Below are 57671 nucleotides of genomic sequence, written 5' to 3'. Positions count from 1 at the left end.
GTGCTGGCCTACACCGAACTGAAAACGGTGTGGATCAATCTTTCTCAGGCACCAATGCCTGATCCGTTTGTGATGCGCTAGGAGTCCTGCGACATGATCGAACCCGGCATTTACAAAGACGTCATGGGCTCGTTTCCGTCCGGGGTCACGGTGGTGACCACCCTCGACCCTGACGGCGGCATCGTCGGCATCACTGCCAGCGCCTTCAGTGCGCTGTCGATTGATCCGGCGCTGGTGCTGTTCTGCCCCAACTACGCTTCCGACACTTACCCGGTGCTGCGCGACAGCAAGCGTTTCGCGATCCATTTGCTGTCCGCCGACCAGACCGCCGAAGCCTACGCCTTTGCCGGCAAAGGCAAGGACAAGGCCAACGGCATCGACTGGCATTTGAGCGAGCTCGGCAATCCGATCCTCGCCAGGGCCACGGCGATCATCGAGTGCGAACTGTGGCGCGAATACGACGGCGGCGACCACGCGATCATCGTCGGCGCGGTGAAGAACCTGATCCTGCCGGAGCAGCCAGTGACGCCGATGATCTATCACAAGGGCAAGCTTGGCGCGTTGCCGAGCCTGACTTGAGAAAATAATGCAAAACCCTGTGGGAGCGAGCTTGCTCGCGAAGGCGTAGTGTCAGTCGACATCAATGTTGCAGGAACTGACGCTATCGCGAGCAAGCTCGCTCCCACAGGGAATGGTGGTGTGAGGGGTAATGATGAATAACGAGAAGTACGAAAAGGGCCTGAAGATCCGCACCCAGGTGCTCGGCGAAGCCTACGTGCAGCGCTCGATCGAGAACGCCGACGACTTCACCCGTCCGTTGCAGGAAATGGTCACCGAATACTGCTGGGGCCATGTCTGGGGACGCGAAGGTCTGTCGCTCAAGGAACGCAGCATGATCAACCTGGCGATGATCTCGGCGCTCAACCGTCCGCACGAACTGAAACTGCATGTGCGCGGCGCCTTGCGTAACGGCCTGAGTCGTGAGCAAATACGCGAAATTCTGCTTCAGGTCGGTATTTATTGCGGCGTCCCGGCAGCCGTGGACAGTTTCCGGCTCGCCCGCGAAGCCTTCGCCGAAGCCGACGCCGAGGCCTCCAGTTAACCCCTCGGCTGTTTGAATGCCCGTCTGGCATGGACAGCCAACTTAAAGAGCGGACCCCATGAAACGCCTGCCACTCGACGACAGCTTCAAGGTCAATCGCAACCCCGTCACCCTGCGCGAAATCGTGCTGGATAAACTGCGAAGCGCCATCATGAACTTCCAGCTGCTGCCGGGCGATCGCCTGGTGGAGCGCGATCTGTGCGACCGCCTGGGCGTCAGCCGTACATCGGTGCGTGAAGCCTTGCGTCACCTGGAATCCGAAGGTCTGGTGGAGTTCGCCGACGCCAAGGGCCCCCGCGTGGCGATCATCACCCTTGCCGATGCGGTCGACATTTATGAACTGCGTTGCGTGCTCGAAGGCCTGATCGTTCAGCTGTTCACCCTGCGCGCCAAAGCCAAGGACATCAAGGCCCTGGAAAAAGCCCTCGACGAGAACCGCAAGGCGCTCAAGGATGGCGAGCTGCAACAGGTGATCGATTCGGTGCAGGGTTTCTACGATGTGCTGCTCGAAGGCTCGGGCAACCATGTGGCGGCCACTCAGTTGCGTCAGTTGCAGGCGCGCATCAGCTACTTGCGAGCGACATCGGTGTCCCAGGAAAACCGTCGCGGCGCGAGCAACCAGGAAATGGAAAAAATGGTCGAGGCGATCAAGAGCGGCGATCCGCTGGCGGCGCACCAGGCATGTGTCGATCACGTGCGCGCTGCGGCTGCCGTCGCGCTCGACTATCTCAAGCGCAAGCAGGAAGAGACCGGCGCCACGCCGGAAATCACCCTGTCCATCGCGCTGAAAGAACCACGCATGGGTCACTGACATGTTCAGCCCGAGCTATTGCCCGAAATGCGGTGGTGCCGACCTCGGTCAGCAGGTGCCGCCGGGCGATACGCACGAGCGCCTGATGTGTCGCGGTTGCGGCTACATCCACTATGTGAACCCGAAAATCATCGCCGGCTGCATCATCGAGCAGGACGGCAAATACCTCTTGTGCCAACGGGCGATCCCCCCGCGCCCGGGCACCTGGACCCTGCCCGCCGGTTTCATGGAAAGCGGCGAAACCACCGAACAGGCCGCCCTGCGCGAAGTATGGGAGGAAAGCGGCGTGCGCGCGGAAATCGTCTCGCCGTATTCGATCTTCAGCGTGCCGAAGATCAGCGAGGTCTACATCATCTTCCGCGCCCTCGCACTGGAGATCACCGGCCAGTACGGCACGGAAACGCAGGACTGCAAATTCTTCGCCCCTGAAGACATTCCCTGGGAGCAGATCTATTACCCGGCGATCCGGCAGATCCTCGAACGCTACATCGAGGAACGCCAGGCCGGGGTGTATGGCATGTACATGGGCAATGACGACAGCGGTAAGATTCATTTCATGCGTTGAAGACCCCATGCCCACTTGTGGGAGCGAGCCTGCTCGCGAAAGCGGTCGTTCATTCAACATTTGCATCGACTGATAAGTCGCCTTCGCGAGCAGGCTCGCTCCCACAGGGGTGTGGTGGTGTCTCTTAAAGTGGCGGCACGCCCTCAACAATAACGATCTCCGCCCTCGCCCACTCCTCGCGGTAACTCTTCGCTTCCTGATACGCCGCCGAGTGGTAGCACGCCACCGCCTGTTCATAGCTGTCGAACTCGATCACCACGCTGCGCTGCGGCGTCGTCCGGCCTTCCATCGCTTCGCTGCGCCCGCCTCTGGCCAGAAATCTTGCACCAAATTCTGCGAACGCTTCCGGCGCGCGCTGGGTGTATTGGCTGTAGTGATCGGCATCGGTGATGTCCACATGAGCAATCCAGTACGCCTTCATAGTGACCTCTCGGTTTAATTTGTATTATGGTATACCACAAATTTCACCCACATCGAGAGTCCAGCATGGCCTTCAACAGCATCGAAGAAATCATCGAAGATTATCGCCTCGGCAAAATGGTGCTGTTGGTCGATGACGAAGACCGGGAAAACGAAGGCGATCTGCTGCTGGCCGCCGACCGTTGCACCCCCGAGGCGATCAGTTTCATGGCCCGTGAGGCGCGGGGGCTGATTTGCCTGACGTTGACCGACGACCATTGCCAGCGCCTCGGGCTTGAGCAGATGGTGCCGAGCAATGGCAGCGTGTTCAGTACCGCGTTCACGGTTTCCATCGAAGCGGCGGTCGGTGTTACTACGGGCATTTCCGCTGCCGACCGCGCTTGTACGGTGGCCGCAGCGGTGGCGCCCAATGCTTGCGCAGAAGACCTGGTGCAGCCCGGCCATATCTTTCCGCTGCGGGCCAAGGAAGGTGGCGTGTTGACCCGCGCCGGCCACACCGAGGCCGGTTGCGATCTGGCACGGCTGGCGGGTTTCACGCCCGCCTCGGTGATCGTCGAGGTGATGAACGACGACGGCACCATGGCCCGCCGCCCGGATCTGGAAGTATTCGCACGCAAGCACGGAATCAAGATCGGCACCATCGCCGACCTGATCCACTATCGCCTGAGCACTGAACACACCATCGAGCGCATCGGCGAACGGGAGTTGCCGACGGTGCATGGCACGTTCCGCTTGATCACATTCGAAGATCGTATCGAGGGCGGCGTGCACATGGCGATGGTCATGGGCGAATTGCGGCGCGAGGATCCGACGCTGGTGCGCGTGCATGTAATCGATCCGCTGCGGGATCTGGTCGGCGCCGAGTACAGCGGACCGACGAACTGGACATTGTGGGCGGCGCTGCAACGGGTCGCGGCCGAAGGGCATGGCGTGGTCGTGGTGCTGGCCAATCATGAGTCGTCGCAAGCGTTGCTGGAGCGGGTGCCGCAACTGACTCAGCCGCCACGGCAGTTCAGCCGCTCGCAATCGCGGATCTATTCGGAGGTCGGCACCGGGGCGCAGATTCTGCAGAACCTCGGCGTCGGCAAGCTGCGCCACTTGGGGCCGCCGCTGAAATATGCCGGGTTGACTGGCTACGATCTTGAGGTAGTCGAAAGCATTCCGTTCACCGAATAACCCCGCTTGCCAGATAGCCGGTAAGGCAAAGTGCTTGCACAAAGTTTGGAATACCATAATATGATATTCCATAGACCGGACGACCTGAAAAACCGTCCAGCTACTGCTCCCGACAGGCGGGCAACAACGCAAGGCCCGCTCAAAAACACAACAATGAGGGCGTAAAAATGGTGTTGAACAAAGCTGCAACCGCGATCTTTCTTGCGGGACTGCTGAGCGTGACCGGCCAGGCCGCGATGGCCGCCGAGAGTGTGAACTTTGTCAGCTGGGGCGGTAGCACCCAGGATGCGCAGAAACAGGCCTGGGCCGATCCGTTCAGCAAGGCCAGCGGCATCACCGTCGTGCAGGACGGCCCGACCGACTACGGCAAACTCAAAGCCATGGTCGAAAGCGGCAACGTGCAATGGGACGTGGTCGACGTCGAAGCCGACTTCGCCCTGCGCGCCGCCTCCGAAGGCCTGCTCGAACCCCTCGATTTCAAGCAGATTCAGCGCGACAAGATCGACCCGCGTTTCGTCAGCGACTACGGCGTCGGCTCGTTCTTCTTCTCCTTCGTCCTCGGCTACAACGAGGGCAAACTCGGCGCCAGCAAGCCCCAGGACTGGAGCGCACTGTTCGACACCAAGACCTACCCCGGCAAACGCGCCCTGTACAAATGGCCGAGCCCCGGCGTGCTCGAACTGGCCCTGCTCGCCGACGGCGTGCCGGCCGACAAGCTCTACCCACTGGACCTGGATCGCGCCTTCAAGAAACTCGACACCATCAAGAGAGACATCGTCTGGTGGGGCGGCGGCGCGCAGTCGCAGCAACTGCTGGCCTCCGGTGAAGCGAGCATGGGCCAGTTCTGGAACGGTCGGATTCACGCCTTGCAGGAAGACGGCGCCCCGGTTGGCGTGAGCTGGAAACAGAACCTGGTCATGGCTGACATTCTGGTGGTGCCAAAGGGCTCGAAAAACAAGGACGCGGCGATGAAGTTCCTGGCCAGCGCCAGCAGTGCCAAAGGCCAGGCGGATTTCTCCAACCTGACCGCCTACGCCCCGGTCAACGTCGACAGTGTGCAGCGTCTGGACTCGACGCTGGCCCCGAACCTGCCGACTGCCTATGCCAAGGATCAGATCACTCTTGATTTCGCGTACTGGGCCAAGAACGGCCAGGCCATCGCGACACGGTGGAACGAATGGCTGGTCAAATGAAAATGGCGGCCACCGCGTCCCGTCCTTCCACTGCCACCGGGAGCGCCGCAAGCGCTGCCGGGTCGGCCGCCGGAAAAAAGGCCAGTGCCATGGCGCCAGCCCCGTCCCTCAAGCAACGCTGGCGCGGCGCCGGCAACCTAGCGCCGGCCCTGTTGTTTATCGGCTTGTTCTTTCTGGCGCCGTTGATTGGTCTGCTGTTGCGCGGAGTGCTGGAGCCCGTGCCGGGTCTTGGCAACTACGAACAACTCTTCGCCAACTCGGCGTATGCGCGGGTGCTGTTCAACACCTTTTCGGTGGCGGGACTGGTGACGGTGTTCAGCCTGTTGCTCGGCTTTCCATTGGCGTGGGCGATCACGCTGGTGCCGCGCGGCTGGGGCCGCTGGATCCTCAATATCGTGCTGCTGTCGATGTGGACCAGCCTCCTCGCCCGCACCTACTCCTGGCTGGTGCTGTTGCAGGCCTCGGGCGTCATCAATAAAGCCTTGATGGCGCTGGGCATCATCGATCAACCGCTGGAAATGGTGCACAACCTCACCGGCGTGGTGATCGGCATGAGCTACATCATGATCCCGTTCATCGTGCTGCCGTTGCAGGCAACCATGCAGGCCATCGACCCGATGATCCTGCAGGCCGGCTCGATCTGTGGCGCCAGTCCGTGGACCAACTTCTTCCGGGTGTTCCTGCCGCTGTGCCGGCCGGGTCTGGCATCCGGCGGGTTGATGGTATTCGTGATGTCGCTCGGTTACTACGTCACCCCGGCGCTGCTGGGCGGGGCGCAGAACATGATGCTGCCGGAGTTCATCATTCAGCAGGTGCAATCGTTCCTCAACTGGGGCCTGGCCAGCGCCGGCGCCGCGTTGCTGATCGTCATCACCCTGGTGCTGTTCTACTTCTACCTGAAGCTTCAGCCGGAATCCCCGGTTGGCGCCAGTAACGCGAGGTAAGCCGACATGCTCCTGACACCCAATGCCATGAGCCGCCGGATGCGCTTCGGCCTGTATTTCACCACCGGGTTGATCGCACTGTTTCTGTTGCTGCCGATCGTATTCATCGTGCTGCTGTCGTTCGGTTCGTCCCAGTGGCTGGTGTTCCCGCCGCCGGGCTGGACGCTGAAATGGTACGGCCAGTTCTTCTCCAACGCCGATTGGATGAACGCGGCGGCGGCCAGCCTGAAAGTCGCGGTACTGACCACGATCTGCGCCGTGGCCCTCAGCTTGCCGACTGCCTTTGCGCTGGTGCGCGGGCGCTTTCCCGGCCGGGAAATGCTCTACGGCCTGTTCACCCTGCCGATGATCGTGCCGCTGGTGATCATCGCCGTGGCGGTGTACGCGCTGTTTCTCAAGCTTGGCTACACCGGAACGATGTTCGCCTTCGTGGTCAGCCATGTGATCGTCGCGCTGCCGTTCACCATCATCTCGATCATCAACTCGCTGAAGCTGTTCGATCAGTCGATTGAAGACGCGGCGGTGATCTGCGGCGCCTCGCGCCTGCAAGCAGTGTTCAAGGTGACGTTTCCGGCGATTCGCCCGGGGATGGTGGCCGGCGCCCTCTTCGCCTTCCTGGTTTCGTGGGACGAAGTAGTGCTCAGCGTGATGATGGCCAGCCCGACCCTGCAAACCCTTCCCGTGAAAATGTGGACCACCCTGCGCCAGGACCTGACGCCCGTGATCGCCGTCGCTTCGACGCTGCTGATCGGCCTGTCGGTATTGGTCATGGTGATCGCCGCCGCTCTGCGCCGGCGCAATGAAATCAGCGCCTGAGCGCCCAGGAGTACGACATGAGTGCCGTGATCAAAGACGCCTCCCAGCAGAACGACAAACCTCTGGTCAGCCTGCGCAACCTGAACAAGCACTACGGCGATTTCGCCGCCGTGGACAACATCTCGCTGGACATCAAGGACGGCGAATTCCTGACCTTCCTCGGCTCCAGCGGCTCGGGAAAAAGCACCACGCTGTCGATGCTCGCCGGCTTCGAAACCCCGAGCAGCGGCGAGATTCTGGTCAACGGCCAATCGCTGGTGAATGTGCCGCCGCACAAGCGTGACATCGGCATGGTGTTCCAGCGTTACTCGCTGTTCCCGCATCTGTCGGTGCGCGACAACATCGCGTTCCCGCTGACGATCCGCAAACTCGCTGCCGCCGAACGCGACAAACGTGTCGATGCGATGCTGAAACTGGTGCAGCTGGAGCAGTTCGCCCATCGCCGCCCTTCACAATTGTCCGGCGGTCAGCAGCAACGAGTCGCCATTGCTCGCGCACTGGTCTACGAGCCTCGCATTCTGTTGATGGACGAACCCCTCGGGGCGCTGGACAAAAAGTTGCGCGAAGACTTGCAGGACGAGTTGCGCCAGTTGCACCGACGCCTCGGCATCACCATCGTCTACGTGACCCACGATCAGGAAGAAGCCATGCGCCTGTCCCAGCGCATCGCGATTTTCAGTCACGGCAAGATTGTCGGGCTCGGCAGCGGTTATGACCTGTACCAAAATCCGCCGAATGCGTTTGTGGCGTCATTCCTTGGCAATTCGAACTTTCTCAGGCTCAAGGCGCAGGGTAACGGGGCGGCGAGTTTTGAGGGGCAATCGCTGTCGATCCGGCTTACCGCTGGATTGCAGAGCGGGCAGGATATTTTGCTGATGGTGCGCCCGGAAAAAGCCCTGGCGTTGAGTGTGCAGCAAGCAGCCAGCGAGCCGTTGACGGCAGGCTGGAACGAGGTTTCGGCGAAGGTGGTCGAGGTGCTGTTTCTGGGTGAGAGCCAGACCTGCAGTGTGGTGACATCGGGCGGGACTTCGATGACGGTGAAGGCGTTGTCGGCGGCGGGAATGCCGCTGAAGGCTGGCGATCCGGTGCGGGTGCGCTGGGCGACGGCGGATGCTTGCGTTTATACCGAGTGGGCCGAAAGCGATCTGAACAAAGCGGCGGGTGCTCATTAAGAGCGCGTCGCCTGCCCGCCCTCACCCCAGCCCTCTCCCGGAGGGAGAGGGAGCCGATCGGGGGATATTGAAGACATACGCCGACCTGAACTAACTGCGTTGAATCCATAATCAACACAGTCTTTCAGGTCGATGTAGAGCGCAAGACAACTCGGTCAGTCCCCTCTCCCTCTGGGAGAGGGTTAGGGTGAGGGGAAACAGGTGACTCGGTATCAACTGATCGGCGCAAACCCCTCAATCTCATCGGGCCAAACCGTCAACACCTCAAACCCGTCCTCCGTCACCGCCACCATGTGTTCCCACTGCGCCGACAGCGAGCCGTCCTTGGTCAGCACGGTCCAGCCATCCGGCATGTTCTTCACATGGCGCTTGCCAGCGTTGAGCATCGGCTCAATGGTGAAGATCATCCCTGCCTTCAGTTTCAGGCCCTGATTCGGGTAACCGTAATGCAGCACCTGCGGCTCATCGTGATAGACCTTGCCGATCCCGTGTCCGCAGTACTCGCGCACCACACTGAAACCTTCACGTTCCGCCAGGCTCTGGATCGCATGACCGATGTCACCCAGGGTGGCGCCCGGACGTACGACGCGAATGCCGGCGCACATGGCCTCGTAGGTGGTCTTGATCAGGTGCTGTGCCTCGGGCGAGGCCTGGCCGACCACGTACATGCGGCTGGTGTCACCGAACCAGCCATCCTTGATCACGGCGATGTCGAGGTTGAGGATGTCGCCATCCTTCAGTGGTGTCCCCGTAGGGATGCCGTGACAGACCACGTCGTTGACCGACGCGCAGACGGTTTTCGGGAAGCCGTGATAACCGACGTTGGCCGGAATCGCCTTCTGCACATTGACGATGTAGTCGTTGCACAAGCGGTCCAGCTGATCCGTGGTAACGCCAGCCTTGACGTGCGGCACCAGCATCGCCAGCACCTCGGCGGCCAATTGCCCGGCCACGCGGGATTGGGCGATCTCGGCCCGGGTGTTGATCCTGATCGGGTTTCTCATGCCTTGGCTGCCTCTTGAACCGGGTTGTTCTGCGCGGCATCGGCCAGGGCACAGATTTGTTGCAGATCCAGACCACCCGCTTGCTCGGCGCGAATCAGCAAGCGGCAGATGGCGTGGTGATCGAGGTCGGGATACAGCTCGGCGAGCATGCCGATGCGCATCCAGTGCTCGGCCTGCGCGTTGATCGAGCGGCTCAGTGCATTACTGGAGATGCGCAGATTCTCGTGCATGTCCTCTGAAATCTTTACGATGCCCATGGCAAAATCCGATATGGAATATATATAGAACGTATACTAATCGGACATTTCTTCGAATTGCAAATTTCGCTGACGAGTCAAATCGCAGGCAAAAAAAAGCTGCCAGAGTTGGCAGCCAAATCATGAAAAGCACGCGATGTATTGAGCGCAAGTATGGACACCCGATAATGACAGTGTCGTGACAGCGCCAAATTCATTGAACCGCCCTCCCCGCGTCATCAGGTTGTCATCGAAGCCATTGCAGAATCCTCGCAAACCGCCCGGGCCTGGGGCGGTGGATTTTGCAAGGACTCCCATGAAAGAAGACGCCTCGCTGTTTGCTGCCATCGATCTCGGGTCAAATGCGTTTCGCATGATGATCGGTCAGTCAGTCCGCAGCAGAAAGGGCTTCATGATTCAGGAAGTGAAAACCTTGCGTGAGCCGGTACGCCTGGCTGAAGGATTCGATGGCCGTGTACTCGACGAAATGGCGCTGGATCGCGGTTGGCAGGCTCTGGCGCGGTTCGGCAAAAAGCTGCGCGGTTTCGAGCCGGGTCGCGTGCGGGCAGTGGCCACCAGCGCCGTGCGCGAGGCCGACAACGCGCAATTGTTTCTCGGCAGTGCGGAGCGGCATCTGGGCTTTCGCATTGATGTGATTTCCGGACACGAAGAAGCGCGTCTGGTCTACGCCGGTGTGGCCCACACCTTGCCGGTCGCCGATGACATGCGTCTGGTGGTCGACATTGGCGGCGGCTCCACCGAGCTGATTCTCGGCCAGGGTTCGCAACCGTTGCTGACCGAAAGTATTGCCATCGGCAGTGGCAGCCTGAGCGCGCGTTACTTTCGCAACGGCGAGCTCTCCCCGGGCGCCCTGCAAGAAGCCGAGCGAGTCGCCATCCTGCAATTCGAAAAGGTCGCCCGCCGCTATCGCGCCCAGGGCTGGCAGCAGACCATCGGCTCTTCGGGCACGGCGCGGATGCTGGCCAAAGTGCTCAAGGCCAATCGCCTGAACGACTTCGGTCAGGGCGGCATCACCTACGCTGGCCTGCTGCGGCTGTCGCTGCGCCTGCTGGAAGTCAGCAATGTGCGGCAACTGAAACTCGCCGCCCTGCAGCCCCATCGCCAGAGCATCCTGCCCGGTGGTCTGGTGGTCATGCTTGCCGCCTTCAAGGTGTTCGGCATCGCACAGATGGAGCCATCGGAACCCGGTTTGAGACTGGGTGTCCTGCATGGACTGATGAGCAACCACTGATCGGTTTTCACTGCCGGATATTCGTCGCCGGATCAAGCTTTCCACAACGTCGAAGACGCCCTTTGAATACTCGATGACGCCTCTGTGTAAACCTCGATAAATCGCTCCCTTCCCCTCTCTGATTTCGTTCTATGGTTAGATCGAAATGGCTGAACTGCACGCTGACTAATGGTTGCGACAGTTGATGTCTGCGCCTATGTTGCACGCGAGCTTTTCCCCCGCGAATGGAACGCGATCAACACCACAAAGAGGTGAAGAAATGTCAAAGGAATCACGCCCTGCCGTACTTGGGCTGATCGGCAATACTCCGCTGGTACAAGTCACCCGCTTCGATACCGGTTTGTGCACCCTGTTCCTCAAACTCGAATCCCAAAACCCCGGAGGCTCGATCAAGGATCGTATCGGCCTGGCAATGATCGACGCCGCCGAGCGCGACGGTCGTCTGCAACCCGGTGGCACCATCGTTGAGGCCACGGCCGGCAACACCGGTCTGGGCCTGGCATTGGTAGGCCGCGCCAAGGGCTACCGCGTCGTGCTGGTGGTGCCAGACAAGATGTCAACGGAAAAAGTCCTGCACCTCAAGGCCATGGGCGCCGAAGTGCACATCACCCGTTCCGATGTCGGCAAGGGTCACCCCGAGTACTATCAGGACGTGGCCGCCCGTCTGGCGAAAGACATTCCCGGCGCGTTCTTCGCCGACCAGTTCAACAACCCCGCCAACCCGCTAGCCCACGAATGCAGCACCGCGCCGGAAATCTGGGCGCAGACCGAGCATGACCTGGACGCCATCGTGGTCGGCGTCGGTTCCGCCGGCACGCTGACCGGCCTGACCCGTTTCTTCAAACGCGTACAACCGGACCTCGAGATGGTACTGGCCGACCCGGTCGGTTCGGTCATGGCCGAATACAGCCGCAGCAAGCACCTCGGCACTGCCGGTTCGTGGGCGGTGGAAGGCATCGGCGAGGACTTCATTCCCTCGATCACCGACCTGTCGAGCGTGCGCAGCGCCTACTCCATCAGCGACGAAGAAAGCTTCGATCACGCTCGCCAGTTGCTGCGCTCCGAAGGCATTCTCGGTGGCTCGTCCACCGGCACCCTGCTCGCCGCCGCGCTGCGTTACTGCCGTGAACAGACCGTACCGAAACGTGTGGTCAGTTTTGTCTGCGACACCGGCACCCGCTATCTGTCGAAGGTCTACAACGACCAGTGGATGACCGACCAGGGCCTGTTGCAACGCAAACGCTATGGCGACCTGCGTGACCTGATCGCCCGACGTTTCGAAGACGGCAAAGTGGTCAGCGTCGGCCCGGACGACACCCTGATGACCGCGTTCCAGCGCATGCGCCTGGCGGATGTATCGCAACTGCCAGTGTTGGTGGATGGCAAACGACTGGTCGGTGTGATCGACGAATCGGACATTCTGGTGCGTGTTCACGAAGATGCCACGCTGTTCAGCAAACCCGTCGCCAGCGCGATGACGGACAAACTGCAAACCCTCGCCCCCGCCGCGACCCTGGCTGAACTGGAAGCCGTGCTCAGCAGCGGTCTGGTGGCGATCATCGCCGACACTTCCGGCTTCCACGGCCTGATCACCCGCGTCGACATGCTCAACCAACTACGGAGATCCCTTGCATGAGTCAGCACGACAAGAACGCCCGCCCGCAGGGTTTCGCCACTCGCGTGATCCACGCCGGGCAGACGCCGGACCCGACCACTGGCGCGTTGATGCCGCCGATCTACGCCAACTCCACGTACCTGCAAGACAGCCCCGGCGTGCACAAGGGCTTCGACTACGGCCGCTCGCACAACCCGACGCGTTTTGCCCTGGAGCGCTGCGTGGCGGATCTGGAGGGCGGCACCCGGGCCTTCGCGTTTGCTTCCGGGCTGGCGACGATTTCCACCGTGCTCGAACTGATCGATGCCGGTTCGCACATCGTCTCCGGCAATGATCTGTACGGCGGCACTTTCCGTCTGTTCGACAAAGTGCGCCAGCGCAGCGCCGGGCATCGTTTCAGCTACGTCGATCTGGCCGACTTGTCGGCGTTCGAGGCCTCGCTGCGGGACGACACGCGCATGGTCATGGTCGAAACGCCGACCAACCCGCTGCTGAGTCTGTCCGACCTCGCCGCCATCGCGCGCATCTGCAAGGCCCGCGGGATCATCTGCGTGGCCGACAACACCTTCGCCAGCCCGTGGATCCAGCGTCCGCTGGAGCTGGGCTTCGACATTGTGCTGCACTCGACCACCAAGTACCTGAACGGTCACTCCGACGTGATCGGCGGCATCGCGGTGGTTGGCGACAACCCTGAACTCGCCGAGCGCCTGGGCTTTCTGCAAAACGCCGTTGGCGCCATCAGCGGGCCGTTCGACGCCTTCCTCACCCTGCGCGGTGTGAAGACCCTGGCGCTGCGCATGGAACGCCATTGCAGCAACGCGCTGGAGCTGGCGCGCTGGCTGGAGCAACAACCGCAGGTCAGACGCGTCTACTACCCGGGCCTGGAATCCCATCCGCAGCATGAACTGGCCAAGCGTCAGATGCGCGGTTTCGGCGGGATGATTTCTCTGGATCTGAACAGTGATCTGGCAGGCGCCCGGCGCTTCCTGGAGAACGTGCAGATTTTCGCCCTGGCCGAAAGTCTCGGCGGTGTGGAAAGCCTGATCGAGCACCCGGCAATCATGACCCACGCGACCATCCCGGCCGAAACCCGCGCCAAACTCGGCATCGGTGACAGCCTGGTGCGCCTGTCGGTGGGCGTCGAGGATATCGAGGATCTGCGAGCGGACCTGGCACAGGCTTTGGCCAGCATCTGATCCGCAGAAACGTCAAAGCCCGCACGAAGCGGGCTTTGGTGTTCGAGTAGGCGGCCAGTGCTGGTCTCTGGCTTACGAGGTTTCTCAGGACTCCCACAGTACAGGCAATGTGCTCTGCTGCTTCACACGGCATAAGGGCTGGAACCCAGCGCGGGGTTCTTTCTAACCGTGTACCCTTCGGAACGCGCCCAACGCTTCCTCGCTATCCGCTTGCGCATCAGTCTGCGTCTTCGCCTACATGCTTGAGCCTAGCAAACCCATCGCTGCGCGCTACGCGGTTTTTAGACTGATTATTTTCTAGCGCTCACCTGCAAGGAAGTGAACCGACTATCGCTTTCGCGCTCCCGGGATCTGCCTCCCGATCGGGGCGAACTATACTTTTTCGGTTAGCTGTTCAGGTTTCATGCAAAACGTCGACACCCGCGCGCCTCGCAGCGCGCCCGTGCCAATCGCCAATCTGGTTAACCCCGGGCCAACGAGCCACACCGTCAACCGACGGCGAATGCTCGGATGCTTTGTGGCTGATGGGTCGTGGAGAAAATCATGAAACACAAACTTTGGTCAGGCATGCTCCTGGCGGTTGCGGCAACGGTGGTGGTAATGCCTGAAGTCTGGGCAGCGCAGGCGCAGGCTGTGGCGTCTGACGGGGCGGATCATGTGGGTGCAGGGTCGGTTGCCTCGGATGGTTCGGATCACGTCGGTGCCGGCGCTGTCGCTTCCGACGGGGCTGATCATGTTGGCGCTGGTGCAGTCGCCTCTGACGGTGCCGATCACGTCGGTGCCGGGGCCGTCGCCTCTGATGGGTCCGACCATGTGGGGGCCGGGACAGTCGCCTCTGATGGTGCCGATCATGTAGGCGCTGATGCTGTCGCCTCTGATGGTGCCGACCATGTAGGCGCTGGTGCTGTCGCCTCTGATGGTGCCGACCATGTAGGCGCTGGTGCTGTCGCCTCTGATGGTGCCGACCATGTGGGCGCTGGTGCAGTCGCTTCCGATGGGGCCGATCATGCCGGTGCCGGCGCTGTTGCCGCCGACGGCGCAGACAAGGTGGACGCCAGACGACTGGCCTACTCTCGCCGTGGCGTGGGTTCCGACCAGGTAGCCTCCGCGCTCATGACCGGCAGCTATTCAGACCAGTTCAACAGTCCGCAATAAAGCCTCGTGGTGCGGTGCAGTCACCCATTGGCTGCGCCGCACTAGCACATTTGTGCTAATCGACCACCCTGTTCCCTGGCGTTATATTCCCTTGCAACCCCGACACGCCCCAACATTGCCGCTGCGCAGTGCGCGGGATCGTTGTGCCTGGAAGAACAACAACACCAAGGAAGCAACACCATGAACCTTTACCTCAACTTCGCCAGAATCACGGTGCTCGGTGCCCTGCTTATCGGCGCCACCGGTTGCCAGACCGCCAAGCCCACCGAAGACAGCATGCGCGAACGGGCCCAGACCGTCATTGGTCAGCCGGTCAGCAAAATCGCCAATGTCCGCAACGACAGCACGCTCACCTACTACACCGCCTACACCGCTGCCGGCGAATACAATTGTGAGCTGCCCAGCGGGGCGATCGTCGCAGTCGCCAGCATGGGCATCATGTCGCCCCCACTGACCTGCCTGCCAAAAGGCGCATCGCCGATTCCGGGCCGCTGATCCGGCTGCTAAACACTGACACTTTCGGTGTGCCGGTCGCGCAGCGCACGCAAGGTCGAGCGCAGCTCGGCCGGGCGCACCGGCTTGGACAAAATGGCAATCTGGCGGTCATGCAGGGCCGCCTGGATTTTTTCGATGTCATGCCCGGTGATGATCATGGCCGGCACCGCAAAACCCCGCTGACGACGAACTTCATCGATGCACTCGATACCAGTGCTGTGCTGACCGAGGTCATAGTCGGCGACGATGATGTCGCAGTCGGTGACCAGCCCCTGCCCCGTCAGTTCAGCCTGCACGACGCAGCCCCAGCGCTCCAGCAACGCCGAGGTCGCCAGCAGCACGTTGCGATCATCCTCTACCAGACACACTTTCAATCCCGTCAGCAGGCCGGCCTGACGAACCTCGTCGCGACTGACCGGTAACTGCGGCGCCGCCCGTGACAAGCCCTGCAGCGTCACCGCCGTCCCGTGCCCCAGCCGCGAGCGAATCAGCACATCGACGCCGATCATCTGCCCCAGCCGCTTGACGATCGACAGGCCCAACCCCACACCTTCAACGTCCTTGTCGCGCAATTGACGAACCCGATAAAACTCCTCGAAAACCCTGGGCAGATGCTCCTCGGCAATGCCGCTGCCACGGTCATAGATCACGATGGCCAACCCCGCCCCCCTTCTACGAACGCCCACCAGCACCGGCCGCTGCGCGCCATATTTGAAGCAGTTGGACAGCACGTTCTGCACCATGGTCGCCAGCAGGGCCGGATCGCTGCGCACCCAATGCTCGCAACGGTGCAGACGCAGATCCACCCCGGCCCAACGGGCGGCTTCGGCGTTCTGGCGAATCAGATCCGTCAGCCATTGTCCCAGCTCCAGCGTTTGCATCCGGGGTTGAACCCGGCCGTTATCGAGGGTGTACAGATCGAGGATCGAGCGAAAAAGCTGCGACACGTTGAGCAACGACCGGTCAATGTTGTCCACCAGCCGCCGTTCGTCCTCGCCCAGCCGCGACTCGCGAAGACACGCGGTAAACAGTCCGATGGAATGGATCGGCTGGCGCAGATCATGACTGGCCTGGGCCAGGAATCGCGACTTCTCCAGATTCGCCGCAATCGCCTCTTCGGAAGCCTTGCGCGTGCGCTCCAGCAACAGGTGTGCATACACCGGAATCACCGTGCTGGTGATCATCAGCATCACCACCATGAACGGCTGCGCCTGCCAGTACGGCGTCAGCCGATAGACCGCCAGCAGCGCCAGCAAGGCCAGTACCGTGGCTATCGCCAGATAGCGCGAGCCGTAGCGCATGCCGTTGCCAAGGTTGACCCAGACCATGACGGCATAGATAGGAAGCGCCGCTTCACCCCCCACCACGAGCCCGAAACTGGTGCCGGTGTAATCATGGACCATGCCGAAAATCCGCCGCGCCGGATAATGCCCCGGCCAACGCACGATGGCCTGACGCAGCCCGACTGAGGCCAGCAGAAACAGGGCAATGTAAGTGACCACCGGCAGGTAGGTATCGAAGCGCTGACCTGGCAGGAAACCGAGCACTGCCATGTAAACCAGCGCAATACTGGCGATGATGATGCGCAGATTGGCCTGGTCGAGCTCGGTGTTCTTTTCGAACTTCATGGGGAACGTCCTTGTGCGGCAATCGTCAGATTCAGCAGGAGCCGACAGGCAACGCCTTCGCCGGGTGCTAAGGTGCACGCCGTGAGAACAGTCGACCCAGGGAGGGTTGCGCCATGACATGCCGAATCATCATAGCCGACGATCATCCGCTGTTTCGCGAAGCGATGGTGCGTACGGTCCAGCGTTTGTTGCCGGAGGCCGTGATCGAAGAGGCCGGCGACCTGGAGGCAGTGCTCGCGTTGCTGCCATTTGGCGATGAGCCCGACACCCTGATTCTGGATCTGCGGTTCCCCGGCCTGACCTGCGTCAGCCAGCTCGGCGAATTGCGGCGACGCCTGCCGCGCACGACGCTGATCGCCGTATCGATGGTGGATGACGAGGCGCTGATCGGCGAGGTCATGGCCGCCGGAATCGATGGTTTCATCGGCAAGAACATCGCCCCCGACGAGATCGGCGAGACGATCCTGGCGATCCGCGAAGGCGAGGTGCTGGTCAAATACACGCCTTCCGGTCTTCTGCCGCTGGAAACCGGCACCGCCCTCACCCCGCGTCAGCAAGAGGTGTTAAGGCTGATCGCCCAAGGCAAGACCAACAAGGAAATCGCCCGTGAACTGGACATTTCGCCGTTCACGTGCGGATTCATGTGTCGTCTTTGCTGCGTACCTTGAACGTACCGTCACGAGCCGCAGCGGCGGTGAAGTACAGTGGGGCGGGCTGACAGCCGTTATTCGAAATCCTCCTTGGGCATCTGACAATCGGGGCACAGCCAATCGTCATGCACGTCCTCCCAGGGGGTACCCGCCGCGATCCCGTTCTGCGGATCGCCCACCGCCGGATCGTACTCATATCCACATACCGTGCAGGTCTTGATAGCGTCTTGCGTCGACATAAACAATCTCCTTTTGCTTAAAGTGCCACGGTTGAAATCAGCCCTGCCGCGCCAAGTATGAAACCGATCAACGCTCCCCGCTCCGGCAATTCGCGAAGCATCGCGTAGATGACGATCGGTTCCAGCACCAGCAGCAACGTCAGGGAAGCGACCGTCACGACCCAGATATTGCCTGTCCCCTGGTAGCCCAGCCAATACGCCAGAATCAGGCTGATGCCGGCGATGCAGATCAGGAACATGGGCTTGAAGAACATGGACGGCGTTTCCATGACCCGACCCGGGAGTTTCGAGGCGTAAACCTCGCTGTAGATCGTCAGGATCTCGCCAAAGACCATCAGCACAAGAGCCACGACGATGTAATATTCCTTCTTCACAGTGACCTCTTTTGCAGTATGGAGAGAATTTCATCAATCACGGCACCACCAACCTCATCGCTTTCAAGCAAAAAGTGTGGCCCGTCGTGATCGAACAGAAACGTGTTTTTGTAAGCCTCCCCCTCGAATCCCGCGATAGCGTTCAACACGTCCTCGGCCTGATGAAGCCTGTCGGCATGGAAGGTCTTCAGGATCTTCACCGCATTGCCGAAATGAATCGCTTCATCGGCGATCAGGTTCTTGATCCAGCTGTTGAAGCCTGAATGACCGAAATCCTGATAGAAGGTGTCCTTCTTGTAGGTCTTGACCGAGACATATTCGTCGTAGGCAAACAGCAGCAACAGATTGAACTCACTCGACAAGATGTCTTCCAGACCTGAAAAGTCGCCGACCCGGTGTTTCAGTGCATTGACCAGTTCAGCTTCCCCCGTACCGAAAACCAGCCGGTTCAGTTCAAAGAAGCCGTCCGCATGGTTGCGTTCATCCGCGTACCAGAAATCCAGGTACTGCACGAAATAAGGCGAAAAATCCCTGCGTTTCGGATAGAGAAAGTTGTAAAGATTTATGGAGTCGTATTCGGAAACGAGGTCGGCCATGAAAAACTCCCTGAACGACGCATCAATGCCCGGATTGACCCACCCGCTGGAACTGATGTCTTCAAAGATCGCCCTGGAACTCCAATTACGCTTTTTCAGAAACGCCGCTTCCATGTCCCACCTTCCTTGTGCCTGACGTTGTCACTCACTGAACTTCTTGATGATTGCCGGAATGATCATGTCCTTGATCTCGTGTTTGGCAATCGGGAAGTCCGGCGCATTGTGATCCAGCACAAAAGTTCCCGTGTAGCTGGGCTTCTCGAAATCGATCTGGAATATCTCGTCCAGAATCGCCGGAATTTCATCCATTCGATGGGGAAACAGCTCTCTGGCTTTCTTTACAAACGAAAAGAAGTGGGTGACTTCATCTTTCTTCGTCTTGCGTATCCAGGCGGATAACTGTTGGGAGTCGAAACGATCATAACTTTCGATACTTCGGTGATAGACATGCGTCGTGATGATCTCGTCGTACGCCAGTGTCACCAGGAGTTTCAGCGGGTCAGCAGCTATCGACTCGATGATACTGAAGTCGGGCTTGCGAAGTTCGACACTCAACGAGACCTCGTCAAAAGGAATGCGGGTATAGGCTGCGTAGATCAGCGCAAACCCATAAGCATGATCGATCTCATCCTTCAGCCAGGGATTGAGCACATCCTGCAGACTCGCGAACACCTGCGGATAGTTCGCTTCCAGATACCAGTACAGACGTCGGGCATCGTATTCAGTGATCACCGAGTCAAAGAAGATCTCTTTCCATTCCTGCCATTGCGAATCTTCCAGTTCTACCGGCGGGAACCTGAAGCCGGACAGAACGGCTGAAGCTTCTGGTGTGGTACGCGTTACCGATCCGATGGACATCGACATACATTCATCCTTGATTTTGACAGTGGGATTACACCAGGAAGCGATTGAACGAGAGGGAATCTGACGCATTTGTCGGACGCCAGTCGATCTGCTGACATACGATCGGCTGCCAATACGTCTCGGCGATGTCGTAAACAAATTTCCAGTCCAGCGCCTCACTTTCCAGTACGCCCGCTTGCGGGTGAGCCTGCGCCCATGCCATTCCTGCAACGATGCTCGACACGACTTGCAGGCTGGTGGCGCTGTTGTGCCGGGCCATGTTCCTCGCTTTGCCGATAGAGAGATTCGACCCCATCCACAGTGACGGGTATTTATCGCTGATCAGAAAAACGCCCAGTTCGTCGATGCCGGAGAGGATGTTTTCTTTCAGCACCTCCTTGGAAAGAACGCGCTCTTCATTTCCGTCAGTCAACAGACTCATCGAGTCCACGGCCTGATCACAAGGGTGATAGGCGTAATAGACGGTAGGCCGGTAGGCATCCCCCAGAGTCAGATACTCGGCGATGGACAACGATTCGTTGTGAGTCAGCAAATAGCCGGTAAAGTCCAGACAGTTCGGCGACCAGCTCTTGACCCTGATCTCACGCCCCTGCTCTTTCAGGGCCAGCGCATAACCGTTCAACGTCGCGCCCTCAGGCACTTGAGTTTCATGACTGCCCCAGCCCATTTCGGCGGGTTGCAGACATTCGGTTATCAAGCCGTCCACAGACCAGGTGCACAGGAAGTGACCCGATGATCGTTCGACATTGGCGAATTGAGTATCACGTTCCGATATCTGTATGACCCGGATACCCAGTTGCCGGGACAATCCTGCCCAGTCCTGTTGCCGGGTGCCGTCAAAAGTGATGCCGTTCAGGGCGGCCATATGCGTCAGTGCCTTTTTTAAAAGCACAGAAATGAAACCGGGATTGGCCCCGTGCGCCACGATCGCGGTAGCGCTTTCACGCGGTCGATCGCTGGAAAAGTACTTCAGACTTTCGCGCAACGAGAAATTGCTCGTCAGATTCAAATCCTGCTCGGCGCTGTACTCCCAAGGTTCTATGCACGTGTCGAGATACAGGGACTGGAAGCTCTGAGCCAGCGCAATCAGCGCCTCACTCGAAACCGACACTGCCAGATTCAGCAGAAACGTGTCTTCATTCAGGTGATGCCCGATCACCTCTTTGAAGTTTCGCGGCGTTATCAATTTTCTGATCAGACATGCCGAATACTCGTCGGCAATCGACTGCCTGACTTCATCGACTGTTTTATCGAAAATAATGATTTCAGCGTCGTATCGCGTAACCAACAAAGGCATCAAAGCCTGGGCAATACTGCCAAAACCGACAATGACGATCCGGTTTATTTTCTTCATGTGTAGAGTCCCTGCCACAATTCCGTTTCCAGTCCTGGAAACACAGTCAACCGCTTGAATCGCCGTGTGGCGTCAAGATGATCTTGGTTTTCTGGAAGATGAACTATCGGCTATTCAGCGACCGTTCATGAAAATGAAGAAGAGGGAATTTCGCTGTCCATAAATCCCTGCGCAGCTGGACTTCCTGTCCAGGCTTGTATTGATTTGAGATTGGATCCTAAACACGCAGCGATAGTGTTACAACCCCCCTGCGGGAGTTTTTTCAATATATTTCAAAGCATATTTCGAAGCTTCCACCTCACTGACAGACACAACTTGTTGATTATCCAGAAATAACTTGAAGTCCGGCGCGCTCGTCACGAGCGCCACACATGTCTGCCTTACGGATCCACTTGCGCCATCAACGCCTGAACAGTCTCCTGTCGCTTCGCGTAGCGCTGCGCCAGCACCGCGCAGACCATCAACTGGATCTGGTGAAACAGCATCAGCGGCAGAATCAGCACGCCAATGGTGCTCCCGGCAAACAACACCTGAGCCATCGGCACGCCGGTGGCCAGACTCTTTTTCGAGCCGCAGAACAGAATGGTGATGCGGTCTTCCAGGTTGAAGCCGAACAGCTTGCCGAGCACCGTCGATGCCAGCAACACCAGCCCCAGCAGGATGCAGCAGGCCACCACGAGGCCGAGCAGGTCGATGACCGGGATCTGATGCCAGATGCCTTCGTTGACGGCTTCACTGAACGCGCCATAGACCACCAGCAGAATCGAACCCTGGTCGACGAATTTCAGCCAGTGCTTGTTGCGTCCGACCCAGGCGCCGATCCAGCGGCGTGCGATCTGACCGGCGATGAACGGCAGGAGCAGTTGCACGCTGATTTTCAGGATCGCATCGACGGTCGAACCGCCATCACCGTGAACGTTCAGCAACAGCGTTACCAGCAACGGCGTCAGAAAAATCCCGAACAGACTGGACGCCGCCGCGCTGCAGATCGCCGCCGGAATATTGCCCCGGGCCAGCGAAGTAAAGGCAATCGCCGATTGCACCGTGGCTGGCAATGCGCAGAGGTAGAGCATGCCCATGTACAGGCTGTCACCGATCATCGGCGACAGCAGCGGTTTGAGCGCCAGGCCCAGCAGCGGGAACAGCACAAAGGTCAGGCCGAATACCAGCAGATGCAGGCGCCAGTGACCGGCGCCGGCGATGATCGATTCGCGGGACAGCTTGGCGCCGTGCAGGAAAAACAGCAGCGCAATTGCAATGTTGGTCAGCCAGCCGAAGCCGACCGCGACCTGACCACTGGCGGGCAGGAAGCTGGCCAGCAGCACCACGGCGATCAAGGTCAGGGTGAAGTTGTCGGGCAAGAATCTTGGGCGCGTCATGGTTTGTTCATCCGGGGGTTGCCAGTACGTGGAAGCGACTCTAACGTGACTGGAAATTACCGACTAACGCCGAAGAGCCGCAAGATGCCGCCAAAAGGACATGACAAAAGCGTCAGACGCAGCATTCCCGGGCTGCCCAGCCTGCCGCGTCCGCTGTACGGACGCACTGAATCGCTGCCCAATCGCGCCCTGACCCGCCGCCACAGTCATCCGTGGGTGCAATTGTCTTACGCGATCCAGGGCGTGCTCGAAGTGCAGACCGCCGCCGGTCGTTTCGTCGCGCCACCCGAACGGGCCGTGTGGATTCCGGCAGGTATGCCGCATCGGGTATTCAGTTCACCGCACACGGAAATGCGCAGCCTCTACATCGATTGCAGCGTGGCAAGCCGGGCCCAGGAGCGTTGCCATGTGCTCGGCGTCAGCGATCTTTTGCGGGAACTGATCCGGGCCTTCAGTCAGATACCTGTCGAGTATGACCAGAACGGCCCGCATGGACGCCTGGCGCAGGTGATCCTCGATCAATTGGCCGAAGCCCCGCAAATCGAGCTGATGCTGCCGCTGCCCCAGGACATCCGCTTGCGACAGATTTACCTGAGTCTGGAGCAACATCCGGAACAACAGACCACACTCAATCACTGGAGCGAGAAGTTCGGCGTCACCGAGAAAACCCTTAGCCGCCTGTTCCTGCGTGACACCGGCCTGACCTTCCGTGCCTGGCGCCAACGCTTGCGCCTGCTGGGCGCGCTGACGCCGCTGGAACGCGGCGAACGGGTCACCGAAGTGGCTCTGGCCTGCGGTTATGATTCGACGTCGGCCTTCATCGCCGCCTTTCGCCAGCAGTTTGGCGAGACGCCCGGAGAATTTTTTCGCTGATTTTTGTCGATATTTATCGAATTAGGACATGCCATTCGGCAAACTTCAGGGTAGAGTTTCGTCCATCAAGAATGATTGACACGTTTCGACGATAACAATGATCAACCACCCTTTAGCGAACCTGTCGGCGGTAACAGCATGATCGAAGTCACTGAAGTCTCCATTGCTCAACTGCGCTCGGCGCTCGAATCCGGCCAGACCACCGCGGTTGAGCTGGTCCAGGCCTATCTGGCGCGCATCGATGCCTATGACGGCCCGGACACCGCCACCGCCCTGAACGCGGTGATCGTGCGCAACCCCGAAGCCTTGAAAGAAGCTCAGGCTTCCGATGCCCGCCGCGCCAGGGGCGAAACCCTCGGTCCGCTGGATGGCATCCCCTACACCGCCAAGGACAGCTATCTGGTCAAAGGCCTGACCGCTGCGTCCGGCAGCCCTGCGTTCGCCGATCTGGTGGCCCAGCGCGATGCATTTACCATCGAGCGCCTGCGGGCGGGCGGCGCGATCTGCCTGGGCAAGACCAACATGCCACCGATGGCCAATGGCGGGATGCAGCGCGGGGTCTATGGCCGTGCCGAAAGCCCGTACAACGCCGCCTATCTGACGGCGCCATTTGCTTCCGGTTCGTCGAACGGTGCAGGTACCGCCACTGCTGCAAGCTTCTCGGCGTTCGGTCTGGCGGAAGAAACCTGGTCGAGCGGTCGCGGCCCGGCATCCAACAATGGCTTGTGCGCCTACACGCCATCGCGCGGAGTGATCTCGGTGCGCGGCAACTGGCCGCTGACGCCGACCATGGACGTGGTGGTGCCCTACGCGCGCACCATGGCCGATCTGCTGGAAGTGCTCGACGTCGTCGTCGCCGAAGACACCGACACCCGTGGCGACCTGTGGCGCCTGCAACCCTGGGTACCGATCCCGAGCGTCGCCTCGGTGCGCCCTGCTTCCTATCTCGATCTGGCGGTAAAAAGCGATGCGCTGGCGGGCAAACGCCTGGGCGTGCCGCGCATGTACATCAACGCCGACCCCGAGGCCGGCACCAGCGAAGCACCGGGCATCGGCGGGCCGACCGGGCAACGCATCAACACCCGCGCCTCGGTGATCGATCTGTGGAAACAGGCCCGCCAGGCCCTGGAAGCCGCCGGCGCCGAAGTGATCGAAGTGGATTTCCCGCTGGTTTCCAACTGCGAAGGCGATCGTCCGGGCGCACCGACCGTGTTCAATCGCGGCATCGTTTCCAAAGAGTTCATGCACCACGAACTGTGGGACCTGTCGGCGTGGGCGTTCGATGACTTCCTGCGCGCCAACGGTGACCCGAAACTCAACCGACTGGCAGACGTCGACGGGCCGAAAATCTTCCCCCACGATCCGGGCACCCTGCCCAACCGTGAAGGCGATCTCGCCGCCGGCATGGATGAATACGTGCGCATGGCCGAGCGCGGCATCACGCCATGGGATCAGATTCCGACGCTGCCGGACGGTCTGCGCGGTCTGGAGAAAACCCGCAAGCTCGACCTCGAAGACTGGATGGATCGCCTCGGCCTCGACGCCGTGCTGTTCCCGACCAACGCCGACGTGGGTCCAGCGGACGCCGACGTCAACCCGGCCTCGGCGGACATCGCCTGGAGCAACGGCATCTGGGTCGCCAACGGCAACCTCGCGATCCGCCACCTCGGCGTGCCGACCGTCACCGTGCCGATGGGCGTGATGGCCGACATCGGCATGCCGGTCGGTCTGACCTTCGCCGGACGGGCCTATGACGATTCGTCACTGCTGCGCCTGGCAGCGGCGTTCGAGGCGACCGGTTCGAAACGCCAGGTTCCGCCCCGTACGCCACCTCTGTCGGCAGGCCGGTAAATGAAAAACGGCGGGATCAATCGATCCCGCCGTTTTTTTATCGCTCCGCCAGTTCTTCCAGCAGATCCGCCGAAGGCACGAAAAACAGACTGCCGGTCACCGCCGTGCTGAAGTCCAGCAACCGGTCGTAGTTGCCCGGCGGTTTGCCGACGAACATGTTTTCCAGCATCTGTTCCAGCGGTTCGGGCGAACGCGCGTAACCGATGAAGTAAGTGCCGAACTCACCTGCGCCGGGCCGGCCGAACGGCATGTTGTCGCGCAGGATCTTCACTTCCTCGCCGTCCTTGGTGATGGTCGTCAACGCGCTGTGGGAGTTGCTCGGCTTGACCGCGTCATCCAGTTCGATATCGGACAGTTTGGTCCGTCCGATCACCCGCTCCTGTGCTTCGACCGGCAATTCGTTCCAGGCCTTCATGTTGTGCAGATACTTCTGCACCAGCACATAACTGCCGCCGCTGAACCTCTGATCTTCATCACCCACGAGAGTGAAATGCTCGGCCTTGCGACCGACCGGATTCTCCGTGCCGTCGACAAAACCGATGATGCTGCGCATGTCGAAATAACGGAAACCCTGTACTTCGTCGGTCACCGTAACGGCGCCGTCCAGCGCCGCCATCAATTGCGTCGCCAGTTCGAAACACAAATCCATCTGATCGGCGCGAATGTGCAGCAGCAGATCGCCAGGCGTGGAAACGGCGCGCCGCCCTTCTACGCCGAATTCGCGAAAGTCATGCAGGGACGCCGGTCGCGGACTGCCGAACAGGCGATCCCAGGCGCTGGAAGAAAACCCGCAGACGCAGGACAGGTTGCCCGAGGGCACGCGCTTGCCGACCGAACGCGTCAGGCCCGCGATATCGGCGCACCAGTCGCGGACCTTCCGGGCCGCCTCGGCTTCGGCGTTGAGGGTCGCCACGATGAATATCGCAGCACTGGTAATCGGGCTGCAGACGGCTTGAGGATCTGGCGTGTCGATGATCGTCGCTCCTGGCATGGTGGACTGGCTCGACAACGAGGTTAGCAAAGAAGTGTTCAATGAAATATGACGTGCGCCACGCCCTCTCATCTGACACTTCGTTTTTCACGAACAATACCCGCGAAATAAACGATTTTTCTTCGTCGCGATTCCCTTCCAGCATGACCTCGTCTACCCCGAACAACATAAAGACAGGGAGAACGACATGCACCCCATCAATATCGGCGAACCCTGGATGTGGGCCGCCTTCATCGTATTTGTCCTCGCCATGCTGGCCGTCGACCTGTTTGTCTTCGGTGGGCGCAAGGCGCATCGGGTCTCGGTGCGCGAAGCCGCATCATGGGTAATTGCGTGGTGCATGCTTGCGCTAGCCTTTGCCGGGCTGCTCTGGTGGTATCTGAACGGCGAATTCGGCCCCGAAATCGCCCAGCGCAAGACCCTCGAGTTCCTCACTGGTTACCTGATCGAGCAATCGCTGTCGATCGACAACATGTTCGTGTTCGTGATGATTTTCGGCTACTTCGCCGTGCCGCCGGAGTTGCAGCGGCGCGTGCTGCTGTACGGCGTGCTCGGGGCGATCGTGATGCGCGCAGCGATGATCTTTGCCGGGGTGTGGCTGGTGTCGCAGTTCACGTGGCTGCTGTATGTGTTCGGTGTGTTCCTGATCATCACCGGGATCAAGATGCTGGTGTTCGCCGAACAGCAGCCGGACCTCGATAACAATCCGCTTTTGCGCTGGGTGCGCGGGCATCTGCGGATCACCAACGGCTTTCATGGCGAGCGTTTTTTCGTGCGGCAGAACGGCGTGCGCTGGGCCACGCCGATGTTTCTGGTGCTGGTGCTGATCGAGGCCAGCGACCTGATGTTCGCGGTGGACAGCATCCCGGCGATTTTCGCCGTGACCACCGATCCGTTCATCATTTTCACCTCGAACATCTTCGCGATCATGGGCCTGCGGGCACTGTACTTTTTGCTGGCGGACATGGCCGACCGCTTTCATCTGCTCAAATACGGGCTGGCGCTGGTTCTGGTATTCATCGGCGGGAAGATGACGGCGATGCCGTGGTTTCACATGCCGGTGGAGTGGTCGCTGGCGGTTGTCGGCGGGCTGATTCTGGCGTCGGTGTTGCTCAGTCTGGTGCTGACAAAGGACAAGTCGCCCGAGAGCGAAACGCAGGAAGGCCGGGCAAAGTAAAATTTGTGGGAGCGAGCCTGCTCGCGAAGGCGGTGCACCATTCGACGTTGAGCTGACTGATCCGACGCCTTTGTCGGAACGCCGCCCGGAGCAAGCTCGCTCCCACAGTAATTGTGGCCTGCTACTTATCGGACTTGATGCTGGTCCACACCCGTGTCCGCACCCGCTCCAGTTTCTGCGGCAATGGCTGCACTACATACAGCGTCTTCAGCGCCTCGCTGGTCGGTGTCAGGTTCGGGTTGTCGGTGATTTCCTTGTTGATCAGCGGCAGCGAATCCTTGTTGGCATTCGGGTAGCCGAGGAAATCGCTGATCGAAGCGATGACCTTCGGATCGAGCAAGGTGTTGAGGAACTCGTGAGCTTCTTCAACGTTCTTCGCGCTCTTCGGAATGGCGAAGGTGTCGAACCAGATCGGTGCGCCCTCCTTCGGCAGGCGCCAGTCGACCACCACGCCGTTTTTCGCTTCTTTGGCGCGGTTGCCGAACTGGTAGAAGCTGCCGGAATAACCGATGGCCACGCAGATGTCGCCGTTGGCGATGTCGGTCATGTACTTGGCCGAGTTGAAATAGGTGACGTAAGGACGGACCTTGAGCATCAGGTCCTTGGCTTTCTCATAGTCGGCCGGGTTCTGGCTGTTTGGATCGAGGCCCAGGTAATGCAGGGCCAGCGGCAGGATTTCCGATGGCGAGTCGAGCATCGCCACGCCGCAGGATTTCAGTTTTTCCATGTTCTCGGGTTTGAACACCAGATCCCAGCTGTCCACTGGTGCGTTCTCGCCCAGCGCGGCCTTGACCTTGGCCGGGTTGAAACCGATCAGCACCGTGCCGACCATATAGGGCACGCCGTACTGATTGCCGGGGTCGTTGGAATCGAGCAACTTGAGCAGCGCCGGGTCCTGATGGCTCCAGTTCGGCAGTCTGGACTTGTCGAGTTTCTGGAACACGCCAGCCTTGATCTGGGTATCGAGGAACTGGTTCGACGGTACTACCAGGTCGTAACCGGAGTTGCCGGTCAGCAGCTTGGCTTCGAGGGATTCATTGGTGTCGAAGGTGTCCCAGGTCACTTTGATCTTGCTTTTGGCGGCGAAGTCCTTGGGCACTGACGGCAGGATGTAATCCGCCCAGTTGTACACCCGCAGTTCGCGCTGTTCGGCCTGGACGGCGCCGGCCAGCAGCGTCAGCCCGCAGACAGTGGCGCTCAGAATGCGTTTCATCGTGACCATGTTGTGTTTCCCCGAATGCAGCGTGAGTCGATGGTTTTTATGTTCTGTACACGGCAGCGGCTGTCAGATCAGCCAAGGGCAAGGAAGGTGCAGCATTTAGTTATGGCTTCGATTTTTGCCGAGCATGGTCGACGCGCACAGTAGCCGATTGGCCAAAAGGGGATCGAAATGGCCAATTTGCGTGACCACCCGAATGCTGAAACAACAATGCCCGGCGAATGGCCGGGCATTGCGTAAACCAGCTGTGCAGGCGATCAGTCAGTGAAACCCAAACGTGCCGCCCTGCTCTGCTGTGTCTGCCCGCGCGTCGCCAGGCAGTAATACAACGGACAGGTCACGATGAGGCCGACCAGCCAGGACAAGTCCGCGCCCTCTACCAGATTGGCGTACGGGCCGACATACAGCGATGTGTTGGCAAATGGCAGTTGCACAATGATGCCGATGAAATAGGCAATGATCGCGTGCAGATTGAAACGCCCATAAATTCCGCCATCGGCACGAAAGATCGAGGCGATGTCGTAGCGGCCGCGCTTGATCAGGTAGAAGTCGATCAGGTTGATCGAGGCCCACGGCACCAACACCAGCAGCAGCGCCAGAATCAGGCCGATGAACTCGGAGATGAAATCCGCCGACGCCCCCAACGCCACCACGCAGCACCCCGTCAGCACCACGCTGGACAGAATCACCCGCACCTTGATGCTCGGCGTCCATTGGCTGGCGAAGGTCTGGATCGAGGTGATGATCGACAACACCGCGCCATACAGATTCAACGCGTTGTGGCTGATGATGTTGAGCAGGAACAGCACCATCAGAATCGGCCCCAGCCAACCGGTGGACTGCTTGACCGCCGCCATCGCCTCGGTGCCTTCCGGCGTCGCCAGCACCGCCACCGCGCCGAAGGTGAACGACAAAATCGTGCCCAGCGTGGCGCCCAGGTAAGTCGCGATAAACGGTTTGCCGATACCGATGTCCGCCGGCAGGTAACGGGAGTAGTCCGAGACGTACGGCGAGAAGCTGATCTGCCAGATGATCCCCAGCGACATCGTCGCCAGCCACCCCGACAGATTGAAGCTGCCACGGGTGAAGAAGTCCGCCGGCAAGTCATGGGCAAAGATGTAGATGAACCCGGCCAGCAGCGCGCTCCCCATCACCCAGGTGCCGATGCGATTGAGGGTGTGAATGAAGTTGTAGCCAATCACACCGATGGCCGTGGCGCTGAGGGCGCCGATCAGAATGCTCATCGGCGCCGGCACCGACGGCGCAATGCCGACGATGGATTTACCTGCGAGCACGATGTTTGAAATGAAAAAGCCGATGTAGATGATCGCCGCGAAGAACACGATCAGCAGCGCACCATAACGCCCGAACTGACCACGACTCTGCACCATCTGCGGAATGCCCATGCGCGGACCTTGCGCCGATGCGAGGGCAATCACCACGCCGCCGATCATGTGCCCCAGCGCAATCGCCAGCAGCCCCCAGAACAGGTCGAGGTGAAACACCTGAACCACCATGGCGCCTGTGACGATGGGCAGTGGCGCAATGTTGGTGCTGAACCAAAGGGTGAAAAGGTCGCGGGCCTTCCCGTGGCGTTCCGCGAGTGGGACGTAGTCGACCGTGTGATTCTCGATCAACGGATCTTGCCGGGACATCTGGGACATATATGAACTCGATTGGGTCTGTTCTTATCGTTGTATGAAGCCAAACCGGGGACGTTTCTGGTCGCCCCCCAGATGAACACCATATTATGGTATTCCAACATTTTCACAAGACTGATCCGCTGTTTGCGGCGACAACTGATCCGGCATCCTCCCCGATCGCCAGGCTTTACGGCTAGCCGAAAGCCCCGTAAATGTTGAGTTTCCGACGAATGCACCACGTTTATCGTTTCACCAAAAAAGCGCTTGCAATCGATGTATTACGGTATACCATCAGGCCAACAAACAAATAAAAACACGCTTCACCGCACTCGAGGATTGACCAATGATCGATGCTGCCGTCTACAAACAAGTCATGGGCTCGTTCCCGTCCGGCGTCACCGTCATCACCACGCTGGATGACGACGGCCAGATCGTCGGCCTGACCGCCAGCGCGTTCAGCTCGCTGTCGATGGACCCGGCCCTGGTGCTGTTCTGCCCCAACTACAGCTCCGATTCCTATCCCGTCCTGATCAAGAACAAACGCTTTGCCATTCACGTGCTGTCCGGCGGGCAGCAGAGCGAAGCCTACGCGTTCGCCCGCAAAGGCAAGGACAAGGCGCAGGGCATCGAGTGGACGCTGAGCGAACTGGGCAACCCGATCCTGCCCAACGCGACAGCTATCATCGAATGTGAGCTGTGGCGCGAATACGAAGGCGGCGACCACGCCATCATGGTCGGCGCGGTGAAAAACCTCATCGTCCCCCAACAGGACACCGGCCCGCTGGTGTACTGCCACGGCAAGATGGGCGCCCTGCCCGCCTTCGCCTGACTCATACGTTTGCACATGAACAGGCCGGCAAGCGACCGGTCGACCACAAGAGATTCGAGGTAGCGTCATGAAATTTTCCCTGTTCGTACACATGGAGCGCTGGGACGAAAGCGTCAGCCACCGTCAACTGTTCGAAGACCTGACCGAACTGACGTTGATGGCCGAGGCCGGCGGTTTCAGCACCGTATGGATCGGCGAACACCACGCCATGGAATACACCATCTCGCCGAGCCCGATGCCGCTGCTGGCCTACCTCGCCGCCAAAACCACCACCATTCACCTCGGCGCCGGCACCATCATCGCGCCGTTCTGGCATCCGCTGCGGGTCGCCGGTGAATGCGCCCTGCTCGACGTGATCAGCAACGGCCGGATGGAAGTCGGCCTGGCCCGCGGCGCCTATCAGGTCGAATTCGACCGTATGGCCGGCGGCATGCCTGCTTCCAGCGGCGGCCAGGCGCTGCGGGAAATGGTTCCGGTGGTCCGCGCTTTGTGGCAAGGCGACTACGCCCACAACGGCGAGATCTGGAAATTCCCCACCTCCACCAGCGTGCCGAAACCGGTCCAGAAACCCAACCCGCCGATGTGGATTGCCGCCCGCGACCCGGACTCGCACAACTTTGCCGTGGCCAATGGCTGCAACGTGATGGTGACGCCGTTGATGAAGGGCGACGAAGAAGTCCTCGACCTGAAAAACAAATTCCAGACCGCGCTGGACAACAACCCCGACGTGCCGCGTCCGCAATTGATGGTGCTGCGTCACACCCACGTGCATTCAGTGGACGATCCGGAAGGCTGGAAGATCGGCGCCAAAGCCATCTCACGCTTCTACCGCACCTTCGATGCCTGGTTCGGCAACAAGGAAACCCCGGTCAACGGCTTCCTCGCCCCGAGCCCGGAAGAGAAATTTGCCGGACGCCCGGAGTTTGAACTGGAGAGCCTGCACAAGACCGCGATGATCGGTACGCCGGAAGAAATCATTCCGCGGATCAAGTATTACCAGGAACTGGGTGTCGATGAGTTCAGTTTCTGGTGTGATAACAGCTTGCCGCATGCGGAGAAGAAGAAGTCGCTGGAGTTGTTTATCAAGTATGTGGTGCCGGCGTTCAGATAAGCCTGCTGCCCGATATATGAAAACGCCCCGAACATCTCGGGGCGTTTTCATTTGGGGGGTTCAAGGCAACGATGGCTCTGTCGGATCAGGCAGAAAGAAGCGCGCTGTCAGCCAGCATGTTGCCATTACTGTGACGAACAATACGATTTTCCGCGTCCTGCTATTTTCTCGCGGCAGTCAATCTGATTCACGCAGATAGCTTTGATAGGGCTGACCTTCTGCGTGCCGTATCCACACTCGCCCACAGCAAGGGCACTCAATGACCTCCCTCATATTGTCATCGACCATATCGTAAAACCGAGCGTCGTCCAGAGGTTGCTTTGCAAGCAACTGGGCTATCTCCACGACCCGGGAATTTGGAATAAGGGAATATTGCTCACGTGTAGGAGATGAAACCAGGTCGATCACATGAGAGCACTTGCATGAAAACTTCGCCATTTACGCAACTTTCCCCAAAAGACTGTTGATCGCTTTCCGATCCAGTTGCATGACCTTGCCGCCTTGCGAAAATATGAGTTCTTTCAATGGGATGGGCTGTCCTGCCTTGTCTCTTCGTCCAAATGCAGCGGCGGCTGTCTTGTAGCATGGGGACAGATTTATTTAATCAAATAAATCCCTCCCCTCTTTTTGAAATACAAAATGCCCGATGCGGTGCATCGGGCGTTGAAGTGAAACAGATGTAAACCTATTTCAGGACTAGACATCCGCCATCTAAATTATAGCTACTTCATTGTCTTAACCGCCTGATTCAACAGAGACATAAACTCTTCAAGTTCAAAGCTCCACTTTCCGCCTTCAGCAGGCGGGTATATTTCGATTTCAACTGGTCTTCCAGGCTCGCGAGATACTTCAGCTAGCTGATCAGTTCCAAACCAGATTTCGAACACCAAATTTTCTCGATCTGGAGGGCTACTCATCAAAGAGGATAAATGTGTCACGGCTTCGGTGGCTCCAACAGACCAACAAATTTCCCATTAGCATCGTAGCGAAGCCCCTTCCATCGGGAGCAACGACATCCATTACTTTCCCAAATCTCCGGGTGTCTTTGTAGGTCAAGGTTGACGCGGGATTACTCAGAATATCATCAACTATTTTCTGACCCTGAGCATTGATTTCGGAAAGAGTCGGACGAAAAATGGGACGAACTTATCAAACAAAATAAATCCGCCCCCTTTCCTGCATTAACTTTGATTCAGGGGGCTAAAATCATCAATAGACATATTCTTACTTTTCAATAAAGACACGACAAATTCCGGATCGAAACTCATAAAAAAATCCAGAGCGTCATAAATTTTCCAACAATGCACCTCTGGATGATCAATTATCGACAAAAGATACTGTTTTAGTGGCGCCACGTATTCAATATAGTTTTCACACCTAACAAAGCGAAGCATTTCGGAAATCTCGAAAGGTCTCACTCCGGCCAACGCAATAATCTTCAAAAGAATATCGAAAACCTGCACCCTTGCGACTTCTTTCCCTTCTTTATCAGCGACATTTGCAAAGTACATTGTCACCGCCATCAATATATGACGATAGGTATCATCATAACCACGTAACCGGTGAATATATAGCCCTTCAAAAACTTCAGGCTTACTCATAAATTCTTCCAAGGCAAACAGGCCTTCACGAGTTCCCCAACTCGTTAACAGCTTTGCAGCATAAAATCGTACTACTTCATCATTCGATTCACGAAGCAGCTCTTTCACAGAGTCGAGTCTATCCTGTGAAATATCCTCAACATCTAGATCTCCTGCTTCTACGGCATAGTCCACATGTTCTGGAATACCATTGAGCAATTCATAGGTTCTCGGATCCATTATTAAACCTTCTACTTCAAAATTTTAATATAGTCGGCCGGTACACAACCTTTGATCAAGCACTCACCGTCTCGTTTGGCATTCGACAGGTCTTCCTCTGCACGCCCCAAGGATATCTTGTTTTTCGGTGAAGGGTTGTTCGTGTACTTCACCCGTGCTGCATCCACTTTAGACTGAAGCTCTTCGGTAACTCTTCGATTATCCAGGTATTTGGTATCTGGCAATGCTCCGGAATCAATATCCTGTTGCAAGCGCTTTACGTCGATCTCGATTTTACTGGAGCCATAGTCTTTCGTATTCGAGGTAACGCTTGGGTCCGTGGTAGAGATATAGGGAGAATTTTCAGGATTACTACCCCTCACATGGGTTTGAACACTGCCCGTTCCATTGATATTGGGGGGATTCAAATCACCGTTTTCATCGATGAATGCCTTGGGCTTTCCTTTATCATTGACGGTCGCAGAAAAATCATTATCGCTTCGCACCACGGTATCACCAGGGCCTTTGGTGCCGCCAGTGCCACCGCCAGTGGTTTTTGGCATATCCGCGATTTCAGGTCCTTCCTCTCGGGAAGGTCCCTTTTCATTGATCGCTTTACCCGGCTTACCCGGCTTCGCCCCTCCCGCAACGCCTGCCAGCATTTCTGCAAATGCGGCCCATAACCCGGCGGTGTCGCCGTCACGTTGAATGACGACTTCATTAGTTATCGTATTTTGAGCTGCATCGTTGTTTTGCAGTACGACATAACCAATTGTTGTGGCGGCGCCTATTTGGCCATTGCGCGCGATTTCCTCGGACATCGCTCGGATTTTTGGTTCGTCTGCTTGCAGCTTTTCAGAAATTTCATTACACGCACTAATGTTCTTCTGACAAAGACTGGCGAGCTCCTTATTCCTTTTCTCATCAAGGCTGGCGTACTTTTCACGTACATCGTCCAGACAGGCCTGGGACTCACACTTCTTCTGTTCATCCATCATCTCAACGAGTTCATGGTGCAACAGGTAGTTATAGTTAGTGGCATCTTTGGCAATGGTTGCGCCTTCTTGAAGGTTTCCATTGCTCAACCCGGCCGCGGCAACGCCTACCAACTGGGAAGACATCGACAACAGGTTGCTGTCGTTCTTCACCAAGACAGCTAACTGGGTTACCAGCGCTTCATTGGCGCCAGCGGCTAAGGCTCCGGTTTTAAAATCTCCTCCCGCTGCTTCGTTCAACAAACCGCCCACAACAGCGTGCAAGGCAATTTTTTCGAGACCTCCATCCTTCCAACCCTGACTTGCTGCAAAGTCACCTACAGCATTGAATGCTGCCGCATTCAGAGTACTCAGCAGTGCCCCTGTCAGTGCATTCCCAAAATCTGTGTTCTGACCAAGTGCGCCACCCAATAACGTCGAAGTGGTGTTCTGCAAAAGCTGGTTGCCAGCGAAACGGCCAATGCCTTCCAGACTGCTCAGATCCGTCATGACTTTGCCGGTAACAGGATTCGTCGTTGTCTTCAGGACGCTGTCGAAATACCCCGCCGTAAGACCAGCCGTTACCCCGGAAATCACATAGTTTGAAAGCGCGTCCGATGACGTCACGTCCTGGAATACGGCTCCGAGATTGCCACCATTATTGATAAAACTAGTAGTTGCGTTAGTCGCTGCCCCCGTTGCAACAGCCGCCAGACCTGCTGCCCATACCGGCCCCATCGCACTTAATGCATTCAACGCTGCTGGACCAACAAACGCCGCCATCACGATCGCAATAATGATCTGCGAGGCAGGACCAAGACCCGAGTTGCTGTATTTGAACGACTCGTGAATCTCCTTCACCAACCGCCAATCAACATCCCCCCGCGCCTCGGCATCCTTCAGCCACGCCAACTGCGGATCCGCCTTGACCATGGTGTCGATGGTCTGGCTCACCGACTCCTGGTTCACATCCTTGATATCAATCTTCAGGCCATCAACCGCCTTCAACACGATGTTGCCTTTGGCAATCATCTGGGTCTGGCGCAGGGTTTCGTCGGTGTTGCCGCGGCCTTTGGCTGATACCCACGCGGCGTTGTTGTTGGTTTTGGTGTGGCTCTCGTCATGCAGGTCCTTCACCCCTTGAAAGGTGATGGAGCCGCCGCTGTCCAGCGTGATGTCCTTGCCGCTGTCGAGTTTGGCCACCTGATAGGTCTGGTCGCCCTTGCTGACCAGCGAGAGGTTGCCGCCGGTCTTGATCTCGGTGCCGACATGGGTGATCTGGGTGACTTCGTCGCGCTTGAGCTTGAGATTGCCGAAGCCACCCTTTTCTTTCATGTCGTAGAGGGTGTAGTCCTTGTTCTGCGCAGCCAGCAGGTTCAGGTCTTTTCCGGCATAGAGATAGGCTTCGTTGCCTGCGCTGATCTTGCTCGCCACCAGTGTCGTGTCACGACCGGAGTTGGTCTTGACGTCGCCACCGGCGATGAACTCGGCGGCTTTCTGGACGGTGTGGCTGTCTTCTTCGTGAACGCGTTTCTTGCCGTCCTTGCTGTGGGTTTCGACGTTGTGTTCGTCACCCGCCGAGGACAGGTAGATGTCCCGTTTGGCGTCGGCGGTCAGGTTGCCCTTGGCTTCGGCGGTGCTGGCCACGACGTTGAGGTCGCGGCCGGCGTCGAGTTTGAGGTTGCCGCCACTTTTCACACTGGAACCGAGGTTTTCCACGGTGGTGGTGATGACTGAGCGGTGGCCGCCCTCGAACGATTCGTGCAGTTCGCTTTCGTTGCGCGTCGCCAACAGGTTGATATCGCGGGTGGCGCTCAGGGTGGCGTCCCCGCCGCTGCTGATGGACGAGGCGTTGACGAAGTCGTTGCCCGACTTGATGGTCAGCGTGTCGCGTGCGCTGATGTTGCCGCCATCGTCCACCAGGGTGCGCATACCGTGACCGTCGCGTACGGCGACAGCGGTGCGATCGTTGACGATATCGCCCTTGAGGCTGGTAAGGCTGACCTGATTGCCACGAATCTCACCGGCCAGCGCATTGCGGATGCTGTCGGTGGCCATCAGCGTGATGCGCTCGTTGGCTTCGACCAGGCCGCCCTGATAGAGGCTGCCCTTGACGTCGACGGACAGATCCTTGGTCGCCTGCAACGTGCCGACGTTGACCAGATCATTGCCCGCGATCAGCTCCAGGTCGCGCCCTTGAATCAGACTGCCGCCACGCACGTTGCGGGATTCGGCCTGGGCCAGATAGAGCACCGGCACCAGCACTTTCTGGCCGTCGACGATGCGCTCTTCCATCCACACGATGTCGTGGGTCAGTGCCGCCACCTGCTCGGACGTCAGGCTCACGCCCACAGACAGGTTCAGCTCGTTCTTGCTGGCGAGCGCGTTATCCATCAGATAACGGAACTGTTCGTAGTCGTTGTTCAGACCACCGGCAAGAAAGCGCTGACCGGTCTGGGCCATCACCGCATCGCTGATCAGTCGCGTCTCGTAGCGGCCATCGCCGAGGCGTCGGGCCGCTTCATCGGCGCTGAAGCTGAGTTTGCCCAGCAGGTAATCGGAACTCATGAACGGCGCGGACTGGGTCAGCTCCGGGTTGGTTTCGATCAGGTAATGGCTCTGCGGATTCGAGCTCTGCACGAACAGGCCGTAAGGGCCTTTCGGCAGACGGAACGTCGAGGAAGCCGTCGGATCGACTGCGGCAAACGGCACGCCCTTGAAATCGACCGGCACGAAGCTGATCTGCTTCACGCCGTCGGCGTCCACGCGTTCGATCCGGGTGACGTCTTTCGGCGCCTGGGCGCTGGCGTCGGTGCTGTGTTTGCCCAGGTTGATGGTGACGCCGCCGACGGCGGTTGTCTGATCGCTGGACAGCTTGCCGGTCAGCTGATCGTAGGTGTTCTCGTAGAGGGTGCCGTTCTGGATGCTGTGAGCGACGTCCAGTTTGACTTTGCCGCCGGCCTGTAGCACCGACGAATAAATTTTGTCGGGGGTGTCTCCGGTCTTGGTGACATCACTTGTCTGCAAAAATCGCTCATCGCTCGAACGACTGACCAACTCGTTGAAACGTGCCTCATCAAAGTGGCCCGCCGCGGTCGCTGCGTTGAACGCCGGGATGTCGATGAATTCCATCTGGTCCCAGAGGCTATTGTCGATGTGCGCCGGAGTGCCGATCTTCACTATCCGCTGGCCCGAGCGCGACATTGCGCCCTGGTTCAGCAGGCTGTCGGCCGTTACGGACAGATCGCCGTTCGCTGCCAGCAGGCTGTAGCGGTTCTCGACGTTATTGGCATGAAGAGTGAGGTTCCTGCCGGCGACAAGCCGGGCCGCCCGCGAGTCTTTCAGGACCTTGTCGCTGAATTCCGTGGTAATCGTGATATAGCCGCGTTTCCAGCCATCACCGCCGTCGCAATGCTGGGCGCAGATCCAGCTCAGACTGCCGGACGATGGCCCCGAAGCGATTTCGAATTCGGCCTTGGCGTTTTCAAACGAAACGGCATTGATGTCGATATCACCTTCACCTTCGAGGGTGCCCGACAAGTTGCTGAACGACGCCGCCCGTCCTCCGCCCACGGCGTCGAACGTCAGCTTGCCGCGACTGTAGATATCGCCATAGAAGTTGCTCAGGCTGTTGCCGTGCAGCTCCATGGTGCCGCCGCTGAACAACAGCGTGTCGGGGCCGTTGCTGATGCCATTGGTGGCGTTGAACAGCAGGTTGCCTTGCGAGCCGAGCGTACCTTTGTTGTCGATCCGCGCGGCGGTGACGGTGAGGTTCTGGTTGGCAATCAGTCGGCCCAGGTTGTCGAGCGTGCCGCGCAGCGTCAGCTCGGTGTCGCCACCGCTGACCAGGCGGCCGTCGCGCTGAATCAGGTCGTTGGCACCGATCACGAGTTTCTGTCTGGCGGACACGCGTCCACTGTTGATCAGGTTGCCGCCGAGGTTCAGCGTCAGGTCGCCGTCAGTAGCCAGTTCACCGGCGTTATTCAGACTGGCGACGTTGAGCTTGAGCGCCGAAGCACTGGCGATGCGATCCCCGACATTGAGGTTCAAATCCTGCGCGCTGGTATAGGTCAGGCCACCGTTCAGTTGCCAGGTGCCCACGCCATTGACCGACGCGACATCCCAGACGCCGTTGCCCAGACCCGTCAGGCTGCCTTGAGAGCCGGTCAGGTTGCTCAGGTCCAGCTCGAACAGCCCTTTTGCAGCATGACGAACGCTGCCGCTGAGGTTGTTGAGCTGGGCCCCGGCCAGTTCCAGATTCTCGCTGCCGATCTCGATGACGCCGTTCTGGTTGTTCAGGTTACCGGTCAGTTTGATCTGGCTGGAAGCGCCGCCCAGTGCGCGGATCTGCCCGCCGGCGCTGTTGTTCAATTGGCCGCTGATGAGCTTCAGATCCGTTGCCGATTCGATCAGTCCTCCCTGATTGAGTACCTGGCTGTCCGCTTCGAATGCCAGTCGATTGCCGCTGATCTCTCCGCCCGCGTTATCCAGGCTGGAGCCATCGAAAATCACCTGATCTTTGCCGAAGAGCTTGCCGGCCCGGTTGGTCAGGCGTGTCACCGTCAGCTTCAAGTCACCAAGAAGGCTGGAAATCAATCCGGCCTTGCCATCGACTGCGCTGTTGTCGAGGTCGGCGCCGGTGATATTCAGCGTGTCGGCCTGTAGCGTACCGCCCTGGTTCTGCAGGCTGCCGGTACCCAGAGCGAGTTCTGCTTGACTGCCATTGGCTAGGATCGCACCCTGCTGGTTCAGCAGGGTGTTGCCGACGATTTTCAGGCCATCGCTGCCGGCAATGATCTGGCCCGCATTGCGGTTGTCGATGGACGTACTGGCGATGTCCAGACGTTTGCCGCGCAATGTGCCGCCGCGGTTGTCGAGTTCGACCAGTTGCTCGAGCAGCAGATGTTGCTCATCAGCGTCGACTAAGCCCGTGACGTTTTTGAACACACCGGTGATGTTCAGCGCAATGTCACCGCCCGTACCGACGATGCCGCCCTTGTCGCTGTTGTTCAGCTGTATTGCGTTGACTTCGATGGTTTTGCCGAGCAGGACACCGGCACTGTTGTCGACCGTGTCGCTTTCGATGTGCAGGTCAGCGTCGCTCTGGATGCGGCCCTTTTGATTGAGCAGTTGCGACTGTCCGCCGGCGGTTTGTTTGAGAATCAACCGGGCACCGTCGACACCCGCCGCCAGCAGGCCACCCTCGCCGTTATCGAGGCTGACGGCTTGAACGTCGAGGCGGTCGCCAATGACCCGCCCGCCACGGTTATCGATATGACCGTTGCGTGCGACCAGCAGCAATTGTTGCGCGGCCAGCACACCATTGCGGTTGTCGAGGCTGCCCGCGTGGATATCCACATCACCCTGGCTGGCCTGCAATCGACCCAAGGCATTGTTCAGGTGCTTGTTGACCAGCAGCGTGAGCTTGCCGGTTTCGGCGCTGATCGCGCCCTCGTCGTTGCGGGTGAGATTGGTCAGCGTTGCATCGACAACACCGCCAAGCAGTTGGCCGCTGGAGTTGCCCAGGTCGCGTGCGGTCAGGTTCAGGGCCGTGTTGCCCTGAATCAGGCCCTGGGTGTTGTCCAGGTCTTCGCTGGTCAGCACGCTGTCATCGGATGAAATCGTGCCTTGGGTATTGTCGAGTTTGCCGCGACTGGTGACCTCAAGGGTTTTGCCGGTCAGGCTGGCATTGCGGTTGTCGATGCTGCCGGCGTCAACCTTCAAGCGGTCGGAGGCCTGAACCTTGCCATCGTGGTTGGCGAGGTCCTGATCCAGCGTCAGGTCAACGTTGCCGTTTTCGCCACTGACGACCCCTTTGTCGCTGTTATCCAAACGAGTGCCGGTTATCCGGATCGAGTCGGCCGCCAATGTGCCGCCCTGATTGAGCAACGCGGCACCCGAGACGACGAGATCGGTCTTTGCCTGGATCTTGCCTTTGCCGTTGTTCAGACGTTCGTGGGCGACGACCCTGGTTTCGCCTTGGCTGGCAGCAATCAGGCCGCCAGCGTTGTCGAGTTGTCGGGTATCGATATCCAGACGTCCGGCAATGATTTTGCCGTCGTCGTTTTGCAGCGCCCGAGTATTGAGTTTCAAACCGCCGCCGGCGATTTCGATACGACCCTTGCGGTTGTCCAGACTGTCGACGGAGAGCGTTGCCGCCTGGCCGTCGGCGAAGCGGATCAAACCACTGAGGTTGACGATTGCCGGTACGTTGAAGGCCAGACTGGTCTCGCCGTAAATCCGTGCATCAGCCCCTTGGTTGACCAGCCGAGTGGCGCCCAGCGCGACGGTTTTGGCCTGGACGATACCGTTCTGGTTGTCGAGCGAACCTGCGGCACTGACGCTCAGGGAGCGACTGGCCAACAGGCTGCCACGGTTGCTCACCGCGCCGCCGTTGATGGCGACATCGCCATTGCCGTTACGGCTGTTGTCCGCGTTTACCCCGGCTTCGATCACGCCGGCGTTGTTCAGCGTGGCGCCGCTATTGAGGCGCACGACGTCGCGCGCGGCGAGGCTTTGCCGGTTCACCAGATCCTGCGCAGTCTGCACCGCGAGTTGCGTACCGGCGTAAACCGCCTGTTGGGCTTCAAGGCTGTTGGCCCTGATGTCGACCGCGTTGCTGACGGTGACCTTGGCCAGCGTCAGTTGCCCATTGGCATCGATCTGGATATCCCCGGCACTGGCTGCCAGCTCGCCCGCCAGCTTCACGCCGACACCGGCCTCGGTACCCACCAATTTGATCGCCCCGGCGTACATCCCGCCGAGTGCCGAGGAGTCGATGGCCAGTTGCGGCTTGGCACTGCCGTCGTCGGCCCGCGCGGTAGCGTTGAGCGTTTCGGCGTTTACATCGTTGCGGCCGGTGGTGATGTTCAGCCGTTGGGCGTGGATCTGCGCGTTGATCTGCGCACTGCGGGTGATGATTTCAAAGCTGTCGACGGCGCTGGCATCCAGACCTTTGCCGTCAATGGAAACACTGCCCTGATCGACCTGAAAACGATCCAGTCGACCCGCGCCATCCAGCACCGGCTTGCCGGTGGTCAGGGTCACACGTGGCGTGTTGATGAAGCCGCACCCGTTGCAACTGATGCCATACGGGTTGGCCACGATCACACGAGCGGACTGCCCCGCCACTTCGGTGTAACCGCGCAACTGGCTCGGACTGCCGCCGTTGACTTCGTTGAGGATCGTCTGCGCCGCCGTGCCACGCAGATTCGGGTTGCCGAGAATGATCCCGCCCATCTGCGTCAGCTGAGTGCGGCTCGTAGCGTTGTTGAGGATGACGCCCTGCGGATCCACGTTGTAATCGTGGAACTGGTTGTGCGACAGCCCCGCGCCGTTGGGCGCGGCGATATTGACGATGGGCACGCCATTACCTGCCCGGTCGAGCGTGGTGCCGGGAGCGCTGACGACGATACCGTCCGCCTGGGCCCACATCGGCTGCCAGAACATGACGTTGGCCAGCAGGAATGCCAGGCCGCGTTTGGGCATGCCCAAGAAGTGTTCGCGGTTTTTTACGGCAGCAGAAGGCTGCCTGGCCAGAAAGGCCAGGTGGCGGAAGTCCATATCAGAATCTCGGGGCGGGCAAAAAATTAAAGAAAGAAATCCAGACGGAAATAGATCGGCGCCTCGCGCTCGGTCAGCGCAGCCGGTCGTTCCAAGGAATGGGCGAAGGTCACGGTCGCAGCGACGTGTTCACCGCGGGCAAACAGCTCCAGCGAATTGCTCGACATGCGCCCGTGCTGGTCGCCGTTGTAGCGATCATTGCGAATCACGCCCTGATCGTAACCAACGCTGGTGCCGTATTCGGCGAACACCGGGCGCAGCCATTCGGCGGTCACCGGGCGTGCCCAGCGCAGGTCGTTGCGCCAGTAGCCGCCGCTGTCGCCGGACAGCGACTGATCCTTGTAACCGCGGATCGAAGAAAGTCCGCCGAGGCTCGTGCGCTGCGGGCTGAACAGCACGTCTTCGCTGCGCTGGCCGGTCATCAGGCTGCTGAAGGTGAGCGACTCGCCCCACAGCTTGAAAGGCTGCAGATAACTCAGGGTCGCGGTGTATTTGCGGTAGCGTGCATCCGGTTCGCCTGGTCCCGGATCATGGCTGCCTTGGGCGTCGAGTGCGCCAATGCCTTGTTGCATGCCGGCGTCGAAGTTAACGAAGGCACTGCCGACACGACGTCCATGGTTGAAGCCGAACTGCGCTTCGCTGATGCGGTTGCTGCTCAGGCGCAGTTTGCTGTCTTCGATGAAGTTGTTGCTGCGCAGGTAGGACAGCCCGGTGCTGAGGGAGGTCTTGCTCACCGAATCGCGATGAATGACCCGCTCGGCGCGAAACTGGTGGTTCTCGCTGTCGCCGGTCTGCTTGAAGTTGTAGCCGTTGGCGGCGATCTGCGAGCGGTATTCGCTCTGGCTGTAGGTGTAGCTGAAGTTCCACCAGCCCCACGGCAGGTTGTAGCTGAGCATGGCATTGTTGGAGGTGTGCTGATGGTCGGTCATCGCATCGTGACCGCCGCGCAGGCTCAACTGATCGGCCAGGCCCAACGGGCTGTCCCAGTCGAACGTGGTGCCCCACTGTTGCTCGCCGGTGCTGCGCTGGCCATCGTTGCTGCGCGACAGGCCGACACGCCAGGGCTTTTGCGGCGTGTTGTTGACCAGCACTTCGCTGCCACCGACGTTCTTGCCCGGCGACAACTCCATCTTCGCCTGGTTGGATGGCAGGCGGTTGAGCTGATCGACCATCTGCTCGATCTCGCGCAGGTTGACCAGCTCACCGGTTTTGCCGGGAAAGGCCATGGCCAGTTCACGCTCCGACAGCTTGCTGTTCTCGGCGCCCTTCAGGCCTTCGAGCCGGCCTTCGACTACCAATACTTTCAGGTGGCCACCGGACAGATCCTGTTGCGGCAGATAAGCGCGACTGGTCACCAGCCCTTTTTCGATGTAATGGTCGGTGATGACTTTCAGCAGTTCATTGAGCTGTGGCACGCCCAAGCACTGGCCGATGTAAGGCTTGAGCAGGCGCGCCTTGTCGCTCTCTGAAAGGCTGTCGGCGCCCTTGAGTTCGATGTCCTTGATCGGGAAGCAACGCGTATCGGTCGGCGCTGTCGGTTTAACCGGTGGGGCTTCCTTGCCGGGCAGGTTTTTCAGTTCTTCGAGACGCCGCTGCTGCTCTTCGAGCAAGCGATTCTGGCGATCGCGGATCAGGTCGGTGTCACCGGGGGTGGGTGCAGCGAATACAGCATCAAGCGGAGAAAGGCACAGCAAAGCCAGGCACAACCTCGCCACGAGGGCGGGTGAGGACATGTTCGATCCCTCGAGACGGAAAGTGATATCAGGATAATGGCGCGATATTAATGAGCCACTATTCTGGCGTCAATTTATCGATTCACCGAAGTATTGTTGCCAATGAGCGGCCCCGGTGAAATCGTCCGACTCCGACAGAGATGCGGGATGTTTCTCAGACTGGCCGAGGAAAACCGGTAACCGGATCAGAGAACGCTCCTAAGAGCGAAACTTCCGACGGACCCGACTCACTTCATCTCAGTGCTCGACCGCCCGTTTCGTCGCCACATCTTCCGGCGCAAGCTCGCGGCCATCGGCGGCCAGCAGTTGCAGCCTGCGCAGCGGCTGACGCTTTTGCGCATCGACCATGACGGAACCTGGCTCGCCCGGCGCGTACATGAACTCCCTGCCCCACTGCGACAACGCGACGATCACGGTTTGCAGGGCCCGCCCTTTCTCCGTCAGCACGTATTCCTTGTAGGCGCTGCCGTCGGATGCCGGTTCCAGACGCAGGATGTCGCGCTCCACCAGCCCCTTGAGACGAACGCTCAGCATGTTCTTGGCGATTTCCAGACTTTTCTCGAAATCGCTGAAACGACGAATGCCTTCCAGCGCGTCACGGATAATCAGCAACGACCACCAGTCGCCGATCAGATCAAGCGTGCGGGCCACCGGGCAGGCATTGCCCGCAAGACTCTTGCGTTTCATTTGAGGTATCTCCGACAAACAGCAGACTCGATGCGGTTGCATCTTACAACTCGCGCCGGAAAACCGATAACGCGGTCCGCCCTGAACTTAGCACTTGCGTACAAGTGCTCGATGCCGTTTGCCGCGATAGTGATCGTCGCCATCACGGCATTCGCCCAGACCCAAGGAGTTTTCATGAGCACTTTCACCACCCAAGACGGCACCCGGATCTATTACAAGGACTGGGGCAGCGGCAAACCTGTGCTGTTCAGCCACGGCTGGCCACTCGACGCGGACATGTGGGAATACCAGATGGAGTACCTGAGCAGCCGCGGCTACCGCACCATCGCCTTCGACCGTCGTGGATTCGGACGCTCGGATCAACCGTGGACCGGTTATGACTACGACACCTTCGCCGACGACATCGCGCAGTTGATCGAACACCTGGATCTGCGTGACGTGACTCTGGTCGGATTTTCCATGGGTGGTGGCGATGTCAGCCGCTACATTGCGCGCCATGGCAGCGAGCGCGTTGCCGGGCTGGTGCTGCTGGGCGCGGTGACGCCGCTGTTCGGCAAGAAGCCGGACTTTGCCGAAGGCGTCGACAAATCGGTGTTCGACGGGATCAAGGCCGGCCTGCTGAAGGATCGTGCGCAGTTCATCGCCGATTTCGCCGCACCGTTCTACGGCACCAACCAGGGTCAGAAAGTCTCCGATGGGGTACTGACGCAAACCCTGAACATCGCCCTGCTGGCTTCGCTGAAAGGCACGCTGGATTGCGTCACCGCTTTCTCGGAAACCGACTTCCGCCCGGACATGGCGAAAATCGATGTGCCAACCCTGGTGATCCATGGCGACGGCGACCAGATAGTGCCGTTCGAAACCACCGGCAAACGCGCCGCCGCGCAAATCAAGGGCGCCGAACTGAAAGTCTACGCAGGCGCGCCACATGGCTTCGCGGTCACCCATGCACAGCAATTGAATGAAGACCTGCTGGCGTTTCTCGATCGCTGAGTTCGATGAGAGCTGAGCACGCGTGAAAAAAGGCCGCCGACAAACCTGTCGGCGGCCCTTTTTTATCGTTGTCCCGTATTCCGGTGCCATGGCGAAACCCCGCATTTACGGGGCTTTCACGTCTCTGCATCACGTTTTTATCTTCACATGCCAGCTTAATAATATTTTACCGAGAACAACCCCCTCCCTAGTCTGATCCCAAGCACAGAGAACAGGTCGACCACGGCCTGAATCCAACGCCTCGTGAGAAGGGATCAGAGATGACCACTGAAATAATAAAAACAGACACGCTTGTTGTCGGCGCCGGTCAAGCGGGTGTGGCCATGAGTGAACACCTGAGCAAACTCGGTGTGCCGCACCTGGTGCTGGAGCGCAGCCGCATCGCCGAACGTTGGCGCACCGGGCGCTGGGATTCGCTGGTGGCCAACGGTCCGGCGTGGCACGACCGCTTTCCGGGGATGGAATTCGATGACGTCGATCCCGATGGTTTCGCCCACAAGGAGCGCGTCGCCGACTACTTCGAGGCCTACGCGAAAAAATTCAATGCGCCGATCCGCACCGGCGTCGAGGTGAAAAGCGTTGTGCGCAATGTCGGTCGTCCAGGTTTCACCGTCGAGACCTCCGAAAGTGTAATTGAAGCCGCTCGGGTCGTCGCCGCTACCGGCCCGTTCCAGCGCCCGGTGATCCCGGCCATTGCACCGAAGGATGAACGCCTGCTGCAGATTCACTCGGCCGATTACCGTAACCCGCAGCAACTGCCGGCCGGCGCGGTGCTGGTGGTGGGCGCCGGTTCGTCGGGCGTGCAGATCGCCGATGAATTGCAGCGTTCGGGCAAGCAGGTTTACCTCTCGGTCGGCGCCCACGACCGCCCTCCCCGCGCTTACCGCAATCGCGATTTCTGCTGGTGGCTCGGCGTACTCGGCGAGTGGGATCAGGCCGCGATGAAACCCGGTCGGGAACACGTGACCATTGCGGTCAGCGGCGCCCACGGTGGCCGCACCATCGATTTCCGTGGCTTGGCCCATCGCGGCATGACGCTGGTCGGCGTTACCGAATCGTTCAGCGACGGCGTGGTGACCTTCAAACAGGACCTGCGCGACAACCTCAAGCGTGGCGACGAGAACTACCTCGCGCTGCTGGACGCTGCCGATGCCTACATCGAACGCAATGGTCTGGATCTGCCGCTGGAACCGGAGGCCCGGGAAACCTATCCGGACCCTGAATGCGTGAAGAATCCGCTTACCAGTCTCGATCTGGCCGCCGCCGGCATCACCTCGATCATCTGGGCCACCGGTTTTGCAGTGGACTATTCGTGGCTGAAGGTCGCGGCGTTTGATGACAACGGCAAGCCACAGCACCAGCGCGGCGTGTCCAGCGAAGCCGGTGTGTATTTCCTCGGCCTGCCGTGGCAGTCGCGACGGGGTTCGTCGTTCATCTGGGGCGTGTGGCACGACGCCAAACATGTGGCCGACCACATCGCCACCCAGCGCAAATACCTGGCCTATCGCGACGCCGAGCAACGCGAAGCCGCACTGCACAACAAAGCCGCCGACACCGTCGACGCTTGATTTCCCCCTTTCATTACCGGCGCCCATCGCGCCGGGTCCGATTTCGTCAGGAGCTTCACATGAGTCAGCCAACCCACACCCGCATTCGCATGTTCAACACCAAGGACACCTACCCGAACCAGACCCTGGACAACGACCTGTGCCAGGCCGTGCGCGCCGGCAACACCGTGTATGTCCGAGGTCAGGTCGGTACCGACTTCGACGGAAACCTGATCGGCCTCGGCGATCCACGGGCCCAGGCCGAACAAGCCATGCGCAACGTCAAACAATTGCTCGAAGAGGCCGGCAGCGACCTGAGCCATATCGTCAAGACCACCACATACCTGATCGACCCGCGCTATCGCGAGCCGGTGTATCAGGAGGTCGGCAAATGGCTGAAGGGCGTGTTCCCGATCTCCACCGGGCTGGTGGTGTCGGCCCTGGGACAGCCGCAATGGCTGATGGAGATCGATGTGGTTGCGGTGATTCCCGAGTAATTCGACCTTAGCGAAAGGAGGCCACACATGACATTTTCCATCGCCGCCCGCTGCCCCGAAACCGGTCAGTTCGGCATCGCCATCAGTTCCTCCAGCATCGCCGTCGGCGCCCGCTGCCCGTGGCTGTTGCCGGGTGTCGGCGCGGTGTCGAGCCAGAACATCACCCTGCCCTCTCTCGGCCCGGAAGTCCTCGCCCTGATGGAGCAAGGCCTGGCGCCCGAGGCGGCGCTGGACAAGGTGCTGACCCGCAACGGCTACAGCCAGTATCGACAAATCACGGCGATCAACCACCTCGGCCAGACCGCGCATTTCAGCGGTACGCAAACCCTCGGGGTACATAACGCAGTGTCGGGCGAGCAATGCGTGGCGGCAGGCAACATGCTTGCCGGACGCTCGGTGATCGAAGCCATGGTCAGCGCGTTCGAAGAAGGCGAAGGCCAATTGGCCGACCGCCTGCTCAAGGCTCTGCACGCCGCCCAGGCCTTGGGCGGTGAAGCGGGTCCGGTGCATTCGGCAGCCGTGGTCGTGGTCGGCGAGCTGACCTGGCCGATCGTCAACCTGCGGGTGGACTGGGCCGATGAAGACCCGATCGGCCAACTGCAAAAACTGTGGGACGCCTATCGTCCGCAGCTGCAGGACTACATCGACCGCGCCCTCGATCCGGCCAGGGCGCCGGGCTACGGGGTTGCCGGAGACGACCGATGAGCGACAGCGTCGCGTTGCTCAAGACGCTGGTGGGGTTCGACACCACCAGCCGCGAGTCCAACCTGCAACTGATCGATTTCGTGCGCGATTACCTCGAAGGTTTCGATGTGCCGTGCGAGTTGATCTACAACGATGAACGCAGCAAGGCCAACCTGTTCGCCACGATCGGGCCGACCGATCAGCCAGGCATCGTGCTGTCGGGACATACCGATGTGGTGCCCGTCGATGGCCAGCCATGGACGGTGCCGCCGTTCAAACTCAGCGAGCGTGACGGCAAGCTGTACGGTCGTGGCACGGCGGACATGAAAGGCTACATCGCCTGCGTGCTCGCCCTGGTGCCGTCGTTGATCGAAGTGCCGTTGCGCAGGCCGGTACACATCGCCCTGTCCTACGACGAAGAAGTCGGCTGCCTCGGCGTGCGGTCGCTGCTCAAGGTGCTGGCACAACGTCCGGTCAAACCGCTGCTGTGCATCATCGGCGAGCCGACCGAACTCAAACCGGTGCTCGGACACAAAGGCAAACTGGCGATGCGCTGCGACGTCCAGGGTCATGCCTGTCACTCGGCCTACGCGCCGCTCGGGGTCAACGCCATCGAATGCGCCGCCGAACTGATCGGTGAGCTGGGACGCATCGCCCGGCAGCTCAAGGCTGAACACCTCGACCCGCGCTTTGACCCGCCGTATTCCACGGTGCAGACCGGCGTGATCACTGGCGGCAAGGCGTTGAACATCGTCCCCGCCGATTGCCGTTTCGACTTCGAAATCCGCGCCCTGCCCTCGCAGGATCCGGCGGTCGTAGCGCAGCAGCTCAAGGTCTATGCCGAACAGCAAATGCTGCCGCGCATGCGGGCCGTCAGCGCGCAGAGCGATATCCGTTTCAGCGAATTGTCTGCCTATCCGGGCCTTGCCACCGATGCCGCAAGCCAGGCCGCCGAATGGATCGCGGCGTTCTGTGGCTCGGAAGATTTCGGCACGGTGGCTTTCGGCACTGAAGGCGGACTGTTCAACGCGGTGGGCATTCCCACGGTGGTGTGCGGCCCCGGCAGCATGGACCAGGGCCACAAGCCGGACGAGTTCGTCAGCCTCGATCAACTCAAGGCTTGCGACCAGATGCTGCAACGGATGCTGACTTCGATTCGTCTCTGAAAATACCGGACCGGGTAGAGGATCCATATCCGCAGCCGGGCCGCAATATCACCGACAGACAGCTGCTCCGATGGAGATCAGCTGCGCTGTCGTTCATGGCGCTGAAACACTCGAAACAGAGCGTTTTCACCTGACCGGAGAGCCTCGTTTTTTTAACGCCTGAAGCAACAAAACAACTAATTTATCTCTCTCCGGGCATTGCCCATGATCAACCCCAACAAGAAATGCGCCGTCCGTGCCGGCGCTCACTGAAGTACGTCCACGTACTCGTCCTTGCCTTGGAGTTCGTCATGGCCACCTCTGCAACAACGTCCGCACCGCTCATTGAGAAACACACGATCGGCTATGTGCCGCCCGAAGATCGCCACGGAAAGGTTCGGGATCTGTTCACCCTCTGGTTCGGCGGCAACATCGCGCCGCTGCCCATCGTCACCGGCGCCCTCGGCGTGCAGCTGTTTCACCTGAATCTGGTGTGGGGCATCGTCGCCATTCTGGTCGGCCATCTGGTCGGCGGTGTGCTGATGGCGCTGCACTCGGCGCAGGGTCCGCAGATGGGCATTCCACAGATGATCCAGAGTCGCGCGCAATTCGGCTCCCTCGGTGCACTGCTGGTGGTGTTGATTGCCGGCGTCATGTACATCGGTTTCTTCGCCTCCAACATCGTGCTGGCCGGCAAGTCCCTGCATGGCGTGGTCGACAGCGTTCCGGTGCCGGTGGGTATCGTCATCGGTGCGCTGGGGTCGGGAATCATAGGGATCATCGGTTACCGGTTCATTCATGTGCTCAATCGCATCGGCACCTGGGTGCTGGGAATCGGCATCGTGATCGGCTTCGGCTACATCCTGACGCATGTGCAGACGGCTGACTTCCTCACCCGTGGCAGTTTCAATCTCTCGGGCTGGCTTGCCACCGTATCGCTGGCAGCGTTGTGGCAGATCGCGTTTGCGCCGTACGTGTCGGACTACTCACGCTATCTGCCGGCGAATGTACCGGTGGCTGCGACGTTCTGGACCACTTATCTCGGTTCTGCGCTGGGCTCCAGCCTGTCGTTCATCTTCGGTGCAGTCGCCGTACTGGCCACCCCGGTGGGGATGGACACCATGGACGCCGTGAAACTCGCCACCGGCGCCATCGGCCCGTTGATGCTGGTGCTCTTCCTGCTCAGCGTGATCAGCCACAACGCCCTCAACCTGTACGGCGCGGTGCTGTCGCTGATCACCCTGGTGCAGACCTTTGCTTACCGCTGGATTCCGACCGCGAAGAGCCGTGCGGTGATTTCGCTGATCGTCCTGCTGGCCTGCTGCTTCACCGCCGTGGGTGCGTCGTCGGACTTCATCGGCCACTTCGTCGACATGGTGCTGGTGCTGCTGGTCGTACTGGTGCCGTGGACGGCGATCAACCTGATCGACTTCTACGCCATCCACAAGGGTCAGTACGACATCGACTCGATCTTCAAGGTCGATGGCGGTATCTATGGCCGCTACAACCCGCAGGCCTTGCTGGCGTATGCGATCGGCATCGTGGTGCAGATTCCGTTCATGAACACGCCACTGTATGTCGGCCCGGTGTCGGCGCACATCAACGGCGCGGACCTTTCCTGGCTGGTGGGGTTGCTGGTGACGTCGCCGCTGTATTTCTGGCTGGCCAGTCGTGACAGTGCTTATCGCCGGCGCTTGATGACCGGGAAACTGGCGGGCAGCCTCTGAAGTCAGCGAACTGAACAAACAAGGCCCGCCCCGTGCGGGCCTTCTGCCTTGCGTTGTGATATTTCTTTAAGCCCGACGACAACCGGAGATGGAAATCCCATGCTGCGAATTCTGGGCAAAGCCTCATCGATCAATGTGCGCAAAGTACTTTGGACCTGTGCTGAATTGAACCTTCCCTTCGAACGCGAGGACTGGGGTTCAGGTTTTCAATCGACATTGACACCGGAGTTCCTCGCACTCAATCCCTGCGCGATGGTGCCGGTCATTCAGGACGATGATTTCACGCTGTGGGAATCGAACTCGATCATTCGCTATCTGGCTTCGCGATACCAGGGCGAACACCTTTACCCGAGCGAAGCACGCACCCGCGCGCGGGTGGATCAATGGATCGACTGGCAGGCTTCGGAGCTGAACAAATCCTGGTCCTACGCGTTCGTGTCGCTGGTGCGCAAGTCACCTGCACATCAGGACAGCGCCGCACTTGCAGCCGGTTGCCTGGAGTGGGCAAGGCACATGGAGATCCTCGACCGACAGCTGCAAAAGACCGGAGCCTACGTCAGCGGCGAGCAGTTTTCCCTCGCCGACATCCCTGTCGGCCTGTCGGTCAATCGCTGGTTCGAGACGCCGCTGGAGCATCCGCACCTGTCGGCGGTGAGCGCTTATTACGAACGCTTGAGCCAGCGCCCCGCTTACCGATTGCATGGACGAAACGGCACGCCTTGATGCCGGTCATTTGTTTTTGAACGCCTCACGCCGCGCCTGTCGTTCGGCGGCGTACGCCTCTTGCGGCTGGCTGATCAGATCCTCGCGCCGCAACAGTTCCCCGCAGTGGTCGCACAGCGGTCCGAGGCCGGCGCTGTGGTTGCAGTTTTTGTGGGTCATGTTCACGGCCAGCCCCTCCTCCGGCGACTTGCACCAGGTTTCGCCCCAGGCGCGCAACGCAATCACCACCGGGTAGAACGCCTCTCCTTTCGCGGTGAGGTGGTACTCGTAGCGTTTCGGCCGCTCGTTGTACAAGCGACGCTCGACCAGTCCATCCGCCTCCAGGCTTTTCAGACGGGCGGCGACCATCTGCGGCGTACCGCCCGTCTGGGCCTGGATCTCGTCGTAGCGATGGCTGCCCATGAACAACTCGCGCAAAACCAGCACCGTCCAGCGGTCGCCGACGATCGCCTCGGCCCGGGAAATCGGGCACAGCGTATCGGGAAGACTATCGTTTACAGCCATCAGGGCTTGCCTCTCCTACAGTCACTATGATTATCATATCAACACGATGCGGGAACAAGCCCTGAGCATCGATCACTCTCATTGCCGGAGTACATCGTCATGTCGAAACCTCTCTATCCACTCGACAGAACTGCCTACCTGCTGGTCGATCCTTACAACGATTTCCTCTCGGACGGCGGCAAGATCTTTCCGCTGATCAAACCCATCGCCGATCAGAACGGCTTGCTCGACAACCTGCGCAAACTCGACCGCGCCGTGCGGGGCCTGCAGATTCCGGTGGTGATCGTACCGCATCACCGCTGGGTCAAAGGCGACTATGAGAACTGGGATCACCCGACACCCACCCAAAACAAGATCATGCACATGCACCACTTCGCTCGAGGCGAATGGGGCGGTGAATGGCACCCGGATTTTGCGCCGAAGGATGGCGACATCATCGCTCAGGAGCATTGGGGCTCCAGCGGTTTTGCCAACACCGACCTGGATTTTCGCCTGAAACAAAAAAGCATCACCCACGTAATCATCGTCGGACTGCTGGCCAACACCTGCATCGAAGCCACAGCGCGCTATGCATCGGAACTCGGCTATCACGTCACGCTGGTGCGCGACGCCACTGCCGCCTTCAAGGAGGAAATGATGCACGCGGCCCATGAACTCAACGGCCCGACCTTCGCCCATATCGTCACGACCACCGACGAACTGATTGCCAGCCTCGACACTCAGGGTGAGTCGAAATGAGTCTGACCGGCCACCTGCTGATTGGCGCCTCTGACGCCCCCGCCACCGAGGGCACGATGAAAGCGCTGAATCCGGCAACCAATCAACTGATCGAACCAGAGTTCGCCTTTGGCGGCGCGGCCCAGGTCGATCAGGCTGCAACCCTTGCCGACGCGGCATTCGACAGCTACAGCCATACCTCGCTGGCCGAACGCGCGGCGTTTCTGGAGAGTATCGCCGACAACCTCGACGCCGTTCGTGAGGAACTGGCCGCCCGCGCCGCACTGGAAACCGGTTTGCCCCAAGCGCAACTGGAAGGCGAAGCCGCCAAGGCCGCTATCCAGTTCCGCCAGTTCGCCGACGTGGTGCGCAAAGGTCGCTTCCTGCAACTGGCCATCGACCCGGCGCAACCTGAGCGTCAGCCACGGCCACGCATGGATCACCGCCTGCAGAAAATCGCGATAGGCCCGGTGGCGATCTTCGGCGCCAGCAACTTCCCGATCTCCTATTCGGTGGCCGGCGGCGACACCGCCTCGGCACTCGCGGCCGGTGCGACGGTGATTCTCAAGGCCCACAACGCCCACCCCGGGGCCTCGGAAATCCAGGCCCGCGCCATTCGCAAGGCCGTGCAGGCGCACGGTTTGCACGAAGGTGTTTTCTCCATGCTGCGCGGCAGCGGCAATGCCATCGGTGAGGCGCTGGTCGATCACCCGCTCATCAAGGCAGTGACCTTCACCGGTTCGGAACTGGGCGGCATGGCGCTTTATCGTCGTGCACAGTTGCGTCCTGATCCGATTCCGGTGTTCACCGAAATGACCAGCGTCAACCCGACCTTCATCCTGCCCGCAGCAATGGCGGCACGTGGCGCAGAGATCGGTGACGGTTTTGCCGAGCGGATGCTGGTCAATGTCGGGCAAGCCTGCCTGTGTCCGTCGATCCTGATCGCAGTCAAGGGCAATGGCTTGCAGGCATTGCGCAGCGCCATGATCAAACGAATCAGCGATGCGCCGGCACGCACGATGCTGACCCCGGGGATTCACGGTTCATACGTCAAAGGGCTGGTGGCAATGGAAAGCGTCGGAGCGAATCTGGTGGCAGTCGGCGCGCCAGCGGATGGCCCATTGGAGGGCCGCTCGGCGCTGCTGGAAGTGGATGGCCAACGCCTGCTCAGCGAACCGGCGCTGGCCCATGAAGTGTTCGGCCCGGCGGCGTTGTTGGTAACGGTCAACGATGAAGAAGAGATGCTGGGGGTCGCCCGATCATTCAAGGGTCAACTGAGCGCAGCCATTCACCTTGAAGACCGCGATCTGGACCTGGCCCGGCGTCTGCTGCCGATCCTCGAACGCCGCACCGGACGCATTGTGGTCAACGCTTTCGCCCATCCGCAGGAAGTGACTTTCGCCACCGTACACGGCGGGCCGTTCCCGGCCACCTCGGACAGTCGCTTCACCTCGGTCGGCATGACCTCGATCGAGCGCTTTTTGCGGCCGGTGGCGTATCAGGGCTTTCCCGATGCATTGCTGCCGGAGGTGTTGCGCGACGCCAATCCACTCGATCTGCCCCGCAGCATCGACGGCCAATAAAAAATGCCCGGTTCGGCGGATTACCGAACCGGGCACTTTTTTCAATCAATAAGAAGGTCTTCATAGAAAGCACCGTACGCCAGTTCAGGGTGTTCAACCTGGATCTCCAGAATCCACACACCTGCATTCGGCGCCTGATCGAAGTCCCCGAGATTGCCGCCACGATAAATCGCGTGAGGAAAATCGCTGACCCGATGGCCCTTGATGTCCAGGTTCAACTTCCAGCCCATGGCCTCGGCCTGATCGCTGGCGTAGCGATACAGTTCGACCCCGGTTACGCCCTGGCGCCAGAAGGCTTCAACCTTGTCGAAGAGTTCCTTGGAAGCTGCCGCACAGGCAATCATTTGCGGATCGGAGCCAGTGACGAACGTGGCCCCTGCATCACCTTCGTGGCCTTCCCAGACCACGCCCATGTCGATGAAGAAAATGTCTTCCTCGCCCAGCACCGGATCGCCTTCTGAGCGCTCCTTGAAGGTCTTCAGCGTATTGGCGCCGAAGCGGATCAGCAGCGGATGCCAGATCCGGTCCATGCCCAGTTCGACGAGAATCTCTTTGCCTCGTGCATGGGCTTCGGATTCGCGCATGCCGGGCTTGATCACTTTGGCGATCTCGTCCACGGCCTTCCAGGTCAATTGCTGGGCGTGGCGCATGGTTTCCAGCACAAAACGCTCACCTACCGCTTCTTTACCGCTCAGGGCTGTGGTCATCGCTGATTCCTTCTGGCTGATCGCGCATCGCTTGCGCTGTATAGTTTTTTATATTGCGAAACGAGACGCTCAAGATACAGCCATGACACAACGTGTCAAACCTCTTCTGCGCGTACCACGCCACGTTCTTCCAGCAAACGCACGAACATGCTGAGGCTGCGCGACACCGTGCCCCGCCGCCACACCAGCCACGTCGTCAGATAGCGAAAATCCGCCGCCAGCGGCCAGACGCTCACCGTCGCGCAACCGGGCATGCTCTGCAGCATGCTGCGTGGCATCAGGGCCAGACCGGCGCCGGCACTGACGCAGGCGAGCATGCCGTGATAGGACTCCATTTCAAAGATCTTGCCAGGCACCGCAGCGTCGGTGCTGAACCATTTTTCGAAGTGATGGCGATAGGAACAGTTCGAGCGGAACGCGTAGATATTCTCGCCGTTCACGTCCGCGGCGCGTTGGATCGGCCCGTGATGCAGCGGCGAGATGATGACCATTTCCTCCTCGAATGCCGGAATACCTTCCAGCGCCGGGTGCAACACCGGGCCATCGACGAACGCCGCCGCCAGGCGTCCGGAAAGCACTCCGTCGATCATCGTCCCGGACGGCCCGGTCGAGAGGTCCAGATCAACCTTCGGATGTTGCTGGTTATAGGTCGCCAACAAACCGGGGATGCGCACCGCGGCGGTACTTTCCAGCGAGCCCAGCGGGAACGCGCCTTGCGGTTCTTCGCCGGCCACTGTGGCGCGGGCTTCCTGCACCAGATCGAGAATCCGCCGTGCGTACTCCAGAAAACTCCAGCCAGCCGGCGACAGACGCAAACGGCTCTTCTCGCGGATGAACAGATCGACGCCGAGATCTTCCTCCAACTGCTTGATGCGGGTCGTCAGGTTCGATGGCACACGATGGATCTGTGCCGCCGCGGCGCTGATGCTGCCGTGCTCGGCAACAGCCTTGAAGATTTCCAGTTGCACCAGATCCACAGTCATTCTCCAATCGTGAAAGAAACGCTCTTTATTATTCAGTTTCCAGAAACTGAACGCCACCCTACTCTGAGCGCATCCGATGAACTCGCAGGACGATGCCATGAGCCCGATTTCCAGCCAGACCCACGCCATTTCGATCAACCCCGCCACCGGCGAGCAGATCGGCCACTACGCCTTTGAATCCGCCGAGGCCCTCGATGCCGCTCTGACCCGTGCTGCCTTCGGTTTCGGCAAGTGGAAACGCAAGCCGCTGCAGGACCGCTCCCGTGCCCTGACCGCTTTGGCCGGTGCTCTGCGCGACAGCAGCGAAGCCATGGCGACCATGATCACCCGGGAGATGGGCAAGCCGATCGCCCAGGCCCGTGGCGAAATCGAGAAATGCGCCAAGCTCTGCGAGTGGTACGCCGAACACGGCCCGGCCATGCTCGACGCCGAACCGACCCTGGTCGAGGGCGGCAAGGCGCGCATCGAATACCGCCCGCTGGGGCCGATCCTTGCCGTAATGCCGTGGAACTTCCCGATCTGGCAAGTGCTGCGCGGTGCCGTGCCGGCGCTGATCGCGGGCAACACCTACGTGCTCAAGCATGCGCCTAACGTAATGGGCAGCGCTTATCTGCTGCGCGATGCGTTCAAGCGCGCCGGATTTGCCGATGGTGTGTTTGAAGTGATCAACGTCACCCCGGAAGGGGTTTCCCGGGCTATCGCAGACCCGCGCATCGCCGCCGTGACCCTGACCGGCAGCGTCCGCGCCGGCATGGCGATCGGCGCCCAGGCCGGTGCCGCGCTGAAGAAGTGCGTGCTGGAACTGGGCGGCTCCGATCCGTTCATCGTGCTCAACGACGCCGATATCGACGAAGCCGTGCAAGCGGCAGTGATAGGTCGTTACCAGAACTCCGGCCAGGTCTGCGCTGCGGCCAAACGTCTGATCATCGAAGAAGGCGTGGTTGAAGAGTTCACACGCAAGTTCGTCGAAGCCACCCGCCAGTTGAAGATGGGCGACCCGTTGTCCACCGATAATTACATCGGCCCGATGGCCCGTTTCGACCTGCGTGACGAACTGGACCAGCAAGTGCGTGACACCCTGGAAGAAGGCGCCACCCTGCTGCTCGGTGGTAGCAAAGTCGAGGGCGCAGGCAACTACTATGAGCCGACCGTGCTGGCCGACGTCACCGACCGCA

At 59.7% G+C, this 57671-nt stretch carries 50 protein-coding genes and 1 pseudogene (2 of these 51 running past the window's edge); 30 read left to right on the top strand and 21 right to left on the bottom strand.

Annotation, left to right across the window (positions count from 1 at the left end):
- The 5 genes from BBF94_RS15390 to BBF94_RS15370 form a co-directional block, all read left to right on the top strand.
- Window positions 1–81, top strand: partial view of an aldehyde dehydrogenase gene (locus BBF94_RS15390; RefSeq protein ID WP_065259843.1) — the end only. It extends 1401 nt beyond the left edge of the window; only the last 81 of its 1482 coding nucleotides appear in the window; the start codon falls outside the window, past its left edge; its stop codon occupies window positions 79–81.
- 12 nt (window positions 82–93) lie between these two features.
- Window positions 94–579, top strand: coding sequence for a flavin reductase family protein (locus BBF94_RS15385; RefSeq protein ID WP_065259842.1), 486 nt, complete (start codon window positions 94–96; stop codon window positions 577–579).
- Between the two features lie 133 nt (window positions 580–712).
- Window positions 713–1102 carry a carboxymuconolactone decarboxylase family protein gene (locus tag BBF94_RS15380; protein ID WP_065259878.1) on the top strand — a complete coding sequence of 130 codons (390 nt, stop codon included), beginning with the start codon at window positions 713–715 and terminating at the stop codon, window positions 1100–1102.
- Between the two features lie 58 nt (window positions 1103–1160).
- The gene (locus BBF94_RS15375) at window positions 1161–1913 is read left to right on the top strand and encodes a GntR family transcriptional regulator (protein ID WP_065259841.1); all 753 of its coding nucleotides are present in this window, start codon (window positions 1161–1163) and stop codon (window positions 1911–1913) included.
- A gap of 1 nt (window position 1914) precedes the next feature.
- Window positions 1915–2478, top strand: coding sequence for an NUDIX hydrolase (locus BBF94_RS15370; RefSeq protein ID WP_065259840.1), 564 nt, complete (start codon window positions 1915–1917; stop codon window positions 2476–2478).
- Between the two features lie 124 nt (window positions 2479–2602).
- Here BBF94_RS15370 and BBF94_RS15365 read toward each other — a convergent pair whose 3' ends face one another.
- The gene (locus BBF94_RS15365; RefSeq protein ID WP_065259839.1) at window positions 2603–2899 is read right to left on the bottom strand and encodes a DUF1330 domain-containing protein; all 297 of its coding nucleotides are present in this window, start codon (window positions 2897–2899) and stop codon (window positions 2603–2605) included.
- A 65-nt stretch (window positions 2900–2964) separates the two neighbouring features.
- Here BBF94_RS15365 and ribBA point away from each other — a divergent pair, with 65 nt between their 5' ends.
- From ribBA to BBF94_RS15340, 5 genes are all read left to right on the top strand, one after another.
- Window positions 2965–4074: a bifunctional 3,4-dihydroxy-2-butanone-4-phosphate synthase/GTP cyclohydrolase II gene (gene ribBA, locus BBF94_RS15360; RefSeq protein ID WP_065259838.1), complete on the top strand. Its 1110-nt coding sequence runs from the start codon at window positions 2965–2967 to the stop codon at window positions 4072–4074.
- A gap of 167 nt (window positions 4075–4241) precedes the next feature.
- A complete protein-coding gene (locus BBF94_RS15355; protein ID WP_065259837.1) occupies window positions 4242–5267 on the top strand; it encodes an ABC transporter substrate-binding protein in 1026 nt (341 codons plus the stop codon).
- Window positions 5264–6211, top strand: coding sequence for an ABC transporter permease (locus BBF94_RS15350; protein ID WP_065259836.1), 948 nt, complete (start codon window positions 5264–5266; stop codon window positions 6209–6211). The genes BBF94_RS15355 and BBF94_RS15350 overlap by 4 nt, the downstream gene beginning before the upstream one ends.
- A gap of 6 nt (window positions 6212–6217) precedes the next feature.
- Window positions 6218–7027 (top strand): ABC transporter permease, encoded by an 810-nt coding sequence (locus BBF94_RS15345; RefSeq protein ID WP_065259835.1) that lies wholly within the window; start codon window positions 6218–6220, stop codon window positions 7025–7027.
- A gap of 17 nt (window positions 7028–7044) precedes the next feature.
- Entirely contained in the window at window positions 7045–8199 is a 1155-nt protein-coding gene (locus BBF94_RS15340; protein ID WP_065259834.1) for an ABC transporter ATP-binding protein, read from the top strand.
- A gap of 212 nt (window positions 8200–8411) precedes the next feature.
- On the opposite strand, the gene map is transcribed toward BBF94_RS15340, so the two are convergent.
- Window positions 8412–9203, bottom strand: coding sequence for a type I methionyl aminopeptidase (map, locus tag BBF94_RS15335; protein ID WP_065259833.1), 792 nt, complete (start codon window positions 9201–9203; stop codon window positions 8412–8414).
- A complete protein-coding gene (locus BBF94_RS15330) occupies window positions 9200–9460 on the bottom strand; it encodes a ParD-like family protein (protein ID WP_065259832.1) in 261 nt (86 codons plus the stop codon). Before BBF94_RS15330 ends, map begins: the two co-directional genes overlap by 4 nt.
- 295 nt (window positions 9461–9755) lie before the next feature.
- Here BBF94_RS15330 and BBF94_RS15325 point away from each other — a divergent pair, with 295 nt between their 5' ends.
- From BBF94_RS15325 to BBF94_RS15315, 3 genes are all read left to right on the top strand, one after another.
- Window positions 9756–10691 (top strand): Ppx/GppA family phosphatase, encoded by a 936-nt coding sequence (locus tag BBF94_RS15325; RefSeq protein WP_065259831.1) that lies wholly within the window; start codon window positions 9756–9758, stop codon window positions 10689–10691.
- 259 nt (window positions 10692–10950) lie between these two features.
- Window positions 10951–12327: a pyridoxal-phosphate dependent enzyme gene (locus BBF94_RS15320; RefSeq protein WP_065259830.1), complete on the top strand. Its 1377-nt coding sequence runs from the start codon at window positions 10951–10953 to the stop codon at window positions 12325–12327.
- Window positions 12324–13502, top strand: coding sequence for a cystathionine gamma-synthase (locus tag BBF94_RS15315; RefSeq protein ID WP_065259829.1), 1179 nt, complete (start codon window positions 12324–12326; stop codon window positions 13500–13502). The genes BBF94_RS15320 and BBF94_RS15315 overlap by 4 nt, the downstream gene beginning before the upstream one ends.
- A 561-nt stretch (window positions 13503–14063) precedes the next feature.
- Here the strand turns inward: BBF94_RS15315 and BBF94_RS27995 are convergent.
- Window positions 14064–14510, bottom strand: coding sequence for a hypothetical protein (locus BBF94_RS27995; protein ID WP_176704464.1), 447 nt, complete (start codon window positions 14508–14510; stop codon window positions 14064–14066).
- Between the two features lie 327 nt (window positions 14511–14837).
- Here BBF94_RS27995 and BBF94_RS15300 point away from each other — a divergent pair, with 327 nt between their 5' ends.
- Window positions 14838–15152, top strand: a complete 315-nt coding sequence (locus tag BBF94_RS15300) for a hypothetical protein (protein WP_065259826.1) — start codon at window positions 14838–14840, stop codon at window positions 15150–15152.
- Between the two features lie 8 nt (window positions 15153–15160).
- Here the strand turns inward: BBF94_RS15300 and BBF94_RS15295 are convergent, their stop codons facing one another.
- Complete coding sequence (locus BBF94_RS15295) at window positions 15161–16780, bottom strand: ATP-binding response regulator (protein ID WP_065259825.1); 1620 nt, start codon at window positions 16778–16780, stop codon at window positions 15161–15163.
- Between the two features lie 113 nt (window positions 16781–16893).
- Between BBF94_RS15295 and BBF94_RS15290 the strand changes: the two are divergent.
- Window positions 16894–17498, top strand: a pseudogene (locus BBF94_RS15290) (LuxR C-terminal-related transcriptional regulator).
- A 6-nt stretch (window positions 17499–17504) separates the two neighbouring features.
- Here BBF94_RS15290 and BBF94_RS15285 read toward each other — a convergent pair.
- The 6 genes from BBF94_RS15285 to BBF94_RS15260 all read right to left on the bottom strand — a co-directional run bounded on the left by BBF94_RS15285 (window position 17505) and on the right by BBF94_RS15260 (window position 22236).
- Complete coding sequence (locus BBF94_RS15285) at window positions 17505–17669, bottom strand: rubredoxin (protein WP_065259824.1); 165 nt, start codon at window positions 17667–17669, stop codon at window positions 17505–17507.
- A gap of 17 nt (window positions 17670–17686) precedes the next feature.
- A complete protein-coding gene (locus tag BBF94_RS15280) occupies window positions 17687–18025 on the bottom strand; it encodes a hypothetical protein (protein WP_082302414.1) in 339 nt (112 codons plus the stop codon).
- 14 nt (window positions 18026–18039) lie between these two features.
- Window positions 18040–18753: a hypothetical protein gene (locus tag BBF94_RS15275; RefSeq protein ID WP_225875058.1), complete on the bottom strand. Its 714-nt coding sequence runs from the start codon at window positions 18751–18753 to the stop codon at window positions 18040–18042.
- Window positions 18754–18780: 27 nt separating this feature from the next.
- The gene (locus BBF94_RS15270) at window positions 18781–19503 is read right to left on the bottom strand and encodes a hypothetical protein (RefSeq protein ID WP_065259822.1); all 723 of its coding nucleotides are present in this window, start codon (window positions 19501–19503) and stop codon (window positions 18781–18783) included.
- Window positions 19504–19531: 28 nt separating this feature from the next.
- Entirely contained in the window at window positions 19532–20857 is a 1326-nt protein-coding gene (locus BBF94_RS15265) for a saccharopine dehydrogenase C-terminal domain-containing protein (RefSeq protein WP_065259821.1), read from the bottom strand.
- Between the two features lie 380 nt (window positions 20858–21237).
- A complete protein-coding gene (locus BBF94_RS15260; RefSeq protein ID WP_065259820.1) occupies window positions 21238–22236 on the bottom strand; it encodes a bile acid:sodium symporter family protein in 999 nt (332 codons plus the stop codon).
- An 84-nt stretch (window positions 22237–22320) separates the two neighbouring features.
- Here BBF94_RS15260 and BBF94_RS15255 point away from each other — a divergent pair, with 84 nt between their 5' ends.
- On the top strand, window positions 22321–23109 hold the full coding sequence (locus tag BBF94_RS15255; RefSeq protein ID WP_065259819.1) for an AraC family transcriptional regulator: 789 nt from the start codon (window positions 22321–22323) through the stop codon (window positions 23107–23109).
- 138 nt (window positions 23110–23247) lie between these two features.
- Window positions 23248–24960: an amidase gene (locus BBF94_RS15250; RefSeq protein WP_065259818.1), complete on the top strand. Its 1713-nt coding sequence runs from the start codon at window positions 23248–23250 to the stop codon at window positions 24958–24960.
- Between the two features lie 37 nt (window positions 24961–24997).
- Here the strand turns inward: BBF94_RS15250 and BBF94_RS15245 are convergent, their stop codons facing one another.
- The gene (locus tag BBF94_RS15245; protein ID WP_065259817.1) at window positions 24998–25951 is read right to left on the bottom strand and encodes a Dyp-type peroxidase; all 954 of its coding nucleotides are present in this window, start codon (window positions 25949–25951) and stop codon (window positions 24998–25000) included.
- A 187-nt stretch (window positions 25952–26138) separates the two neighbouring features.
- Between BBF94_RS15245 and BBF94_RS15240 the strand changes: the two genes are divergently transcribed.
- Window positions 26139–27128 (top strand): TerC family protein, encoded by a 990-nt coding sequence (locus BBF94_RS15240; RefSeq protein WP_065259816.1) that lies wholly within the window; start codon window positions 26139–26141, stop codon window positions 27126–27128.
- Between the two features lie 121 nt (window positions 27129–27249).
- Here BBF94_RS15240 and BBF94_RS15235 read toward each other — a convergent pair whose 3' ends face one another.
- A complete protein-coding gene (locus tag BBF94_RS15235; RefSeq protein ID WP_065259815.1) occupies window positions 27250–28350 on the bottom strand; it encodes a polyamine ABC transporter substrate-binding protein in 1101 nt (366 codons plus the stop codon).
- Between the two features lie 254 nt (window positions 28351–28604).
- Window positions 28605–30011 carry a purine-cytosine permease family protein gene (locus BBF94_RS15230; protein ID WP_065259814.1) on the bottom strand — a complete coding sequence of 469 codons (1407 nt, stop codon included), beginning with the start codon at window positions 30009–30011 and terminating at the stop codon, window positions 28605–28607.
- Window positions 30012–30333: 322 nt separating this feature from the next.
- Here BBF94_RS15230 and BBF94_RS15225 point away from each other — a divergent pair, with 322 nt between their 5' ends.
- Entirely contained in the window at window positions 30334–30819 is a 486-nt protein-coding gene (locus BBF94_RS15225) for a flavin reductase family protein (RefSeq protein ID WP_065259813.1), read from the top strand.
- 67 nt (window positions 30820–30886) lie between these two features.
- Window positions 30887–31930: an LLM class flavin-dependent oxidoreductase gene (locus BBF94_RS15220; protein ID WP_065259812.1), complete on the top strand. Its 1044-nt coding sequence runs from the start codon at window positions 30887–30889 to the stop codon at window positions 31928–31930.
- A gap of 1181 nt (window positions 31931–33111) precedes the next feature.
- Here BBF94_RS15220 and BBF94_RS15215 read toward each other — a convergent pair.
- The 4 genes from BBF94_RS15215 to BBF94_RS15200 form a co-directional block, all read right to left on the bottom strand.
- Window positions 33112–33750: a hypothetical protein gene (locus tag BBF94_RS15215; RefSeq protein WP_065259811.1), complete on the bottom strand. Its 639-nt coding sequence runs from the start codon at window positions 33748–33750 to the stop codon at window positions 33112–33114.
- A gap of 11 nt (window positions 33751–33761) precedes the next feature.
- Complete coding sequence (locus BBF94_RS15210) at window positions 33762–42266, bottom strand: two-partner secretion domain-containing protein (protein ID WP_225875057.1); 8505 nt, start codon at window positions 42264–42266, stop codon at window positions 33762–33764.
- A 26-nt stretch (window positions 42267–42292) separates the two neighbouring features.
- Complete coding sequence (locus BBF94_RS15205) at window positions 42293–43999, bottom strand: ShlB/FhaC/HecB family hemolysin secretion/activation protein (RefSeq protein WP_065259810.1); 1707 nt, start codon at window positions 43997–43999, stop codon at window positions 42293–42295.
- A gap of 237 nt (window positions 44000–44236) precedes the next feature.
- Entirely contained in the window at window positions 44237–44686 is a 450-nt protein-coding gene (locus BBF94_RS15200; RefSeq protein ID WP_065259809.1) for a winged helix-turn-helix transcriptional regulator, read from the bottom strand.
- Window positions 44687–44860: 174 nt separating this feature from the next.
- Between BBF94_RS15200 and BBF94_RS15195 the strand changes: the two genes are divergently transcribed.
- The 7 genes from BBF94_RS15195 to BBF94_RS15165 all read left to right on the top strand — a co-directional run bounded on the left by BBF94_RS15195 (window position 44861) and on the right by BBF94_RS15165 (window position 52002).
- On the top strand, window positions 44861–45679 hold the full coding sequence (locus BBF94_RS15195; RefSeq protein ID WP_065259808.1) for an alpha/beta fold hydrolase: 819 nt from the start codon (window positions 44861–44863) through the stop codon (window positions 45677–45679).
- A 260-nt stretch (window positions 45680–45939) separates the two neighbouring features.
- Window positions 45940–47247, top strand: coding sequence for a flavin-containing monooxygenase (locus BBF94_RS15190; RefSeq protein WP_065259807.1), 1308 nt, complete (start codon window positions 45940–45942; stop codon window positions 47245–47247).
- A 59-nt stretch (window positions 47248–47306) separates the two neighbouring features.
- Window positions 47307–47723 (top strand): RidA family protein, encoded by a 417-nt coding sequence (locus BBF94_RS15185; RefSeq protein WP_065259806.1) that lies wholly within the window; start codon window positions 47307–47309, stop codon window positions 47721–47723.
- Window positions 47724–47750: 27 nt separating this feature from the next.
- A complete protein-coding gene (locus tag BBF94_RS15180) occupies window positions 47751–48428 on the top strand; it encodes a DUF1028 domain-containing protein (protein WP_065259805.1) in 678 nt (225 codons plus the stop codon).
- Entirely contained in the window at window positions 48425–49573 is a 1149-nt protein-coding gene (gene argE / locus BBF94_RS15175; protein WP_065259804.1) for an acetylornithine deacetylase, read from the top strand. Before BBF94_RS15180 ends, argE begins: the two co-directional genes overlap by 4 nt.
- A gap of 290 nt (window positions 49574–49863) precedes the next feature.
- Window positions 49864–51279 (top strand): purine-cytosine permease family protein, encoded by a 1416-nt coding sequence (locus tag BBF94_RS15170; protein WP_065259803.1) that lies wholly within the window; start codon window positions 49864–49866, stop codon window positions 51277–51279.
- A gap of 99 nt (window positions 51280–51378) precedes the next feature.
- Window positions 51379–52002 (top strand): glutathione S-transferase family protein, encoded by a 624-nt coding sequence (locus tag BBF94_RS15165; RefSeq protein ID WP_065259802.1) that lies wholly within the window; start codon window positions 51379–51381, stop codon window positions 52000–52002.
- A 6-nt stretch (window positions 52003–52008) separates the two neighbouring features.
- Here the strand turns inward: BBF94_RS15165 and BBF94_RS15160 are convergent, their stop codons facing one another.
- Window positions 52009–52506 (bottom strand): winged helix-turn-helix transcriptional regulator, encoded by a 498-nt coding sequence (locus BBF94_RS15160; protein WP_065259801.1) that lies wholly within the window; start codon window positions 52504–52506, stop codon window positions 52009–52011.
- Window positions 52507–52605: 99 nt separating this feature from the next.
- Between BBF94_RS15160 and BBF94_RS15155 the strand changes: the two genes are divergently transcribed.
- The gene (locus BBF94_RS15155; RefSeq protein WP_065259800.1) at window positions 52606–53244 is read left to right on the top strand and encodes an isochorismatase family cysteine hydrolase; all 639 of its coding nucleotides are present in this window, start codon (window positions 52606–52608) and stop codon (window positions 53242–53244) included.
- Window positions 53241–54806, top strand: a complete 1566-nt coding sequence (locus tag BBF94_RS15150) for an aldehyde dehydrogenase (NADP(+)) (RefSeq protein WP_065259799.1) — start codon at window positions 53241–53243, stop codon at window positions 54804–54806. Before BBF94_RS15155 ends, BBF94_RS15150 begins: the two co-directional genes overlap by 4 nt.
- A gap of 41 nt (window positions 54807–54847) precedes the next feature.
- On the opposite strand, the gene BBF94_RS15145 is transcribed toward BBF94_RS15150, so the two are convergent.
- Entirely contained in the window at window positions 54848–55513 is a 666-nt protein-coding gene (locus BBF94_RS15145) for a M24 family metallopeptidase (protein WP_065259798.1), read from the bottom strand.
- 95 nt (window positions 55514–55608) lie between these two features.
- On the bottom strand, window positions 55609–56490 hold the full coding sequence (gene ptrR, locus BBF94_RS15140) for a putrescine utilization regulator PtrR (RefSeq protein WP_065259876.1): 882 nt from the start codon (window positions 56488–56490) through the stop codon (window positions 55609–55611).
- A 103-nt stretch (window positions 56491–56593) separates the two neighbouring features.
- Between ptrR and BBF94_RS15135 the strand changes: the two genes are divergently transcribed.
- Window positions 56594–57671: the 5' portion of an aldehyde dehydrogenase family protein gene (locus tag BBF94_RS15135; protein ID WP_065259875.1), read on the top strand. Its footprint extends 314 nt past the window's final position; only the first 1078 of its 1392 coding nucleotides appear in the window; it begins with the start codon at window positions 56594–56596; its stop codon lies beyond the right edge, outside the window.

The sequence above is a fragment of the Pseudomonas bananamidigenes genome (assembly GCF_001679645.1).
GTDB classification, from domain to species: domain Bacteria; phylum Pseudomonadota; class Gammaproteobacteria; order Pseudomonadales; family Pseudomonadaceae; genus Aquipseudomonas; species Aquipseudomonas bananamidigenes.
Note: the sequence above shows the minus strand (reverse complement) of the source record. Positions and strands in the feature narration are given on the sequence as shown.

Coding starts and splice junctions, on each gene's coding strand:
- BBF94_RS15365 (WP_065259839.1), bottom strand. CDS start 2,899: ATGAAGGCGTACTGGATTGCTCATGTGGACATCACCGATGCCGATCAC.
- BBF94_RS15370 (WP_065259840.1), top strand. CDS start 1,915: ATGTTCAGCCCGAGCTATTGCCCGAAATGCGGTGGTGCCGACCTCGGT.
- BBF94_RS15350 (WP_065259836.1), top strand. CDS start 5,264: ATGAAAATGGCGGCCACCGCGTCCCGTCCTTCCACTGCCACCGGGAGC.
- BBF94_RS15385 (WP_065259842.1), top strand. CDS start 94: ATGATCGAACCCGGCATTTACAAAGACGTCATGGGCTCGTTTCCGTCC.
- BBF94_RS15185 (WP_065259806.1), top strand. CDS start 47,307: ATGAGTCAGCCAACCCACACCCGCATTCGCATGTTCAACACCAAGGAC.
- BBF94_RS15375 (WP_065259841.1), top strand. CDS start 1,161: ATGAAACGCCTGCCACTCGACGACAGCTTCAAGGTCAATCGCAACCCC.
- BBF94_RS15285 (WP_065259824.1), bottom strand. CDS start 17,669: ATGTCGACGCAAGACGCTATCAAGACCTGCACGGTATGTGGATATGAG.
- BBF94_RS15255 (WP_065259819.1), top strand. CDS start 22,321: ATGCCGCCAAAAGGACATGACAAAAGCGTCAGACGCAGCATTCCCGGG.
- BBF94_RS15150 (WP_065259799.1), top strand. CDS start 53,241: ATGAGTCTGACCGGCCACCTGCTGATTGGCGCCTCTGACGCCCCCGCC.
- BBF94_RS15260 (WP_065259820.1), bottom strand. CDS start 22,236: ATGACGCGCCCAAGATTCTTGCCCGACAACTTCACCCTGACCTTGATC.
- BBF94_RS27995 (WP_176704464.1), bottom strand. CDS start 14,510: ATGATCGGCCCCATCGGAAGCGACTGCACCAGCGCCCACATGGTCGGC.
- BBF94_RS15330 (WP_065259832.1), bottom strand. CDS start 9,460: ATGGGCATCGTAAAGATTTCAGAGGACATGCACGAGAATCTGCGCATC.
- BBF94_RS15170 (WP_065259803.1), top strand. CDS start 49,864: ATGGCCACCTCTGCAACAACGTCCGCACCGCTCATTGAGAAACACACG.
- BBF94_RS15250 (WP_065259818.1), top strand. CDS start 23,248: ATGATCGAAGTCACTGAAGTCTCCATTGCTCAACTGCGCTCGGCGCTC.
- BBF94_RS15190 (WP_065259807.1), top strand. CDS start 45,940: ATGACCACTGAAATAATAAAAACAGACACGCTTGTTGTCGGCGCCGGT.
- BBF94_RS15220 (WP_065259812.1), top strand. CDS start 30,887: ATGAAATTTTCCCTGTTCGTACACATGGAGCGCTGGGACGAAAGCGTC.
- BBF94_RS15200 (WP_065259809.1), bottom strand. CDS start 44,686: ATGAAACGCAAGAGTCTTGCGGGCAATGCCTGCCCGGTGGCCCGCACG.
- BBF94_RS15380 (WP_065259878.1), top strand. CDS start 713: ATGAATAACGAGAAGTACGAAAAGGGCCTGAAGATCCGCACCCAGGTG.
- BBF94_RS15195 (WP_065259808.1), top strand. CDS start 44,861: ATGAGCACTTTCACCACCCAAGACGGCACCCGGATCTATTACAAGGAC.
- BBF94_RS15210 (WP_225875057.1), bottom strand. CDS start 42,266: ATGGACTTCCGCCACCTGGCCTTTCTGGCCAGGCAGCCTTCTGCTGCC.
- BBF94_RS15165 (WP_065259802.1), top strand. CDS start 51,379: ATGCTGCGAATTCTGGGCAAAGCCTCATCGATCAATGTGCGCAAAGTA.
- BBF94_RS15225 (WP_065259813.1), top strand. CDS start 30,334: ATGATCGATGCTGCCGTCTACAAACAAGTCATGGGCTCGTTCCCGTCC.
- BBF94_RS15155 (WP_065259800.1), top strand. CDS start 52,606: ATGTCGAAACCTCTCTATCCACTCGACAGAACTGCCTACCTGCTGGTC.
- BBF94_RS15215 (WP_065259811.1), bottom strand. CDS start 33,750: ATGGATCCGAGAACCTATGAATTGCTCAATGGTATTCCAGAACATGTG.
- BBF94_RS15275 (WP_225875058.1), bottom strand. CDS start 18,753: ATGGAAGCGGCGTTTCTGAAAAAGCGTAATTGGAGTTCCAGGGCGATC.
- BBF94_RS15315 (WP_065259829.1), top strand. CDS start 12,324: ATGAGTCAGCACGACAAGAACGCCCGCCCGCAGGGTTTCGCCACTCGC.
- BBF94_RS15270 (WP_065259822.1), bottom strand. CDS start 19,503: ATGTCGATGTCCATCGGATCGGTAACGCGTACCACACCAGAAGCTTCA.
- BBF94_RS15180 (WP_065259805.1), top strand. CDS start 47,751: ATGACATTTTCCATCGCCGCCCGCTGCCCCGAAACCGGTCAGTTCGGC.
- BBF94_RS15235 (WP_065259815.1), bottom strand. CDS start 28,350: ATGGTCACGATGAAACGCATTCTGAGCGCCACTGTCTGCGGGCTGACG.
- BBF94_RS15295 (WP_065259825.1), bottom strand. CDS start 16,780: ATGAAGTTCGAAAAGAACACCGAGCTCGACCAGGCCAATCTGCGCATC.
- BBF94_RS15230 (WP_065259814.1), bottom strand. CDS start 30,011: ATGTCCCAGATGTCCCGGCAAGATCCGTTGATCGAGAATCACACGGTC.
- BBF94_RS15345 (WP_065259835.1), top strand. CDS start 6,218: ATGCTCCTGACACCCAATGCCATGAGCCGCCGGATGCGCTTCGGCCTG.
- BBF94_RS15300 (WP_065259826.1), top strand. CDS start 14,838: ATGAACCTTTACCTCAACTTCGCCAGAATCACGGTGCTCGGTGCCCTG.
- BBF94_RS15355 (WP_065259837.1), top strand. CDS start 4,242: ATGGTGTTGAACAAAGCTGCAACCGCGATCTTTCTTGCGGGACTGCTG.
- argE (WP_065259804.1), top strand. CDS start 48,425: ATGAGCGACAGCGTCGCGTTGCTCAAGACGCTGGTGGGGTTCGACACC.
- ribBA (WP_065259838.1), top strand. CDS start 2,965: ATGGCCTTCAACAGCATCGAAGAAATCATCGAAGATTATCGCCTCGGC.
- BBF94_RS15145 (WP_065259798.1), bottom strand. CDS start 55,513: ATGACCACAGCCCTGAGCGGTAAAGAAGCGGTAGGTGAGCGTTTTGTG.
- map (WP_065259833.1), bottom strand. CDS start 9,203: ATGAGAAACCCGATCAGGATCAACACCCGGGCCGAGATCGCCCAATCC.
- BBF94_RS15340 (WP_065259834.1), top strand. CDS start 7,045: ATGAGTGCCGTGATCAAAGACGCCTCCCAGCAGAACGACAAACCTCTG.
- BBF94_RS15325 (WP_065259831.1), top strand. CDS start 9,756: ATGAAAGAAGACGCCTCGCTGTTTGCTGCCATCGATCTCGGGTCAAAT.
- BBF94_RS15160 (WP_065259801.1), bottom strand. CDS start 52,506: ATGGCTGTAAACGATAGTCTTCCCGATACGCTGTGCCCGATTTCCCGG.
- BBF94_RS15265 (WP_065259821.1), bottom strand. CDS start 20,857: ATGAAGAAAATAAACCGGATCGTCATTGTCGGTTTTGGCAGTATTGCC.
- BBF94_RS15320 (WP_065259830.1), top strand. CDS start 10,951: ATGTCAAAGGAATCACGCCCTGCCGTACTTGGGCTGATCGGCAATACT.
- BBF94_RS15240 (WP_065259816.1), top strand. CDS start 26,139: ATGCACCCCATCAATATCGGCGAACCCTGGATGTGGGCCGCCTTCATC.
- BBF94_RS15245 (WP_065259817.1), bottom strand. CDS start 25,951: ATGCCAGGAGCGACGATCATCGACACGCCAGATCCTCAAGCCGTCTGC.
- BBF94_RS15205 (WP_065259810.1), bottom strand. CDS start 43,999: ATGTCCTCACCCGCCCTCGTGGCGAGGTTGTGCCTGGCTTTGCTGTGC.